At 47.7% G+C, this 48,227-nt stretch carries 57 protein-coding genes and 1 pseudogene; 17 read left to right on the forward strand and 41 right to left on the reverse strand.

Annotated features, from left to right (window positions below):
• Positions 1 to 992 precede the first annotated feature (992 nt).
• Genes BM058_RS08540 through BM058_RS08555 form a run of 4 tightly spaced genes read right to left on the reverse strand, consistent with a single transcriptional unit; the run spans position 993 to position 3,658 of the window.
• Entirely contained in the window at positions 993 to 1,676 is a 684-nt protein-coding gene (locus BM058_RS08540; RefSeq protein ID WP_090926620.1) for a hypothetical protein, read from the reverse strand.
• Positions 1,673 to 2,410: a hypothetical protein gene (locus tag BM058_RS08545; protein WP_143083000.1), complete on the reverse strand. Its 738-nt coding sequence runs from the start codon at positions 2,408 to 2,410 to the stop codon at positions 1,673 to 1,675. Before BM058_RS08545 ends, BM058_RS08540 begins: the two co-directional genes overlap by 4 nt.
• Positions 2,388 to 3,290 carry an ATP-binding cassette domain-containing protein gene (locus BM058_RS08550; RefSeq protein WP_090926622.1) on the reverse strand — a complete coding sequence of 301 codons (903 nt, stop codon included), beginning with the start codon at positions 3,288 to 3,290 and terminating at the stop codon, positions 2,388 to 2,390. The genes BM058_RS08545 and BM058_RS08550 overlap by 23 nt, the downstream gene beginning before the upstream one ends.
• Positions 3,287 to 3,658: a GntR family transcriptional regulator gene (locus BM058_RS08555; protein ID WP_090926623.1), complete on the reverse strand. Its 372-nt coding sequence runs from the start codon at positions 3,656 to 3,658 to the stop codon at positions 3,287 to 3,289. Before BM058_RS08555 ends, BM058_RS08550 begins: the two co-directional genes overlap by 4 nt.
• Positions 3,659 to 4,184: 526 nt before the next feature.
• On the opposite strand from BM058_RS08555, the gene BM058_RS08560 reads away from it, so the two are divergent.
• On the forward strand, positions 4,185 to 4,583 hold the full coding sequence (locus BM058_RS08560; RefSeq protein ID WP_177195487.1) for a DUF4181 domain-containing protein: 399 nt from the start codon (positions 4,185 to 4,187) through the stop codon (positions 4,581 to 4,583).
• Between the two features lie 66 nt (positions 4,584 to 4,649).
• Here the strand turns inward: BM058_RS08560 and BM058_RS08565 are convergent, their stop codons facing one another.
• Both BM058_RS08565 and BM058_RS08570 read right to left on the reverse strand, forming a co-directional pair.
• Entirely contained in the window at positions 4,650 to 5,018 is a 369-nt protein-coding gene (locus tag BM058_RS08565; protein WP_090926625.1) for a hypothetical protein, read from the reverse strand.
• Between the two features lie 19 nt (positions 5,019 to 5,037).
• Entirely contained in the window at positions 5,038 to 5,256 is a 219-nt protein-coding gene (locus BM058_RS08570) for a hypothetical protein (protein ID WP_090926626.1), read from the reverse strand.
• Between the two features lie 116 nt (positions 5,257 to 5,372).
• Here BM058_RS08570 and BM058_RS08575 point away from each other — a divergent pair, with 116 nt between their 5' ends.
• A complete protein-coding gene (locus tag BM058_RS08575; RefSeq protein ID WP_090926675.1) occupies positions 5,373 to 5,861 on the forward strand; it encodes a VanZ family protein in 489 nt (162 codons plus the stop codon).
• A 380-nt stretch (positions 5,862 to 6,241) separates the two neighbouring features.
• Here BM058_RS08575 and BM058_RS08580 read toward each other — a convergent pair whose 3' ends face one another.
• The 6 genes from BM058_RS08580 to BM058_RS08610 all read right to left on the reverse strand — a co-directional run bounded on the left by BM058_RS08580 (position 6,242) and on the right by BM058_RS08610 (position 10,179).
• Complete coding sequence (locus BM058_RS08580) at positions 6,242 to 7,231, reverse strand: aldo/keto reductase (RefSeq protein WP_090926627.1); 990 nt, start codon at positions 7,229 to 7,231, stop codon at positions 6,242 to 6,244.
• Between the two features lie 175 nt (positions 7,232 to 7,406).
• The gene (locus BM058_RS08585) at positions 7,407 to 7,565 is read right to left on the reverse strand and encodes a Fic family protein (protein ID WP_090926628.1); all 159 of its coding nucleotides are present in this window, start codon (positions 7,563 to 7,565) and stop codon (positions 7,407 to 7,409) included.
• A gap of 518 nt (positions 7,566 to 8,083) precedes the next feature.
• On the reverse strand, positions 8,084 to 8,944 hold the full coding sequence (locus tag BM058_RS08595; protein WP_090926630.1) for a PhzF family phenazine biosynthesis protein: 861 nt from the start codon (positions 8,942 to 8,944) through the stop codon (positions 8,084 to 8,086).
• A 120-nt stretch (positions 8,945 to 9,064) separates the two neighbouring features.
• Entirely contained in the window at positions 9,065 to 9,403 is a 339-nt protein-coding gene (locus BM058_RS08600; RefSeq protein ID WP_090926631.1) for a hypothetical protein, read from the reverse strand.
• Between the two features lie 22 nt (positions 9,404 to 9,425).
• On the reverse strand, positions 9,426 to 9,905 hold the full coding sequence (locus BM058_RS08605; RefSeq protein WP_090926632.1) for a hypothetical protein: 480 nt from the start codon (positions 9,903 to 9,905) through the stop codon (positions 9,426 to 9,428).
• A 91-nt stretch (positions 9,906 to 9,996) separates the two neighbouring features.
• Positions 9,997 to 10,179 carry a hypothetical protein gene (locus BM058_RS08610; protein ID WP_090926633.1) on the reverse strand — a complete coding sequence of 61 codons (183 nt, stop codon included), beginning with the start codon at positions 10,177 to 10,179 and terminating at the stop codon, positions 9,997 to 9,999.
• Positions 10,180 to 10,298: 119 nt separating this feature from the next.
• Between BM058_RS08610 and BM058_RS08615 the strand changes: the two genes are divergently transcribed.
• Both BM058_RS08615 and BM058_RS08620 read left to right on the forward strand, forming a co-directional pair.
• On the forward strand, positions 10,299 to 10,706 hold the full coding sequence (locus BM058_RS08615) for a DUF4181 domain-containing protein (RefSeq protein ID WP_177195488.1): 408 nt from the start codon (positions 10,299 to 10,301) through the stop codon (positions 10,704 to 10,706).
• A 141-nt stretch (positions 10,707 to 10,847) separates the two neighbouring features.
• Positions 10,848 to 11,204, forward strand: a complete 357-nt coding sequence (locus BM058_RS08620) for a hypothetical protein (protein ID WP_090926635.1) — start codon at positions 10,848 to 10,850, stop codon at positions 11,202 to 11,204.
• Positions 11,205 to 11,511: 307 nt separating this feature from the next.
• Here BM058_RS08620 and BM058_RS08625 read toward each other — a convergent pair whose 3' ends face one another.
• From BM058_RS08625 to BM058_RS08640, 4 genes are all read right to left on the reverse strand, one after another.
• On the reverse strand, positions 11,512 to 12,594 hold the full coding sequence (locus BM058_RS08625) for an S-layer homology domain-containing protein (RefSeq protein WP_090926636.1): 1,083 nt from the start codon (positions 12,592 to 12,594) through the stop codon (positions 11,512 to 11,514).
• A gap of 10 nt (positions 12,595 to 12,604) precedes the next feature.
• On the reverse strand, positions 12,605 to 13,831 hold the full coding sequence (locus BM058_RS08630; RefSeq protein ID WP_090926637.1) for a hypothetical protein: 1,227 nt from the start codon (positions 13,829 to 13,831) through the stop codon (positions 12,605 to 12,607).
• Between the two features lie 90 nt (positions 13,832 to 13,921).
• On the reverse strand, positions 13,922 to 15,298 hold the full coding sequence (locus BM058_RS08635; RefSeq protein ID WP_090926638.1) for a sensor histidine kinase: 1,377 nt from the start codon (positions 15,296 to 15,298) through the stop codon (positions 13,922 to 13,924).
• Positions 15,298 to 15,981 carry a response regulator transcription factor gene (locus BM058_RS08640; RefSeq protein ID WP_090926639.1) on the reverse strand — a complete coding sequence of 228 codons (684 nt, stop codon included), beginning with the start codon at positions 15,979 to 15,981 and terminating at the stop codon, positions 15,298 to 15,300. Before BM058_RS08640 ends, BM058_RS08635 begins: the two co-directional genes overlap by 1 nt.
• Before the next feature lie 344 nt (positions 15,982 to 16,325).
• Between BM058_RS08640 and BM058_RS08645 the strand changes: the two genes are divergently transcribed.
• Positions 16,326 to 16,646, forward strand: coding sequence for a PadR family transcriptional regulator (locus BM058_RS08645; protein ID WP_090926676.1), 321 nt, complete (start codon positions 16,326 to 16,328; stop codon positions 16,644 to 16,646).
• On the forward strand, positions 16,643 to 17,461 hold the full coding sequence (locus tag BM058_RS08650) for a permease prefix domain 1-containing protein (RefSeq protein WP_090926640.1): 819 nt from the start codon (positions 16,643 to 16,645) through the stop codon (positions 17,459 to 17,461). The genes BM058_RS08645 and BM058_RS08650 overlap by 4 nt, the downstream gene beginning before the upstream one ends.
• Positions 17,462 to 17,511: 50 nt before the next feature.
• Here BM058_RS08650 and BM058_RS18740 read toward each other — a convergent pair whose 3' ends face one another.
• From BM058_RS18740 to BM058_RS08670, 4 genes are all read right to left on the reverse strand, one after another.
• Positions 17,512 to 17,640, reverse strand: coding sequence for a hypothetical protein (locus BM058_RS18740; RefSeq protein ID WP_281244689.1), 129 nt, complete (start codon positions 17,638 to 17,640; stop codon positions 17,512 to 17,514).
• A gap of 14 nt (positions 17,641 to 17,654) precedes the next feature.
• Complete coding sequence (locus tag BM058_RS08655; protein ID WP_090926641.1) at positions 17,655 to 18,056, reverse strand: type II toxin-antitoxin system death-on-curing family toxin; 402 nt, start codon at positions 18,054 to 18,056, stop codon at positions 17,655 to 17,657.
• Positions 18,057 to 18,305 carry an AbrB/MazE/SpoVT family DNA-binding domain-containing protein gene (locus BM058_RS08660; protein ID WP_090926642.1) on the reverse strand — a complete coding sequence of 83 codons (249 nt, stop codon included), beginning with the start codon at positions 18,303 to 18,305 and terminating at the stop codon, positions 18,057 to 18,059.
• A gap of 447 nt (positions 18,306 to 18,752) precedes the next feature.
• Complete coding sequence (locus tag BM058_RS08670; protein ID WP_245736902.1) at positions 18,753 to 19,196, reverse strand: ASCH domain-containing protein; 444 nt, start codon at positions 19,194 to 19,196, stop codon at positions 18,753 to 18,755.
• A 291-nt stretch (positions 19,197 to 19,487) separates the two neighbouring features.
• Here BM058_RS08670 and BM058_RS08675 point away from each other — a divergent pair, with 291 nt between their 5' ends.
• Both BM058_RS08675 and BM058_RS08680 read left to right on the forward strand, forming a co-directional pair.
• Positions 19,488 to 20,270, forward strand: a complete 783-nt coding sequence (locus BM058_RS08675) for a hypothetical protein (protein ID WP_090926644.1) — start codon at positions 19,488 to 19,490, stop codon at positions 20,268 to 20,270.
• A gap of 38 nt (positions 20,271 to 20,308) precedes the next feature.
• A complete protein-coding gene (locus BM058_RS08680; protein WP_177195489.1) occupies positions 20,309 to 20,503 on the forward strand; it encodes a hypothetical protein in 195 nt (64 codons plus the stop codon).
• Positions 20,504 to 20,928: 425 nt separating this feature from the next.
• On the opposite strand, the gene BM058_RS08685 is transcribed toward BM058_RS08680, so the two are convergent.
• The 4 genes from BM058_RS08685 to BM058_RS08700 all read right to left on the reverse strand — a co-directional run bounded on the left by BM058_RS08685 (position 20,929) and on the right by BM058_RS08700 (position 23,908).
• Positions 20,929 to 21,441 carry a DUF5412 family protein gene (locus BM058_RS08685; RefSeq protein WP_090926646.1) on the reverse strand — a complete coding sequence of 171 codons (513 nt, stop codon included), beginning with the start codon at positions 21,439 to 21,441 and terminating at the stop codon, positions 20,929 to 20,931.
• A 291-nt stretch (positions 21,442 to 21,732) separates the two neighbouring features.
• Positions 21,733 to 22,032, reverse strand: coding sequence for a hypothetical protein (locus BM058_RS08690; protein ID WP_090926647.1), 300 nt, complete (start codon positions 22,030 to 22,032; stop codon positions 21,733 to 21,735).
• Positions 22,033 to 22,284, reverse strand: coding sequence for a hypothetical protein (locus BM058_RS08695; RefSeq protein ID WP_090926648.1), 252 nt, complete (start codon positions 22,282 to 22,284; stop codon positions 22,033 to 22,035). It lies immediately after the preceding gene.
• 121 nt (positions 22,285 to 22,405) lie between these two features.
• Positions 22,406 to 23,908 (reverse strand): FAD-dependent monooxygenase, encoded by a 1,503-nt coding sequence (locus tag BM058_RS08700; protein WP_090926649.1) that lies wholly within the window; start codon positions 23,906 to 23,908, stop codon positions 22,406 to 22,408.
• A 687-nt stretch (positions 23,909 to 24,595) separates the two neighbouring features.
• Here BM058_RS08700 and BM058_RS18210 point away from each other — a divergent pair.
• Positions 24,596 to 24,742 (forward strand): hypothetical protein, encoded by a 147-nt coding sequence (locus BM058_RS18210; RefSeq protein WP_177195490.1) that lies wholly within the window; start codon positions 24,596 to 24,598, stop codon positions 24,740 to 24,742.
• Positions 24,743 to 25,026: 284 nt separating this feature from the next.
• Here BM058_RS18210 and BM058_RS08710 read toward each other — a convergent pair whose 3' ends face one another.
• A complete protein-coding gene (locus BM058_RS08710; protein ID WP_090926651.1) occupies positions 25,027 to 25,518 on the reverse strand; it encodes a type II toxin-antitoxin system PemK/MazF family toxin in 492 nt (163 codons plus the stop codon).
• Between the two features lie 164 nt (positions 25,519 to 25,682).
• On the opposite strand from BM058_RS08710, the gene BM058_RS08715 reads away from it, so the two are divergent.
• Entirely contained in the window at positions 25,683 to 26,609 is a 927-nt protein-coding gene (locus BM058_RS08715; protein WP_245736903.1) for a prenyltransferase, read from the forward strand.
• A gap of 42 nt (positions 26,610 to 26,651) precedes the next feature.
• Here BM058_RS08715 and BM058_RS08720 read toward each other — a convergent pair whose 3' ends face one another.
• The 3 genes from BM058_RS08720 to BM058_RS08730 form a co-directional block, all read right to left on the reverse strand.
• Positions 26,652 to 28,418 (reverse strand): methyl-accepting chemotaxis protein, encoded by a 1,767-nt coding sequence (locus tag BM058_RS08720; protein ID WP_090926653.1) that lies wholly within the window; start codon positions 28,416 to 28,418, stop codon positions 26,652 to 26,654.
• A 161-nt stretch (positions 28,419 to 28,579) separates the two neighbouring features.
• A complete protein-coding gene (locus BM058_RS08725; protein ID WP_090926654.1) occupies positions 28,580 to 28,939 on the reverse strand; it encodes a DUF805 domain-containing protein in 360 nt (119 codons plus the stop codon).
• A gap of 92 nt (positions 28,940 to 29,031) precedes the next feature.
• A complete protein-coding gene (locus BM058_RS08730) occupies positions 29,032 to 29,526 on the reverse strand; it encodes a hypothetical protein (RefSeq protein WP_090926655.1) in 495 nt (164 codons plus the stop codon).
• Positions 29,527 to 29,674: 148 nt separating this feature from the next.
• Here BM058_RS08730 and BM058_RS08735 point away from each other — a divergent pair, with 148 nt between their 5' ends.
• Positions 29,675 to 30,532 carry an RDD family protein gene (locus tag BM058_RS08735; RefSeq protein WP_090926656.1) on the forward strand — a complete coding sequence of 286 codons (858 nt, stop codon included), beginning with the start codon at positions 29,675 to 29,677 and terminating at the stop codon, positions 30,530 to 30,532.
• Between the two features lie 8 nt (positions 30,533 to 30,540).
• Here the strand turns inward: BM058_RS08735 and BM058_RS08740 are convergent, their stop codons facing one another.
• Positions 30,541 to 31,068: a DUF4178 domain-containing protein gene (locus BM058_RS08740; RefSeq protein ID WP_177195491.1), complete on the reverse strand. Its 528-nt coding sequence runs from the start codon at positions 31,066 to 31,068 to the stop codon at positions 30,541 to 30,543.
• Positions 31,069 to 31,202: 134 nt separating this feature from the next.
• On the opposite strand from BM058_RS08740, the gene speD reads away from it, so the two are divergent.
• The 5 genes from speD (at position 31,203) to BM058_RS08765 (ending at position 34,152) form a co-directional block, all read left to right on the forward strand.
• Positions 31,203 to 31,583: an adenosylmethionine decarboxylase gene (gene speD / locus BM058_RS08745; RefSeq protein ID WP_090926658.1), complete on the forward strand. Its 381-nt coding sequence runs from the start codon at positions 31,203 to 31,205 to the stop codon at positions 31,581 to 31,583.
• Positions 31,583 to 32,602 (forward strand): potassium channel family protein, encoded by a 1,020-nt coding sequence (locus BM058_RS08750; RefSeq protein WP_090926659.1) that lies wholly within the window; start codon positions 31,583 to 31,585, stop codon positions 32,600 to 32,602. The genes speD and BM058_RS08750 overlap by 1 nt, the downstream gene beginning before the upstream one ends.
• A 392-nt stretch (positions 32,603 to 32,994) precedes the next feature.
• The gene (locus BM058_RS08755) at positions 32,995 to 33,471 is read left to right on the forward strand and encodes a DUF2975 domain-containing protein (protein WP_090926660.1); all 477 of its coding nucleotides are present in this window, start codon (positions 32,995 to 32,997) and stop codon (positions 33,469 to 33,471) included.
• A 9-nt stretch (positions 33,472 to 33,480) separates the two neighbouring features.
• Positions 33,481 to 33,702, forward strand: a complete 222-nt coding sequence (locus BM058_RS08760; protein WP_090926661.1) for a helix-turn-helix domain-containing protein — start codon at positions 33,481 to 33,483, stop codon at positions 33,700 to 33,702.
• A 123-nt stretch (positions 33,703 to 33,825) separates the two neighbouring features.
• Positions 33,826 to 34,152 (forward strand): hypothetical protein, encoded by a 327-nt coding sequence (locus BM058_RS08765; RefSeq protein ID WP_143083001.1) that lies wholly within the window; start codon positions 33,826 to 33,828, stop codon positions 34,150 to 34,152.
• Positions 34,153 to 34,426: 274 nt separating this feature from the next.
• Here the strand turns inward: BM058_RS08765 and BM058_RS08770 are convergent, their stop codons facing one another.
• Genes BM058_RS08770 through BM058_RS08780 form a run of 3 tightly spaced genes read right to left on the reverse strand, consistent with a single transcriptional unit; the run spans position 34,427 to position 37,009 of the window.
• Positions 34,427 to 35,986, reverse strand: a complete 1,560-nt coding sequence (locus tag BM058_RS08770) for a polyamine aminopropyltransferase (protein ID WP_090926663.1) — start codon at positions 35,984 to 35,986, stop codon at positions 34,427 to 34,429.
• 48 nt (positions 35,987 to 36,034) lie between these two features.
• The gene (locus tag BM058_RS08775; protein ID WP_090926678.1) at positions 36,035 to 36,427 is read right to left on the reverse strand and encodes a DUF350 domain-containing protein; all 393 of its coding nucleotides are present in this window, start codon (positions 36,425 to 36,427) and stop codon (positions 36,035 to 36,037) included.
• A gap of 36 nt (positions 36,428 to 36,463) precedes the next feature.
• Positions 36,464 to 37,009, reverse strand: coding sequence for a DUF4247 domain-containing protein (locus tag BM058_RS08780; protein WP_090926664.1), 546 nt, complete (start codon positions 37,007 to 37,009; stop codon positions 36,464 to 36,466).
• Between the two features lie 247 nt (positions 37,010 to 37,256).
• Between BM058_RS08780 and BM058_RS08785 the strand changes: the two genes are divergently transcribed.
• Positions 37,257 to 37,931 carry a PspA/IM30 family protein gene (locus BM058_RS08785; RefSeq protein ID WP_090926665.1) on the forward strand — a complete coding sequence of 225 codons (675 nt, stop codon included), beginning with the start codon at positions 37,257 to 37,259 and terminating at the stop codon, positions 37,929 to 37,931.
• Positions 37,932 to 38,073: 142 nt separating this feature from the next.
• Here the strand turns inward: BM058_RS08785 and BM058_RS08790 are convergent, their stop codons facing one another.
• The 9 genes and pseudogenes from BM058_RS08790 to BM058_RS08830 form a co-directional block, all read right to left on the reverse strand.
• Positions 38,074 to 38,658 (reverse strand): DUF421 domain-containing protein, encoded by a 585-nt coding sequence (locus BM058_RS08790; RefSeq protein ID WP_090926666.1) that lies wholly within the window; start codon positions 38,656 to 38,658, stop codon positions 38,074 to 38,076.
• A gap of 72 nt (positions 38,659 to 38,730) precedes the next feature.
• A complete protein-coding gene (locus tag BM058_RS08795) occupies positions 38,731 to 38,943 on the reverse strand; it encodes a DUF6366 family protein (RefSeq protein ID WP_090926667.1) in 213 nt (70 codons plus the stop codon).
• A 968-nt stretch (positions 38,944 to 39,911) separates the two neighbouring features.
• Positions 39,912 to 40,763, reverse strand: coding sequence for a carbohydrate ABC transporter permease (locus tag BM058_RS08800; RefSeq protein ID WP_090926668.1), 852 nt, complete (start codon positions 40,761 to 40,763; stop codon positions 39,912 to 39,914).
• A gap of 17 nt (positions 40,764 to 40,780) precedes the next feature.
• On the reverse strand, positions 40,781 to 41,665 hold the full coding sequence (locus BM058_RS08805) for a carbohydrate ABC transporter permease (protein ID WP_090926669.1): 885 nt from the start codon (positions 41,663 to 41,665) through the stop codon (positions 40,781 to 40,783).
• 24 nt (positions 41,666 to 41,689) lie between these two features.
• Positions 41,690 to 42,964 (reverse strand): extracellular solute-binding protein, encoded by a 1,275-nt coding sequence (locus BM058_RS08810; RefSeq protein ID WP_090926670.1) that lies wholly within the window; start codon positions 42,962 to 42,964, stop codon positions 41,690 to 41,692.
• A gap of 290 nt (positions 42,965 to 43,254) precedes the next feature.
• Positions 43,255 to 44,652, reverse strand: a pseudogene (locus BM058_RS08815) (alpha-N-arabinofuranosidase); the annotation flags it as partial.
• Between the two features lie 235 nt (positions 44,653 to 44,887).
• On the reverse strand, positions 44,888 to 46,960 hold the full coding sequence (locus tag BM058_RS08820) for a putative bifunctional diguanylate cyclase/phosphodiesterase (RefSeq protein WP_177195492.1): 2,073 nt from the start codon (positions 46,958 to 46,960) through the stop codon (positions 44,888 to 44,890).
• Between the two features lie 301 nt (positions 46,961 to 47,261).
• Positions 47,262 to 47,486 (reverse strand): hypothetical protein, encoded by a 225-nt coding sequence (locus BM058_RS08825; protein ID WP_143083003.1) that lies wholly within the window; start codon positions 47,484 to 47,486, stop codon positions 47,262 to 47,264.
• Positions 47,487 to 47,600: 114 nt separating this feature from the next.
• Positions 47,601 to 47,807 carry a hypothetical protein gene (locus tag BM058_RS08830; RefSeq protein WP_090926674.1) on the reverse strand — a complete coding sequence of 69 codons (207 nt, stop codon included), beginning with the start codon at positions 47,805 to 47,807 and terminating at the stop codon, positions 47,601 to 47,603.
• Between the last annotated feature and the right edge of the window lie 420 nt (positions 47,808 to 48,227).

Raw genomic sequence — 48,227 nt, forward strand, 5'->3', positions numbered from 1 at the left:
CCTGATTTTACGGACATTTCACCTCTTCCCGCAATGTTTCTCATTCCGACGGATTAAGAATTCTACTCGGTAAGTTCAATGGAGGAAACTACTCACGAACGCTTCCCTTTTTTGTTATTATATCAGCCGTGATTACAGCTAATGAGAAGAATACAGAGGCTATTATCCCAGCTCTGGCATAATAGAGTGAATTTGATACAAGTACCCTCCAGCTTTCGAGATCAAAAAATAAATGCGCTATTAATAAGCTGAAAATGATACATAGTACGGTATAGCAACAATACTGCCCCCACCTATTCTTCACCACTTTTTCTATGAGCACATTCACAGGCAGCCCTACAAGAATAAATATTGGTATAAAATAATACAAATTGAATAGTAAATATCCTCTTAAATACAAGCTGAATAAAAATGCCGCTATAATAAGAGTTATGATTTTGAGAAAAATGTTCACTTTATCTCACACCTTACCGATGGAAGAATACATATTTTTGCACCTCATTCATATTTCAACGCTTATTTAAGTCAGATATTATACGCAGAAATCCCCTTTTTCCGGTATTTTCTTATTCTCATTATACTCCATTTTAGAATGGACAAAAAAGCTGAACTGGATGTAAAAGCTTTTCAGTTCGTTATGAATGCAATTTGTCCTAATATAGCGAAAAGAATAAAGATACCTGCAATAATGCAAATTGCAATGAGAATTTTTCTAACCATACAATATAACCACCTTTATTTCATCTCCATTTATCTATTCCGAAACCACTTCACATACGCTTGTTCCAGCGGGGAAGGACAGGAACCACTGCTGGGACACAAGCAGTGGCTGCGGTCGAAAGGACCTTTCTATTGCCTTCTCTTTCGTACAACGTTGATCCATAACACTTCACTCATCCATGCGAATGCATTAATACTATTCTACACGCCTGTTCTTTTCTTTCCGTTCATACCTACCGTGTAAGCAGCCTGACCCCTGCCACCCATTTGTTTTATTCTTCGGTTGTAATCTTCTGCACGAATCCTTCGCCCTGCACGTCCAGTTCTTGGGGTACTTTCAGAAGCAGTACACTGTAGCCGAGGTTCATACGGTCCCCGTGTCCCAATCCATCAGACTCATCGAACGGCACCATAGGAAACGCTTTTTTAAAACCGGCGTAGGTTCGTTCATTATCTTCTCCTGAATTCGTACGGACAGATAGAATGTCTTTCTGCTGTTCGAGGACCGGCGCGTATCCGGCCTTCGCCTGCTCGCCGTTTACCGTAGACGGTGACTGGTAATAAGCGGCTGTCGGATGATCGTAGGTTCCTTTTACATAATAAATAGGCAGATCGCTTATTGCCGCATTGACAATCAGTTCCTCCTCGACCGATTCCAGCTCCCACTCTCTCTGCAGGTAATCGTCATCGATGGCGTCCAGATTGCCGGTCTTGAACTGGTTCCGCAATGTCTCTGCCTCACTCTGCACATAGGACGGGGTCAGGGTTTCTTCGGGTGACGCCGCCCCGGTTAAAAAGATACTGTAATGCGCGGTACTGATAAGGAGTACGAGTACGTAAGCGCCGAACACCCAGAACACTTTCCGCCCGGTTACCCATTCTTCCGACAGAATCCGCCTGCTCGTGAAAAAGGTCATCAGGATAAATATCAACAAAACGATGATTGCCAGTGTCATTGTCTCACCTCCAGACGTTTCGCAAACAGAAGACCGGCGCCGAAGACGAGCACCAGCATGCCAAATACTTTTACCGCAAACATCGGAAAAAATGACTCAAGGTACAAAAAGGATCTGAATTGTTCTGCAATGTCTGCTCCCCGAAGGGACATTAAGCCGATCACAACAGCTGGAATCAGGAGCTTAAACGCACGGTGCCACTGGATGATGATACCGGCCAGATATCCTGCTGCCGTGGACAAAAGAACGTAACCTGCCGCGGCAGCCGCTCCCGTAAGAAAAAGCCCCGGGCCGAACGCCGTGCTCAAAATCACGTTGTCATGAATGTAATAAGCAAGCACACGGATAAGAAATCCGGATAAAGCCGCCGTGATACCGCCTGCTGCACTGACCGCACATAAAAACAAAATGGTCGAAAGATGGCTCGTGAGCCTATTCGTCACAAACAGAAAATCGTCTTCCCGGTACGCTTTCGTTGTAATATTAAGCGAACACAAAAATCCCCACAGCATCGTAAATACAATGACAAAATCCGACGAATAGGTGTCCATCGTGACATCGAATCCCTCTTGAAACGTAGACGTCGTCACCGTACTGAAAATGGTGGACGACAGCAGCACAGCAAACAGCTGCAGCAGAAGCAGCGAACTTAGTATCTCCGTGAAAGCACGGCATTTGAACGTAAAAAGACGGCCGATCGCCGTCGTCCTGTTAACGACGTTCGAGGACATCATCAATGCTCCTTTCTTTTTTCGCTGTTAGATAAACGGCGGCCTGCACGGGAGGCACGGTGGAGAGCGTGATACCGTTTTGACTCATCTCCCGGCGTTCCGCTTCGGAAAAGTCATTCTCCACGATCACGTATTCCTCTCCGGCTGCGGCCGATGCCGAATGCAGCACCTGATGCCGCTTCGTCCACTGGGTCAGAAGCGTCTGCTCCCCTGTCAGCCCGATCAGTTTCTCCCGCATGTCATCCATGGAAACGTGCAGCTGAATGCGTCCCTCATCGATCAGGATGACATCCTCGAGCAGTTCTTCCACTTCCTCTACATGATGGCTCGAAAGAATGATCGTGCGCGGATGAGCGATATATTCTTTCAGCATCACGCGGAACATATCCGAACGTACCGCGGCGTCCATCCCTGTCATCGGTTCATCGAGCAGCGTAACCGGACAGCGCGCCGCCAGCCCGAAGATCATGTTGAACGTGCTCTTCTTTCCTTTGGATAGTTTTTTATGTATATCTTTTTTGTTCAGCCCAAAGTAATCAAACAGCGTTTCCGGCAGCGTCTCATCCCAGTTTTCATAGAACCGTTTCCCTTCCTGCAGCAGTTCGCCGAGCGACAGCGCCGCCGGCCAGTTCATCGACTCATCGATGAAAATACTATTCGCCGACACCTGCAGATTATCAAATGATGGCTCTCCATCAACGTGGAGGCTCCCTGCACTCGGTCTTATAAATCCGGCCGCCGTTTTCAGAAGCGTTGTCTTACCGGCACCGTTGCGGCCGATCAACCCGGTAATCGTGTGTTCCGGTATCGAAAACGACACGTCATCGAGCGCTGTCTTTCTGCGGTAGGTTTTGGTCAGCTGCTCTGCCTGTATGACACTCATTGTTTCTTCCTCTCCTCTCTTACCATCTGCATCATTTCCTCCTCCGGCACATCCAGCCGGTCCGCTTCCTGCACGAGGTCCGAAATCATCTTTTTCAGCGTATGCGACCGGCGCTTCTCGATGACTTTCTCGCGCGCCTCTTCGGCGACAAATTTGCCCATGCCGCGCCTGTCGTACAGTATGCCATCCTCCGCCAGCTTCGTCAGCCCCTTCGCCGCCGTCGCTGGATTGATTGTGAAGCGCTCCGCCAGTTTGTACTGCGAATACACGTGATCATGCGGCCGCAGCTGTTCTTTCAAGATCTCCGCTTCAATCCACTGGGCAATCTGTAGATAAATCGGCCTCGAATCGTCTGATGAAAAAATCACAGCCTCCCCTACTTTCTAAGTCAGTGCATTAGTCATGTAATGCAGTATATAATAAATGGAAAGAAACGTCAATACTGTGTCTCTAAAGGAAACAATGAGGAGCGTTTTTGAAAAAAGTGACGCTTAACGTCTTTCTAACCCTCACCATTCGGGGATTTGGACAAAAAAGTAACGCTTAGATGCCGTCTAAGCGTTACAATACCGAAATGTTTTTTCCAAAGTGCACTTTAGAAAAAAAAAAGAATTCTTTTATGGACACTTCCCGCAGCAAAATGTCCCCTAATTTGGTTTACCGGACAGTCTGCCAGGGAAAATGACCAGTATTTTTACGTTACAGACATTCTGCCACCTGGATCCCGTGAAAATGTCTTTAATCCACATGTACCGGACATTTTACAAACCAAAGTGTCCATTACTTCTGCCGGGCCGTCAGCTGTCCCTGATAGAAAAATATGTAATTCTGTGTTACCCTGCGGATATCGATATTGTTTGCTTTGTCAAACAAAGGAGAAGGAGTGCATGTAACATGAATTTATGGCTGGAACTTACTCTGGTGATTGGAGGATTTTTTACTCTGTTCGGTGTCCTTCCCGCTCTTGTACGCCGGTGGATGAACGCGGACAGGCAGAAGATATCTTCTGATGATCACGTGAACGAGTTTCATAAGAAGGGAAATTGGGCAATACGCATTGTGATGCTCGTTTCTATACTTGCCAACTTTACTTTTTTCCAAAATACCCCTTTCTTCCCTTTGGTCGTGTTAGCCGGTTGTATAATGCTTAGTTACGTATTTCAGGCTTACATAGAATGGAAACATACCGATAATCCTGCCAACTACAAAGCCAGTCTCATGCAGCTTACGCTTATCGGCGCCGCCTTTTTTTACGCCTTTTACTGGATTGAAATATCACCGATTATCGGTTGAACCAACTATTTCTAAATAAGAATCAAAAGTCCGGACGATGCCTGACACCAGTTGCCCGGGTGCCGGTCATTCCCTTTTTTCCAGCATGGACCGGGTGAGATACCGGAACATCAGAACCCCGCCGATAAAAATAGAAGCGGTGACCGCTACTGTGACATCACGGCCGAACGGTTTAAACCAAGAAGCGTCGTCTGCGATCAGAATGTTCCCGAGAAAAAGCGACAATCCCGCGCTCAGCACGAGAACGGGAACAATCGCGCGGATATCGGCATACGACACGGCCGCTCCGGTGAGGAGCAGATAGATAAAAACGCCCGGCATCAAAAACGAGGCCTCCTCCCCGGCGAGGTGCTGCGTGTATTCGTAAAAATGAAACAAAAACCCAGCCGGCACGCACGCCAACACGAACCCGGCGGCTGTAATAAACGTTTTCATGATGTAGAATTCTCCTCTCTTATAGCAGCAAAACCACCCACGGACTGAGAAGAAGTGCCAAACTGACAATCCCCAGTTTCCAGCTGAGCAGCAACGCGGCTGCAATCATGGAAAATACGCCGCTGATCAGCGTCAGCAGGATGGTTATGGCAAACCCGTAATCCTGCGGCCAGAACCACCATGATATCAAACCGACCGCGAAAATCAACCAGCATACAACATACGGAAGCCACCGCATCCATCTCACTCCTCTCCACTCTTGTTCATTCATTTTAACATAATGATCTTATCATTTATTTACAGCATGATGAAAGATTGGTAGGATATTGATGAAAGGTGGAAGGAAAGATCGAGATGAAAAACATGATAAGATTCGTTATTGGGCTTAGTTTTATATTTTACCTGTGTGTCATCATCCTGCTTTTGTTTATAGAAGCCAGGGGATATATGACCGCATCGGGTATGAGTGTTCTGGAGTATGCCGCAATCTCCTCCAACATTATTCCCTTTAAGACAATAGGTACATATATACAAGCTATGTTTACCGGCAGCATGAACATAGATATTCCGGTTAAAAACCTTATCGGTAACGTGTTGGTGCTGCTGCCGCTCGGCTTGTACCTGCCGTTTTTCATAAAATCATTAAGAAAAATCGGTGCGTTCACCATAACGCTGCTCGCCGTTTCTTTTTTGATTGAAATCCTGCAGCTGGTAATGAGGAGAGGAACGTTTGATATCGATGATGTGATTCTTTATATGCTTGGCGCGTGGCTGGGATTTGCACTTTGGAAAACGAAACCGGTGAAGATAATCGTCCGGTATCTCGAAAAAAATGAACGGTAGATGGCGCTAAGGGTCACAATGAGACGTGTAACGGAGAAATGTGCATCTTAGCGCGCTGCTACCCATCACAATCCGGTCAGCGCGGCAGAAAAGTGACTCTTAGAATCTGCCTAAGCGTCACAACCCCTCTTTGTTTGCTTCAAAGTGCATTTTAGAAACGACATCCGAGCTGAGACTGGACACTTTCCACTGCGAAATGTCCAGTATTTTTATGTTACAGACATTTTTTCTGCAAATCCTGTAAAAGTGTCTCTAATCCTTATTTACCGGACATGATCCGCGCCAACATGTCCACAACCTGAATGTTACGGACATTTTCCACCCCAAAGTGTCCACAAAAAAGCCCCCGGCACTGCGTGCGCCGGGAGCCTTCCTTCCGATTACATCATGTTCAACATCCACTGCGGATACGGGGTGCGTGGTTCGCTGATTTCGGTAAGACGGTCGTATTCATCCTGGGTCAGCTCGATTTCAGCTGCTTTCAGGTTGGATTTCAGCTGTTCGGTTTTTCTCGAGCCAATCAACACAGAGGACACGGCCGGGCGTTCCATGAGCCAGGCGAGCGCCACTTCCGCCGGCCCGACGCCATGGTTGCTGCCGATTTCGGTCAGGTTGTCGACAATCTCATTGGCCACTTTTTTATCCGGTACCGGCGGGAAGTCTTCCAGATCCGACGTGGCAAAACGGCTGTCGGTTTCTTTATCATTTCTATATTTGCCGGTCAGATAGCCGCCGTTTAACGGACTCCATACAAGAATACCCATGCCTTCTTCTTCGGCAAGCGGTACGACTTCATGCTCAATGTCGCGGTTGATCAGGCTGTAATGCATCTGCGCGGACGCGTAACGCGGCCAGCCGTTGCGGTCGGAGATGCCAAGCCCTTTGGCGATCTGCCAGGCGGCATGGTTGGACATACCGATGTAGCGGACTTTGCCCTGATTCACCAGATCCTCCAGCGTCCGCAGCGTTTCTTCAAGCGGCGTATTCTCGTCAAACGCGTGCAGCTGATACAAATCGATGTAGTCGGTACCAAGCCGGCGGAGGCTGTTTTCCACCGAATTCATGATGTGAAAACGACTCAGGCCGCGGTCGTTCACGTCATCACTCATTGCCCCCATCACTTTTGTGGCGATGACGAGATCCTGGCGCCGGTTTTTCACCGCTTTGCCGAGCATCTCCTCCGACACGCCGTAGCTGTACACGTCGGCAGTATCAAACAGGTTAATGCCGGCATCAATGGACATGTCGACCATCTCGTCCGCCCGCTTCTGATCTTCAAATCCTATGCTCCAATCGTCGCCGAACGTCATTGTTCCAAAGGACAGTGCACTCACTTTCAAGCCGGTATTTCCAAGTTTGTTATACTTCACAACACGACCTCCTTCTATTTTGGAAGCTGCCTGATGATTCTTCCCCAAAATTATCAGAAAAAAACACCCACCCCAAACATCCTGCTCACTATCTTGTAAAAAGGAACTCACTGACGCCATAGATAATCCAGCAGCACTGTGATACGGTGACATTGTGGAAATATTTATGTAATAATCAGATGAACAGACCAAGGAACGGATGGATGTTAACAAACCTGCTGTGAAGCCGTGAAGCGGCCTCCTCTGGATGCATCGCTCCTATTTCTTTCTCATACCAATCGACGAGTGCCTGAATGGCTTCCGGGACATGGAAAGGAGGCGTTGTCCGAATCAATTTCTCCTAAAATGATATGACAAACGTTTTGGATTACGTTTTCCGTCAAAGTGGTGTCCAAAAGCGACTTGACACAAAGAAATGACGTTTACATAAACTATACATATTCTAACTCGATGTTTTGAAATAATCTCCATACATGATACAGTTACCACATAAAAAAGGGCAGAAGCGGCTGTGAACTATCCCTGCCTATCGGACGACGCGGACGACCTTTTTTAATGAGGAGCGATATAAATGCCTTCTGCTTTCAACTATCTTTTTAAGGCCTTTTTTATTCTATCCGGTTTATCTATGTTAATCTTCATTATTATTTTAGATAAAAATCTCACTGGATACATTTTGTTTTTCATGTTTTTTATAGTGGCAATCATTTTATTTGTAATCGGATCTAAAAAATATAAAGAAGAAAAAGAGCCTCCTGAGAGCTAACATATTCAGGAGGTTCTTTTTATCATTCTTTTCTTGTTTATATCAGACTCTCTATCCAAACAATCATCCTGTCTTTTATGCCTCTGTTATATCCATGTCCCTTCCGCTGTCACAAACACATGACCACCTACTTGAATGGAAAAGGAGCTTTCTTTTTCAGCGGCGACGTGCAGCAGGGAGGGACGTCCGACAGGTAGCCCCTGCTCCACCTTATAGTGCAAATTAGTGTTTTTAAAATAACTATGTTGGAGCAGCCAGGCGGCGAGATTGCCGTTGGCGCTGCCGGTGGCGGGGTCCTCGAGATGGCCGGAAGTGAACATAAATACCCGCACGTACAGATCGTTATCCGCGTGTACCGGCTCCGGGGCGAACACGAGAAGGTTCGCGTCCCCGATCTCATCAAGAATCTCGTCATACAAACGGTGCTCCACGCGGCAGCGGTCCACAGCTTCCCGTGTGGCGAGCGGTACAATGATGCTCGGCAGTCCCGTTGATACCGACTGCACCGGATACGCTGCCTCGATATCCGCTTGACTGATCTGCAGGGTATCGGCGAGGCGGGCGGCATCCAGCACGTCATGAAACGCCGGCTCGTTCTGCGTCATCCAGCCTCGTTCCCCTTCAAAAACAACCGGCACCTGCCCGACGTTGAGATTCAGCAGCACCTGATCCGTAGAATGGTCTTCCATAAACCGGCGGATCACATATGCCGTGCCAAGCGATGGATGGCCGGCAAACGGAATTTCTGCATCCGGGGTGAAAATTTTCACATCATAGCCGCCATTCCCTCGGCGTCCCGACATGATAAAGGTCGTTTCGGAGAAGTTCATTTCTTTAGCAATCTGCTGCATCTCTTCCTGACTTATATCGGCATCCGGCTGAAACACCGCCAATTGATTGCCCTGGTACTTGTCTTCGGCAAACACATCCACGATATGAAAATGCATCAACAACTCTCCTTTCCCCGCCCCCTTTATACGGAGGCGGTACGGCATAATGATAGAGATTCCTTAACAGAAGAAAGCATGGACGAAGGTTAAGCAGTGAAAGTAGACGACCTGCAGCACCTAGCGGAAGAACAGGAAGGATGTCAGGATAAACGCTGCCGGGATAACAATCAAGCCTGCTTTGTCTGCTCTCGAATACCGCTTGGACCCTTTTCCGGTGATAAAAGGCAGAACCATCGATCCTGTGATTCCCGCGAAAAGAAAGCCGGCCGCCAGAAAGACATACCCCATGGCTTCAAATCCCCGCGCTACCAGCAAGGCATACAAAATAATGATAACAGCCGCCGCCACGGTCACAAGAGATGCGGTATAAAAACGACCGCTTTTCCTGGCGAGAATCAAGACAAAGCTGAAGAGCAGCAACCCAAGAAATAGTCCAACAGCGAAAACAGCGTACACAGCATCTTCCTCCTTCGTTTTTTTACCCGGAATAAACGATCCGGGTGTTGACTTTTTTCCATAAATACCAGACCGTATAGGCGACAAATAAAAGCCAGATGCCGTGGTGGGCGGCAAAGGTCCAGAAACTCCAGAACAGGCTTTCCACAAAGCCGGTTCCCGACATCACAGCGGTAATCAACAGAAAGAGGAAGGTGAACATGGAAAAGACGTAATGCACCACGAGCGAAGTCGAGCGGTTTAACACCGATGTTACCCAAAGCAGCGCGGCGAACACGGCCGCCGCTGCCACAAGGTTGACCGCGAGTACAAAACCGGGGGACAACCCGATCACCGCACCGGCAGCCGGATCATATCCTTCCAGTTCGGTGCCCAGGTATTCCTTGAATCGGTCATGGGCCATCCGCCGCCTCGCACCGACAAAGCCAAGCACCATCCAGACGAGAAGAAGTACCGCCGCGGTCATCCGAAAACCCGCGCTTGAAGACAGCGTATCACGCATCCTTCATTCATCCCTTCGTCGTATGTATCGGATAGATTCCGTGCTTCCAGCTATATGCGCCCGGATCCCGATAATTGACCACTCACGTCTTCTATTTTTCCACGCTTTTCACCCACCGTACCAGCCAGTACAAAACAATCCACGGCAAAACAAATTTCGTCGACCATTCCACTATAATGATCACCCACAGACGTACATCAACGCCTGCTATCTGCAAAAGGACGAAGAATGCTGCAATCAAGGCAGCATCTATGATGATCCATTTTTTCTCCATCGTTATCCCTCTCATTCCCGTTCCACTTTTTCTATGATAGGATAACCTTATCAAAATTTTACATGAAGAAAAAACCCGTATCTTTCAAAATCTACGGGCAGGAAAGAGATGGTACACCTTTGGAAGTCATCACAGGAAATGAATCGCTGCTTACCCTGCTGACAATAGGAAGTTTCCTTATTCTAAACAAACTCATTACTTCTACCATTCTAGGGAAGATGAAAGCAGACAAAACGAAATGGTTTTCCAGTACTTATTTCAATGATTTTCACCGTCAAGCCGGTATCATTCTCAACTTTTTACTGGCCTTCGCTTTTTTCTGGATTTTCGCCTTTGGTGAAGTGTATCCTGTACTGGGGTCAGCTCCGCTTGTGGTAGTTATTCTTTTGACCGTTTGTCTGACCGCTTATATGAAGTGGCGTCACGCCAAAAACCGCGCCAATTACAAAGCGTACCTCCTAAACGTTGCTTTCACCGCTGTTTTTGCGAGTGTTTTTGTGCTTTTCGTCATACAAATCATACCTTGATGCATGCTTCAAAACAACATAAAGATTTTTCAAATGGGGGTGGTGGGGCATCGCCTTCACGTTTCTCATGGCATAGCTGCAGGCATCACCAACGTTTGAATGGCAGAAACCGGAGCTTTTTTTAAAGGAGGCAGATAAGGAATGAAATTTCTGTTACCACTGCTTGCCTGCATTGTTATCATGCTGAGCAGTTGCTCCATCGAACCTGAGCGTAACGGCGAAAATGGAACAACATCCGTATCCTATCAAGCATGGGTTAGAGTGAACGGCATAGTATATCAATCCCAGGGATCCCAAAATAATGGAAAATATACACGGGATGAAAAGATAGGGGAAGTGAAGTATAACCTGCCGCCGGATAAAAGCATAAAAGAAAATTTCGCCTCCAATTACGCAGAAGAAGGCGCAGCCATTTATGCTGTCCAGGACAGGAGAAACATACTTTTGGTCGAAGGAGAGAGTGGATCATATGAGGTTTTTTCCCATAGAGAGGATTAGCTGTGATGAACATTGCTTCCTGCTTGTGTTACTGAAGAGCGCAGGATAACGGACAGCGCCGTATGTAAAGTGTCCATTATCCCAATATAGTAGACACAAAAAACTTCGTCTGCTGCTTTTCTGTCCACTATTTTTATATACGGGACACATTGCCGCTGCAAGCCTAATAAAATGTCCTTTAATTGAGTTTTATAGATGCTTTTTCAAGATAAATGATTCCAGCCGTCCATCATGTACGGCTTACTCAAATAAGGCTGCGCTCCGGGTAACACCCCCAAAACGCAGCTGTATTTCGTGTACTTCCTTTTTAGTTTCTCACCGTAGAAAATTGTTCGAATACGGAGGTTTCCTGATTCCACAACGATTCATGCGTATACGTGATACCAGGATCGTTGATCACCGCTGATATTGTAACGGTCGTTTTCCTGCTGCCGGCCGGATTCACCTGTACGCTCTTTTCATCAGCTTTCTCCGGAATCATTGGCACACTGCCCTCTTGAAACACATATACCGCTCCTTCCCGCTCATAAAACTGGTCGAAGTACGGTTGGATGACATTGTCCGAAAACCGGGAGCCAAGATGGGAGAACATCGCCTGTTTTTCTTCTTCAGAGATCGTCCAGATCTGACCTGAAACCGGAAGACTCCATACATCCATCATCCATGTTTGTGTCTCCTTCACGAAAGAAACGGTTTCCTTTTCACTGGCTTCCCCAATCTCCAGGCTTTCCGGCGCAGGCATATCACGCAGCTGGTTTTCAACAGAACCGGGCTCCTCCAACCGTTCTTCCGGCATCACAGCACGAGTGAGAAATACGGAAAATTGAGCCCTTGTGGTGGCTTCATTCGGATGAAAGCTTTTCCGGTCTTCTTTCCCACCTGCTATTCCATTACCGGTTACAGCAGAAATGTCCGCAAACGCCCAGTGGTTCGGAGCGACGTCCACAAAATACGCCTGCTCTGCTGATTCCACATCAAAAGCCCGCTTCAATACAGCGGCCATTTGGGCCCGCGTCACCTTCTCCCCCGGCCGAAACATTCCATCGCTTCCCTGGAAAATACCATCCTCTGCCACAGCTGCTATGGCCCCTGCATGAGGGGTATCTTCCTTCACATCTGAAAAACGGCCCGCCGCATTATTCTCCGTGTTCAAATCCAACACTTCCGCCAACATACCTGCAGCCTGATGCCGGGTAACTTCCCGGTTCGGAGCAAACGTTCCACCCGGATAGCCGCTGACCACTCCTTCTTCCTGTAAATACTCTATCTCTTCGGACGCCCAGAAATCAGCACCAACATCACCAAAAGAGGCTTTTGCTTCACCGGAAACCGCTCCCCACACTAGAGCAGGGACTGTAAGAAACAGCATCCATCCGATTATTTTTCTCATTGTATTCCTCCTAATCGTACACTTCTACAGACTCAGCTCCCTCCTCCAGACGATATTCATAGATACATCCGTCATTCCCTGGATAAAACAAGGAATAGCGAGCTGCCTGATGATTCTCATTCCAAAATATAAATAACTGATACTCCAGTTTTCCCTCATCGAGTGCATCCGTGCTTACGGTAGGAAGAGAAGATGCCTCCGAATGACTGTAATTGCCTGTTCCTCCCATATCAAAGCGCCATCCTTCTCTTGTTTTCCCTCCCCCCACTTCTTCCACTGCTTCATCGTGCTGTCCGAATAATTCTGTCACTTCTTCTTTGGAATAGCCGTTTACGGCATGATCCATGACATATTCCGGCATCTCCCTGATTTTCTGTTCCAACTTTTCTATATCTTTTTCTTTTACTGCCGTCTGTTGCATACTTTTTAATTCATCGATCGATTCCATAGCAGAACGGGTGTTGCCTGATTTTCTCTCGGCATTTGCCAGATAATACCTATACTTTCCATGTTCCGGTGCTCCCTGCACAAGGTCTTCGTAATAATTCACAATTCGTGGAAAGTAATTGTCATACGTTTGTTCAGCGGCCGCTAATGTAGAATTCTCCACATTATAGATTTCTACATCGTACGCTTGATCTACATCTTTTCTCCAGACGATAAGCTCCTTTTCCGGAGAATAATCCTGCTCTTCTCTAACATCTTCTATCTTTACCTTATCGTACTCGATAGTCTCCATTTGCCGAAATCCATCTTCTCGCTTTTGATACAGGTGTAATTCCTTTTTACCGGACTCTTTTTGAAGGCCCAGCATTATTTCATAGCGGCCGTTTCCGCTTATATCCGCTACATACTGGTCTTTCAACCCTGTTACATTTTCATGCTTCGTCTGCCAATGCTTTTCCCAATCCCCATTGGTTTTTCCCAGAATCCATGTGTGAAGCGTATCTTCTTCCGAAGGAGTGTTGAAACTCACCATCCCTTCCTTTCGACCTTTATTATTAAGATTATGAAACGACACAGCGCTTTTTTTATCCGTACCGGCAGGCATTACTTCTTCACCGTTCTCCGTTAAGCCCTCTAAGACGTCAGCTGTCTGTTCGTTTTTCTCTTCCTGCGTGAATTCAGAAGAAGTCGGATGCTGCAATGATTCCTCCGGCGATGCAATCGAACTGCATCCCGTTAAAAACAAGAATGCAGCGGCAAGCATGAAACCTGGAATTGTATAGCTCACCATATTCCATTCCCCTCTAACACCTGCTGTTTCATTGTACGTCACCCTTTGTCATAAATCGTTACGAAATCATTAAAAATGGTTACAAAACGGTTAAGATGGAAAGCTCAAAGTGACGGTTGTACCTATTCCCCATTCACTTGTGATATCCATCCTCCCGTGATGCCGGTTTATAATTTCTGTACTGATCGCAAGACCGAGGCCGCTTCCCGATTTATGGTTAAAACCCTGATACGCCCTTTCCTGTATGTGAGGTAAATCTTTTTCGGCAATACCTTCGCCGTCATCTGTAATAACCATGAGTACTTCTTTTTCCCTGCGTTCCGACCGAACTGTAACAGTCCCGTTCTGCGGAGAATACTTGATGGCATTGTCTACGATATTAAGAAGTACCTGTTTGACTCTATTTCGATCTGCGTGAAGGTCCATTACATCTGACTTAAACTGGATATCTATATTCATTCGATTCCCTCTTGCCATTAGTTGTCGTTCTAATTCAGCGAACAGCTCCTTCACATCAAACCATTCCTGCTGCAGGACAAGGTCTCCGGCTTCCATTTTAGAAAAATCCAGCAGCTCTTCCACCATGACGGACAGTCTTTCTGTTTCTTCGTCTATCAGTTGGAGTCCTTCCTGTACGTTTTCCTGGTCCATTTCCGATGTATTTCTCAGCAACACCGCCCATCCCTGGATAGAAGTCAGCGGGGTGCGAAGTTCATGGGAGACCGAGGAGATGAAACGGCTTTTCAGAGTTTCCTGTCTTTGTAGTTCTGATGCCATAAAGTTTAATGACCCGGCCAGCTGTCCAATTTCATCTTTATTCTTCGTGGATACCCGTTCTGATAGATACCCCTCTGCCATTTTTTCAGTGGAAGTCGTCAGTTTCCGGATCGGTTGGACGATAGAATGAGAAAGAAGAATACTGACAAGGACAGATAATCCTGTTACGGCGACCCCGGAACCCAGAAGAATCCCGGATATAATGAAAAGAGAATCGTTGGCTTTGTCCAGTGACGTCGTATAGCGAACAGCTCCGGCTGTTTCATTGCCCGCCTTCAAGGGCACAGAGGCCGCTATTATGGATTCTTCCCTTCCAGAGCGTTTTCCCATCCAGCTGGAACTTCTACCTGATAAAGCTGAATCTACGTCAGGATAGTCTGATAGATTGGCTGTTCTGTCTTTTTCAACACTATCTTTAAGGAGCACCCCGTTCTCATTGACGACCTGTAATTGAAGTGAGGAGTTATTCTGAACTCCAGAAATAAATTCATGTACTTGATTTTCTATGGCTGCTGTTGAAAACTGAGAAGAATAAATAGCTGCAGCTTCTTCAGCCTCTTCTTTTACATTCTGTTCCAAGTTATTGAAGTAATACTGTCTCGTAATAAAAAGAAGAATTAAAATAAGAGCGAACACGGATAATCCAATAACGATAAAATGGCTGATTATTAATCTATTTTTTATACTCATTATAATTTTTCATTCCATCGGTATCCCATTCCCCACACGGTTTCAATCCATTGCGGTTCGGCAGGGATTTCTTCTATTTTCTCCCGCAACCTGCGTATATGAACATCTACGGATTTAGGGACGCCATAATAATCTTCTCCCCAGATTTCATTTAAAAGCTGATCCCGGCTGAAGGTCTGCCCGGGATGATGAAGAAACCAAGACACCAGATAATACTCAGTGGGTGTGAGGTCAAGCGCTATGCCATTATAAAGCACTTGTTTCGATTGTTCGTTCAATTGGAAAGGACCCTGAGAGGTGTGGTGCGGTTCTCCTTTATGCAAGCGACGCAGAATTGCTCGAACCCGAGCGGCTAGTTCCAGCGGATTGAAGGGTTTCACCATGTAATCATCAGCCCCAAGCTCCAGCCCCGTTAATTTATCCATATCCTGGCCAAGCGCCGTTAGAATTAATATAGCCGAATCCGGATACTCCCGGTACAACAGCTCACAAACCTGAAAACCGTCCATGTCGGGCAGCCTAATATCCAGAACAACCAAATCCGGGGTCTTATCCTTCATCAGTTCCATTGCGTGAGTTCCGGTCTCCGCTTCCTTCACTTCGAAACCACTTCTTTGCAGTTGAATCGTAATCATCCGGCGTATTGGATGTTCATCTTCAATAACGAGTACATATGCCTCCATCCTGCACCTCCCTCAACGATCACACTATTTATTTACATCCTACCACTTCTATCTTCCAACTCCTATATCTACATTGTAAAAGAACCACTATTTTGAATGAATTGGAATTCAAAGAAGCGGAGCACGTAATACCTTATTTTCTAAAATACTGGTTAGTCACAATCGGCGAAGTTATCTTGCTTGACGTTTTGGGTGAATACATAGCGAGGGCTTAGTGGATATATGTAACTTCTGTTAATTATTTATAGGGTGCATTTATCAATGAATACCTTGTGTCATTAGGTATTATTTTTTACAATGCTCTTAAGGAGGAGTGCAATTTGGTTCAGATTTCAAAAGAATTAATGAAGGGGAATATTGATACGATTATTCTCGCACTGTTGAACGATCAGGATATGTACGGATACGAGCTGGCTAAGTACATTCGAATAAAGACGATGGATCAGTTTGAATTGAAAGAAGGCACGCTCTATGTCTCTCTCAAGCGTCTCGAAAATAATAAATCAGTACGTTCGTATTGGGGCGATGAGCAGGGAGCAGGCGGACGAAGGAAGTATTACACATTAACCAAAGCAGGGCAGAAAACCCTTCGTGAAAAGAAAAAAGAATGGAATTTGATGAGCGAGATTATGAATGGATGTTTGCGGGAGGTGACTGACCTGTGAGACAAGTCGATACGTATGTGGAACAAGTCTTTCAAGAACGGAACAAAGATAAGCAGGAAATTAAGGAACTGCAAAACGAAATGAAAAATCATTTATATGAATCCGCGGCTGATATCAAGCGAAAAGGCTTTTCTCAGGAAGAAGCGGAAGAAATTGCGATTCAGCGATTTGGAGGAGAAACGATTATTCCCCGCATTTTGGATCAAGTGTCAAAGCAGCAGAAATCCTTTGCGGATACATTGTTATACGCTGGCATTATACTGCTTTGTTTGTCACTCGCAGCTGGACTGGGTTTACACTATTTCAGTGTACATATGGTCACGGAACAATCGAAGATAGCAGACAGCGTGTTGGATACTTTAGGAGAACAGGAGGAAATATCCGGTAGGATGGAACAGCAAATTCAATTGGAGATAAACAATCCATATCTTGAAAAACTATCCGTGTACCGCATCAATGAAGAATCGATTGACAATGCTGTCTCTAAAAAAGTAGTAGAAACAGACCCGCGTTTCACTTTTAGTCAGAGTCCTTCAATAATAGGAAGCTTCCTTCTTAATGGATGGGGAACAGAGATCCGAACTCCTGACTGGAAAATAGAAAGTCATTTTAACAGCTTCTACACTCTTTCCACATCCATTCTTTATACGGGAATCCTGTTGTACTGGTTGTTATTCTCCATTTGGGGAACCATTCGTGCACATCATAAAAATGTGTCAGCCTGGCGGTGGGGAATTGTCTTTCTTGTCTCTAATGTTGTAGGTTTATTGATCATGCAATGGTTTCAACGAAGCGGGAGGAAGAAGAGCGGCTAGAATGAAAGACGGCAGCAAATAAAGAATATAAACATCAATCTGGAGGGAGGCTATAGTATTTGAGGTTCCGGTTCTGTCTCAAACGACAGTTTATTCTGCGCCGCCCCTCCCGTTTTTCCGCTGCCGGCCTTATTCACCTGTACGCCCGCTTCATCAGCATTCTCGGAAATAACCGGCATGCCACCCTGGAAAGTTAACGAGGATATTCTTCGGTATTATCTTTCAACCAATCGGCAATGTCCGCAAACGTGACTTCTCCTTGAGCAGCAGAAACCGTGAAATTCTCATTCTCCGTGTCATTTTTGTTGATTTTACAGCCATTTTTCTTTAAAAACACATCAACGGCTGCGAAAGCGGTTCGTTTGTTGCCGTTATGAAAGCAGTGATTCCTTGCCAGCGACTCGAATAATGCCGAAGCTTTTTCAAATAATCCGGGGTATGCGCCTTCTCCAAAATCGGATTGTTTCGGGCGGTGGACAGCTGATTCAAGGAGTCCCTGATCTTTTATTCCTGCCTGCTCTTCGTCTTTGAACTTTTTCATCATCATAAAATGTATCAATGCGACGTCTTTGGTTCTCAAATATAGAATCGCCATCTATCTATCCTTCAAGTTTTCGAAGACATCATAGTGATCTTCAAAGGTTTCAGCAAGCATATCCAACATCTCTGCATCCACTTCCTCTTCCCACTTCCGCTTTTTCGTTAATACCAGCTGGTTGTCATGAACCTCGAATTCGATTTCATCGCCGCGTTTAATGTTTAAAGAATCGGTGATGGATTTTGGCAGGCCGACACTAAGACTGTTGCCTGTCTGACTTACTTTACGACTTTCCTTTCCACTCATAGAATCACATCCGCTTCCTGTCTATTTTTACTCACTATGGGATTTCTTTCGAAAAATATATACATACCAATTTTCAATGTAATTACATCATAACTCATCATGAAGAAGAAAACAAGCAAAAGGACTATAGCAGAAATACTATAAAAGCGGGGGTTGAAAATTTTCAAGATGTTATTCAATATTGTAATTACAGTTCAAACACGGAGGCCGCTGCGATGTTAAGTTATTTTAAATTCTTCTTATTCATGATTGCTGGTCTTTCTTTATTTCAGGTGCTGTTTTCATGGTTTAACCAGACAATCATATACATCATCGGCGTCTCGTTGATTACCACGTTTTTCAAATGGTTATTCGAACGGGTAATAGAAAGAAAATCGGATGGCTCAGAATCACCTTGAAATCTTTTCTTCCTAAGACTTCGAACAAATGATAATCTTCTGGAGGGTTCTACCCGCCATACACCACATTGAATCGTTCACAAACGACGAGCATGTCTTTTCGGAAAGCGGAGCCGTAGCTTTCCAGGAGCTCCGTGAAAAAGGTTTCATGTGCGTTCCACCAGTCCTGGTAGTCTCCTTCCCCTTCTGCGAGCGCAAAGGCCTCCGGGACTTCATTCATCGGCATAATCACAACGTCCGTCACCTCGATGACAGCCGCCGGCTCGTTTGATGCATCGAGCACGATGCTGCGCTCTCCTTTTTCCGGCAGAGGTTCTTCTTCCCACTCGTATTCCACGTAAGCCGAGCATGTCGCCGTCTTCTTCCCCTCTTTCACAAGATCCGCCAGTTCATCCGCCGCCGTGCCGAACGAAAAAACGTCCACCGCCTCACTCGGGTCAACACCATGCTTTTCACAATATTCGTTCCAGAATTTCTCTGTCTGATTGTTCAAGAAGCTTCCTCTCCCATTCTTCATATTTTTTATTTTCATGCTAGCATCTCCGGTTTGGGAAAGAAATATATAGATGGATCGGGACTTTCATGATAGAATAGAAGGAAGAAAAAATTTCCAAATAACCGTAATAATCAATATGTACTCAGCAGACACCCCAAGCCCCACCTACAAAGAAGTGCACTGCCAATTTTTTGATGAAGGACGCACGATCTTAACTATTCGTCAATGTTATGGGACTCCATTTTATAGCGCAAATCAATGAACTATTTTAGATTCAGGAGAGAAAAAATGGAAAAAGAGAATTTCATTAAAAGATTATCCGATGCTGTCTATAGTAACAAAAATGAAATATATTTTGTTGGTATGATCCTAACTATTATATCCTCAGTTATTGGATTCTGGATAACTTATCATCATTTTTCAGCCAATTACGAGGGGCAGAATGAATTAGCTAATGTTCTTATGAGTCCTTTTATCATTGCGGTGGTTTATTCTTTAATTATCTTTTTCATTGGTTCTTTAGTTATTACTACTCTCACCATGACACATGCAAGACGTATGAAGGCTTTTAATGTAGAAGTAGAATTTGAGGCGTGGCAGCACAACATCATGAAAATAGGACAAGTCCACTATTTATCTGATATTTTAAGTTATCACAAACAAATTGTTGGACAATTTAATAATGTTGAATCCGTCTCATTTCGTTCGGTTTTAATTGAATTGTGTCAAAGATATCAAGAGTATTTCACCCGGGCTTTTGATATTCAATTAAGTTACAGCATAAAAACCGAAGAAGAACTTACTCATCAAGAGCGTCAATTACTAAGTTTTATGGAAAATAAAGAAACTACTGTGGGATTTCAAAACCGGATGATTGGAAACAGAACCTTATTAATTGCTGCTGCTCATTCTAGTTTTGAACAAAACCTACCAATGTATCTAAGCTTTCTCTCTGATTCAGACTATGAATTTGATGATTATGATGTCGAAGCTATTCGTGCGTTAATAGAATATGCCGATATAGTACTGGATAATGTACATCTAGTCTTAGCCTTTGAAGATACTTTTTAAAGTTATAATTTGATGGTATAATTTCTATAGGAGGCGATATGATGCCTGAACCCAAACAATCTAAACAAAATGAGACAGAAATAGAAGCTAGAAAAAAACGAATAAATTTGGCTAGAAAAGTTATTGCACAATATAAAGAGGCGGCCGATGAAGAAATCGTCATTAAACCACCAAAAATAACGAACGCCGCCAGGATTAATCGAAAACAACGTAAACGAACCATGCAAAGGTAAAACCACGGTTGGCAGCCGTGGTTTTACTTATTTATTTATGACAATATACCTTGAACCGCAGTGGTCTTTTATGAGTTTACGTTTGATGCCGGGCCGGCCTATTCGTGGAGGAGATATAGGGGGGATTGTTTTACCCCTTTGTTCTCTATAGAGTTCAATAAGACGTATTAAGTTTTCCGGGTCGTGCACAAAACCCCCCTTTTTTTATGCAAATCTATATGTGTTACTCTGACATACAGCTGATTCCATACAATGTGCTGATGCATGATTCATTGGTATGAAAGCTCCTGCTTATTATATGTTAAATTATATGAAATAATAACGGTTTCAAACATAATCACAACATTTCAAGTCGATTTTGAACGAACCGTTTATCCGGTGCTGCGGTCCCCTTTTTCCAGCAGGGGTCAACAACATGATACAGCTTACTCCCGAAGCGACAGGTGGTTTCCATTAATCGTCACATGACCGTCTTCCTGCCACTGCACTTCAGCCTGCCGGGCATCGGTTTTGGAATATACCGGCTTTGTGAACCACAGCGGCCCGTTTTGCTGCGCGCGGATGCCGGACGATCCGGCGGCTCCGGCATCCCAGCTGTAAATATCCAGCGCGTAGGTGCCGTCAGGGGACTCAACCGTCTTCATGTGCGTTTCTTCCCGTAAGGAAAACATACTGGTGAAAAGCATTTCAGCTGTAAGTGCGAAACACAGCAGCAGAGAGATGCTCAGCGTAACCAGCGCGCGTGCTTTGCTCCAGCCCCGGCCTTTTCGGATGGTATCCATCACCCCGAGCACCAGCAGACCCATGCTGACTGACAACAGGATGAAATCAGCAGGAGCCACCTGCCAGGTACGGCTGACATACGAATACCAGGAATACGACGTTAACGCCGCCCAGCACAGAGTGAAGAAAAAGGAAATGATGTAAACGTAACGCATTCTCCAGCTCCCTTGTAGTGGTCTAATCTTTTGCTATGACAATTTTACATGAAAAAGGAAACCCTGGGTAGAGATTCCTTGTTATGAAGGCGGCAGACCGGGGGCTAAGGTGCACCATTCCTATTCTACCTGCCAAAAGTGATGGTTAGACCTGATCTACTAGTTACTTTTCCACGCGCAGCACCGAATTGTGACGGGTAGACACCGGCTAACCGTCACATTTTCCCTGCGCGCGGATAAAAGTGGGCCTTTGACCGCTGATTAATTGCTTGTTTTTCCATATCTTTTCGTTTAAAAGGGTGACCTATCATCTGGTTTTGGTGACAGTGTGAAGAGAAACAAGTGTTCTGTGTAGCATGTTTTCTTATCAGCCGAAAAAGAATAATACATAACATACTTATCAACGATTACTTTGTAGCTGCCTTCCCACATCAAATGATCTGCCGGGATACTTGTGCCCAGCAGACCAATTTTTTCTTTTATCCTCTTCACTATATATTTTTTATATTCTTTCGTTTCCCCAGGGGTGAAATGACTGCTGTGAATATCATTAAATCCACGGAACGCCTGTTTTGCCCACTTAATTTCCATTTAAAGTTCCCCTTGTTCAATCATCTCCAAAACGTTTTCGGTAGTGTAGACTCTTCCTTCATTTATGTCTTTCTTTGCTTGGCTCAGATTTTCCTTTAATACCGGATCCGCTTCAACGTCTTGTTTCACTGACGTTTCTGGTTCTTCCGTGACAGTAAGGTGATATCTCTTCCCATCTATTTCGAAAACAGACTCATGATCATGAATAATATTTTTCAAGACCTTAGCAGCATGACCTTCTATTTTTTTCATTTCAATCCCTCCGTTTCGAGCCTTTCTTTTTATTATACAGTATTTACAGTACCACCTAAATGTCCCCCTTGTTTAAGATATTAAAATAACACGGGGCAGTGAGGGTTCGAGTCCCTTTCGATCACATGCCCCAGGCGCCCAGATATGCTTGTAATGCTTCGGTATTCTGCCGGGCATCGGCGAGAGCAACATACCCATCCGGCCGGATGAGAAACATAGCATGTTCGGGGATGCCGGCTTCTTTGCCGGCTGACGTCCATGCCGGTTCATGAAGCGGCAGTCCGAGGTCTTCGGCTGTGCGGCGCAGGTCGGGCGAGGCACTACCGTACACGTGCAGCTGCCAGTCCGCGCTCTGAAGCAGCCCGAAGTTGTCTCCCCACTCGCCGGGAAGCCACGGCAGACGGTCTCCGCCCTGGATACGTCCCGCTTTCCCTGAGCTGATCCGGCTGTTCCGGTAGTGAATGCGGATCTGGGAGACCGTTTTGAACAGCTGCTGTTTCACCGGCAGATTCTTCGTCATCCACGGAATAACGCGGGGAATCATGACCTTTCGGACGAAATCCGACGTCATCCCGTCCCCGGCTATCCTTTGAAAAGCCTGATCCGTCGTGGCGACCAGTCGTTTCGCAAACGCCCTGCGTTCGGTCTCATACGTATCGAGCACCGAGGCGTCCATCGTCCCCTGTATCACAGCTGCCAGCTTCCAGGCGAGATTCACAGCATCGCCGATTCCTGTATTCATGCCCTGCGCTCCTGCCGGACTGTGGATATGAGCCGCATCCCCGGCCAGGAACACGCGGTCTTTCCGGAAGTGGCTGCTGACGCGGTGATGGACCGTGTAGGTCGAAAACCAATGCAAACGCTCGATATCCACCCCGGTCTGTTTTTCCAGAAACGGAAGCAGTCTGTCCTTGTCGACGTCATTTTGTTCATCCAGAAAACGTTCCGGAATAAGGCCGATCAGGCGGGTCAATCCGGACGTGCGGATCGGAAATACAAGACCGAACGTGTCTTCAAAAAGATGCACCTGCGCGCCTTCTGCCTCCGACGAGCTTTTCACATCCATCACATAGAATACGTGGTTATCCGTTTTCCCGGCAAACGGAAGATCGAGCGCTTTCCGCACCGAACTGTGGGCGCCGTCACACCCGCACACATACGTGAACGAGGACGTCTCTCTTCCGTTCTCTTTTTCCATCACGACCTCGACGTGATCCTCGTGCTGCCAAAATGAAGAAAGCTCGGTGTTCCACTCCACTTCGATTCCTTTTTTCTTCAGTCTGTTGATCAAAAGACGTTCGTGTTCGTCCTGTGGCAGAATCAAGACATACGGATACGGACTGAATCCTCTCCCCATATCTTGAAAATCCAGGACGGAACGCCGCTTCTGGTTCCGGTAGATTTCAAGCTGCGGGAGAGGATAGCCGTGTTGAATCAACAGGCCGGCAGCACCGAGCTGATCGTACCACTCAAGTGTCCGGGCATGAACAGCCATAGCCCGGGACTCCTCCCCGGGACCGCTCTCTTGGTCCATGATGCGAAAGGAAATGCCGTGCTTTTCCAGAGCCAGCGCCAACGCAAGCCCCGTCGGCCCGGCACCGGCGATTAATACCTGTGGTGTCATAAACGTTCTCCTTTATGCATGTTTTTAACCGAATTCCCGCTCCCCGTTTTTATTAATCCTGCCGCGTGCCAGGGCTGTATCAAAAGGTACAGCTCTCTTTTTTATGAAAGAGAATGCAGCCACAGGTAAAAAAGGAAGGTGGTGGCTTTTAATGTATCCCTTATGCTCTGAGCGGGGCACTTCCCCCCCCCCCTCGTTCCTCCGGCCGTGGAAACTATTATTGAAAAATAAAGGCTTAGTGTCCAAGGATCATCATTTTGTGGACACTACGCCGCTGAAATCAGGAATTAGTGGGTGCCGGTGGAAATCGATGGACACTATTTGCAGGCAGGGAACTCCTAGTATCCCCGGACACTACCTCCGTGGATACTATGTGTGCTGCCTTGCAATTTAGTGTCCACAGATACGCCCCGGCCCGTAGTGCTGCCCAGTGACAAAGAAGACACGGTGAGCCCCAGCAAACCGATGCCGCCCTTGTACTCCGGAGTACAAGCGTCCACCTGAAGCGGATGCCTTAACCCTTAACGGCCTTTGATACAGCTCCCGGTCCGGATGGTTTGTATGTAAAAAGGGATGAGGGATACCGCATGATAAGAAAAGAAAGACAGATTCCTTTTCGTTGATTACAATCAACCGATATAAGGGTACAATACAGCATAGGCCAATAAAAGAAAGGAGAAGATGGATGTGGATCCTCTTACGCTGATTATACTTATTGTCATGATTATCTTCTTATTTCCGCTCATTATGCGCGGTGTCGGCTGCGTGCTGCGGATCATCGCAGGCGTCGTTCTCGTCATCGGTGCGATTATTTTAATCGGGGCGTTGTTATAACTGCACGCATAGATTGTCGATGCAGGGGATATCATCTTTTACGAGCGGAATGATGTCGAATACGAGCGAAGTTTTGTCGATTGCGGGCGAAACAATGTCAGATACGAGCGGAAACATCTTGATTACGGGCGAAACCAAATAGTATATAAAAAAAGCCGGAGAGCGCATCTCCGGCTTTTGTTGAACCGATTCACAACCCAGTTTCCCGGTTGTGTGAATTGGCCCGCAACGACGGCGGACAACGTGAATTGTCTTACCAGTTCCCATTGTACCACCGCGCGCGGCTACATATCAAACATCCACTTCATTCTGGATTTGATCCGCTCCAGGTCCTTTTCTCCGACTTCACCGAGGTGCCTGCCGAGCCGGTTTTTACTGACGGTGCAGATGCTTTCGGCTTTGACGGCTGAGGTTTTATCAAGAAATGGATACTCGTTTTCGTGCAGTACGTAATGGGTGCGGATTTCCGGTGTCTGGACGGTGCGCCCGCGGCGGTTTGTTTTTGTCACGGTTTTCACCTGTCCGGTGAGCGGCAGCACCTGCACCGTTCCGCTCGTTGCATTGATGCGGTTATTAGAAATAATGAGCGCCGGACGTTCCTTGTTCAATTCGTTACCTATGTTTTCACCGAGATCGCAGACGTGAACAGCCCCCTGCACGAAGCGGCGTTCCATCTGTTCGTGAAGGTTATCGATCCAGTGCAGGGCAAGCCGTTCTTTTTCCGGATGCCATTCCCGGAGCCGGCGTAGTTTTTCGTCTTTATTTTCTGAAGCCATCGTATGTCCCACCAATTTCTTTTTCTATCCTCTGCTGTATTCCCATTTTCCGGCTTGTTGACACATGTTTCTTTCCTGCAGGAGGTATGATTGCCTCCAGGAAGGCACAGACTGGTTTCCAGACCTTGAAAACCGGGAATGACGGATATTGAAATGAGGGATTCATGATGATAACAAATCAGGCAAGATCTGTGTTGAAAAACGGGATGGTGCTGATGCGCTGGATTGCTGTTGTCTCATCCAGTGTGGCAGCCATTATCTCCACGATGCTCCCATTGTACGGCGTTATAGACGGTGGACAGTGGAGCGCACTCTTTTTGCTTCTCCTTTTCAGCGCCTTTTTGATTCACGGGGTACTGACGCATCTGTTGAATGATTACACCGATCATCTGTCAGGGACGGATGCACGCAGCCCGGCCATTCTCTCCGGTGGAAGCCGTCTCATCCAGACCGGCGCGGTTCCGGCGGAAACCATCGGCCGGGTAGGAAAAGGCCTTGCCGCCGGGCTCGCTCTGCTAGCGGCGGCGCTTCTCGTCACCGGCTTTGTCCGCCTCGGCGTGCTGCTCGCTGTCGGTGTGTGGGCCGCCGTCTCTTATTCGCTGCGGCCGCTGCGCACGAGTTATTACCCGGTGGCCGGCGAATGGATCAGCACGTTTCCGTCCCTGTTTTTCCTGGGTCTGGCCGGGCCATGGCTTGCGCTCGAAACAGTGCCTGAGTGGGCGTTTCAGAATGCGCTCGTGAACGCGCTCATCTGTATCGCCTGGGTGATGGTGCACCATATCCCGGATCTTCGCGCCGATGCCCGCGCCGTTCCGAAGAAGCAGACATCTGTCGTGTGGGCCGCGGAACGGTTCGGTCTTGTTTTTTCCCGACTTCCGGCTGTCATTTACTACGTGCTCGCCGGTGCCTGTGCGTTCTGGCTCGGCTTGGAGCGCCTCCCCGCTGCGCTCGGCCTCGCCGTTTCGACCGCTGCCGCCATTTTTCTTATTATGAAAATGGACGTCGAGGACCCGGAAGAAGTATCTTCAGTGGAAAAATGGCTGCTTCTGCTTGCGATGAGCACCGCTGTCTGGCTTGGTATCTTCGTTTAGATACCGGCCGGGCGTGTTTTTCTATCGATCCTGAAAGTTTATCTATTGATTCTCCTGTTTTCCGCTTCGATTTTCTTCCTCAAAACGGAATGCGGCGATGCTTTCCTGCATCGATTCCGCGACATGGCTCAAGTTATCGGCGGAGGCGCTGATTTCTTCCATGGAGGCGTTCTGTTCTTCGATACCGCTTGCCACCTGCTCCACATTTTCCGCGTTCTGGCGGCTGATTTCCTGCATGTCCCCAATCTGGCTGCCGGAGGCTTCTGTTTTTTCTTCAATCGCGCCAAGAGCATGGTTGATCGCGTCCACATCGGAAGCAATCGAGGTGACAGCTTCTTCAATCTCATCAAAGGTAGCATCCGTCTCCTGTGCGCGTTCATTACAGTTCGCTGCTTTGTCATGGTTTTCGTTCATTGCCGCGGCGGAACGTTTCACCGTCTCCTGAATCTCTTGAATCAGCCGGTTGATATCCGACGCGGAGGCACTGGAGCGCTCTGCCAGTTTCCGGACTTCTTCGGCAACAACGGCGAAACCTTTCCCGCTTTCGCCGGCCCTGGCTGCTTCAATGGCGGCGTTCAGGGCGAGCAGGTTCGTCTGCTCCGAAATGTCTGTAATGAGCGACACGATATCGGTAATCTGCCCGGATTTTTGTTCAAGCTCCTGAATCTCACTGTTCGTGCGGGTGGTAAGCTGCTGGAGTTCTCCCACTTCTGTCGTAAGCGTAGAAATTTTCTCCTTCCCTGTTTCGGTTTTTCCCTTCGCGGTTGCGGTGGAGCGCTTCGTCTGGTCGACCCGGCCGCGCATGTCCGACACGGTCGTATTAATTTCTTCCATCGCCTGATTGGATTCCTCTGCTGCGGCTGTCTGACGGTACGACTGATCGTTCACTTCCTGTACCGACTGCGACATCATTTCCGCCGCTTTTGCGTTCTCGTCCGTGGTGGCGTTCAATTCTTCTGACATCGCCGACACCTGCTGCGCTGAATCGTTAACCGATCCAATAATCGAACGAAGCGACGTTTTCATATGGTCGACCTGGGCGGCGAGAGATCCGATTTCGTCTTTTCTGTGGATAGACAGATCCCGGTCGCTTAAATCTCCGGAAGCCACCCGCTGCACCTCCTCATTCAGCTTCTCCACCGGCCGGGATATCCGTCGTGCGAAGAAATAGACAATGACCGCTCCAATAACAAGTGCTCCGGCAAGGGTGAACAGCATGATACTGAGCACATTGGAAGCGCCCTCATTGTAATCCATCATATAGGAGCCGGCAGCAATCACCCAGTCCCATTCTTCATCATATTCGGCATAAATGATCTTAGGTTTACTGACATCTTCATTGCTTGGAAGAGGCCATTCATAGTTGACAAAACCACCGCCGTTTTGGGCTTTTTCAACTGTTTCCTGAATGAAGTATGTACCGTCATCCGACTGCGAATCCCAGATATTGTCCCCTTCCTGGTTCGGGTGCGCGAGCAGTGTCCCTTCACTGTCCATAATATAAAAATAACCATTAGGCCCCAGATCAATATCTCCGGACACTGTGCGCTCCCCGCCGCCCTGAGACGGTCCGAGCAGGCTTTCTTTCACCTGTTCACGTGCTTGTTCTTCCGACATGGATCCATCCGCTGCTGCCTGCTGCATCCGGTCCGTCATCTCCGCCGCCATACCGACGTAGTTCTCGAGACTTACTTCACTGGCCGCATTCAGCTCCGATTTCGCCGTGTCATAACTGATCCACCCCAGCACAGCTACAGGAATCACAAGCAGACTGAGACAATAGACAAGCAATTTAGCCTTAAGACTCATTATTTCCACCCCTTCAACGATAAAAAAGTATATGGTCTTAGTATAATAGATTTATAATAACGAGGAAACAATATTTTCATAAATTGCTGAATAATGCGACTTTTTTATGGATTAACATGCTGACGTTCCTCAACATGTTAAAACATAAACCAGCTGTTTCTCTACGTATGTTCCGGTTCCTCTTTCGGATTCGGACCGTATTCATTGGTGCCTTCCTGGCTGTCCAGGCACATAAATACCAACAGAACAATGGAGCCTATGAACGGAATTAATTGGATCAAAAACCACCATCCCGTGCGGCCGGTATCATGCAGACGTCGGATTAAGACTCCCAGTGAAGGCAAAAGCACAGCAAGACCATAGATGGAGGTCAACACAGCAGGAATCGCCATCATTGCTTCAATACCAGTTAGAATTAAGGCAATAAGAAAGTTAATAAGCGTAAACATCCAGTATTCCGTCCGTCTCGCTCTTCCGCGGAAGACGGCATAATTCGACAATACTTTCGCGTACCAATGCATCGTTTCTCCCCCCTTTTTCAACTTTTTCAGTGTATCATAATGTTCCCCTTCTGTACGTCACATCGTTTATTCCCGTTTCACTGCCGGTACAATCAAATCAAATAGAACAAAGCAAGAAAAGCAAGGACGACCCATACCGAATACGTGGCCGCGAGTTCCGCCGCTTTCGTGACGGTATCGTTCTGTTTCAGCCGCTTGAAAAAAAGCGAGAACACCCATAAAAACAATACGAGCAGAAAATACTGATACAACAGTATAACGATCCATGGATCAGGGAATATACTGGATACTACCCGCCACACAACGAAAGCAGCGAACGACAGTATTCCCGTCAATCCAATGAAAAAAGATCCCCGCTTCCATATATTTCGATAAAAAATATGATTTTCTTTATGCAGCTCGAATAAAGTCAAAAAGTAAAACGCAGTAAGAGGAACAGCAACCGCCAGAAGAACATCAAAGATGGAGGGGACGGGTCCGGTGCTTGCCGGGCCGAACGTCGAAGAAGTATCCATCCACCACGCTCCCAAAGAAGTGCAGACGCCGAGAATAACGAGCGTGAGCGCCTGAAATATTGTCCATATCACGTTTGATCCCTGCTTCCTTTTCCTATGAGTCTTGTAACACAAAAAAACCTTGTGCTAAAATCATATCAGAAGTGAAGAGGAAAAATCAGTATGGAAATCAATTTCATAGAAAAATTATGCATGCAGTTGAAGAGAAGGAGAGTCTGTGATGCACGTCTCAAATCCCGCTGGTATCTTCCCCCGCATCACGGCGGCCCTGATTGATACTGGTATTATCTTCGTGCTGACGAGAGTACTGGCCTACGTGTTGTACGGTGGTTTTTTTGTATCCAATTCCACGTTTCTCACCATTCTTGTTACGCTGTACTGGATCATGATTCCTTCCATCTGGCGGGGACGGACAATCGGGAAATGGATATGCGGCTTGACCATCGCGAGTGTGTACCGCGAAGGCGCAGGCTTTGGCACGATGCTGCTGCGGTATACCGGCCTCAGTGTCATCTATCTGTTGACGCTCGGTGTCGGGCTTATCGTGAGCGCGGTGATGATGATCTGGCGGGACGACCGCCGCGCCCTGCATGATTTTGCCGCCGGGACGTACGTCACCACAGACGCACCGGAACCGCTTCAGGCCCGCACGATTTTCAACAACCGCAAAGTCCTTGCCGCTGCCACTATCGCGCTGATTGCGGGCATGTTTGCTCTCGACCGCTGGGAGCATACGACATACCAGGACGCAGCGTCGGCGATGCTTGAAGATGTTGACGAACCCGTGGATTCCTTTTCCATCCAAAGCGGAAGCCACACGCCGCAGGGACACGCCGTGTATTCGCCGTCATCGACGGAAGGCGTCGTTCAAACGTTGACCAACGCGCCGGAAGAAACAATCCATCTACGCAGAACCGGTGATACGATGTACGATCAGTATTACATAGAAGTGGGCGGTCGTTCGCTTATTCTCGGGGAACGCGGAATATCCTTCAACGGGCAGGCATATGAATTCATCGGGAAAAACCCTGCCCGTGAAATCGTCAACCGTTTCAACCCGGCGTGGGAAGAGCGCTGAACCTTGAGTTATGTTCCGGCGATAATCGAGATTTCTTTTTCGCTGATCTCATGGCCGGTGCTTGCTTCCAGGCTCCCGCCCCATTTTTCCACGGACAACTGTTTTTCCTGCGTATCGTTATCGACCAGGTCCCAGTACTCCACCGTCTGCCCCGTAGAGGCCCCGACGCGCCCCTCTGCTTCCTTGATGGAGGCGGATCCGTGTTCTTTCACCTGATACGTCGTTCCTTCGTATTCAAACGTACCGCTCCCGGGCTCTTCAGGCGGTACACTCGTTTTATCATACATGCCGATCACCCATTCATCATCTTCCTCAAACGACAGCCAGCGGTTCGCCGTTTCCCCCGCCAAATGATACACGGTCCATTCAAAGCCGCCGTCTTCATATACCAGTTTTCCTTTTACTATGTAATCTTCCAGATCATACGACACAATATCCTCAAGCTGCATTGTCTGGATCGTACGGGTTACGGTTCCTTTTTCCTCGTCAACATTCCGGGCGCGGAACATTTCTTTCACTCTATTAAAAATCCCCATCAAAAGTCCTCCTTTATTTTCCATCAGTATAGCATATTCAGGGTTTTGGTTGAAATGAATAGATAAGAGATCCGTATAATGATAAAATAAAAAACAGACAGAATGGACGATTTATGGAAAGCGGAGGGAATACCATGGAGTATACAACCGAAGGAACACATGACATAGCCGATTTCTGGGGATGTTCGTTTTCCCTTCTGAATGATGAACACCAGTTAACGACTTACATAAAAGAAGCCGCGGCAAAGGCCGGGGCCGACGTTCTTTCCGTCCAGTCGCACCACTTTGATCCACAGGGTGTAACCGTGCTTGCAATGCTCTCCGAATCCCACATGAGCATTCACACGTACCCGGAAAAAGGATTCTGCGGCATCGACTGCTACACGTGCGGCGCATCGATTGACTCCGGCGCAGCGGTGGCCCACCTGAAAGCCTGCCTCGCCCCGTCCGGGATTCAGCGCCGCCTTTTGAACCGCGGAACCGGTGACATCGTCGAGTCCGAAGGGGTGTCGTAATGCACATCCTGAAACAGATATATGAAAAAGTGATCAACATCGGCAATGTGTCGCTCTTTTTATTCACCCTGCTCTTCATCGCGGTGTCGGTGCTCGGCATTCTCGCGATTGAACCGGAAACATTCACGGTTATGAGCGCGCTCTGGTGGGTGATGACGACCTCCACCACCGTCGGGTACGGTGATATTTCCCCGGTCACAGCAGGCGGCCAGTGGTTTACCATGCTGTTTGTCTTTCCGCTGGGCATCGGTGTCATCGGGGTTGTTATCTCCAAAATACTCGATTCCGCGCTGCACTATAAACAGGCAAAGGAGGAAGGTCGATTGGCTTTTAAAGATTCGAATCACGCGGTGTTCATCGGCTGGGCCGACGGCAAAACCGAAAGTGCGGTCGAAGAAATGCTCACCAATGAAAAGAAACAGGTCGTCCTCATCGACCGGAATCTCGAAAAATCTCCGTATCAGCATGAACGGTTCCACTTTATCCGAGGCAGCGCCACCGACGAAAGCACCCTCGAAAAAGCAAATATTTTGGGAGCCAGAACGGTCGGTATTTTTGCCCCGCAGGATATTAACGACCTGGACCTTGCCGACGGCAGAACGTATCTGATCGCCTCAACCATTGAGGCCTACGGCGAAAAGAACAGTACTGCCATTTACACTATCGCCGAACTGCTGTCGGACAAACACGAAGCGCTGTTCACCCGCGCCGGCGTGAATGAATGCATTCCGTCCTATCAATCCGTGTCCAACCTGATTGCCAAATCCATGGAGTACCACGGATCCAGCACGTTCTTCATGCAGCTCTTAAGCAAGCAGTACGGCGACGACCTGCATCTGATACTGCCGAAGAGCAGCTGGACCACCTACCGCGAAGCCCGTGACGCACTGGAGCAGCAAGGCGCGATTCTCATCGCAAACGATACCGCGTTTATCACAGACGGCTGGGACGATACCATCCCACCCGGCACCCAGCTCGCCGTCATCTGCAGCCGCGATACGTATCAACATATTAAATAAAGCGCACTTCCGATTATCATGTGGATAGTCGGAAGTTTTTTTGTGGAACAAGCATCCGTCGAAGCGTTCCGACAGAGTGTGGACACTACCCGATGCACTTAAGCAATTAGTGTCCCTTCCCTGCCCGTGCGTGGATACTAAGCCGCCGGATTTCACAGATAGTGTCCCCCGGCAAAAATCCGTGGACACTAACTCACCGGAATAGAATCATAGTGTCTACGGACGCAGCTTCCATGGACTCTAAAGCCACCCGCCGGCAGTTTAGTGTCCATACCTTCCGAAGCACTGCTCCATCCCCTGAATAAAATCTAATAAAAACAATAAATATTTATTGCAAAACGATAAATTATGTATTATTATACCAGTATCAAAACATAAGTGAGGTGCTTTGGATGGGTCGGGGAACGACACTCTTTTTAAGGACAGCTGTTTTTCTTCTCGGGTTGACAGTCCTTGTTTTGTGCATATTCTGGCTGCCATGGATGGCAGATACAACGGCAGAAGGGTATCCAGCGTTTGCTTATCTGAAATATCCCGTCTTAATCGGATTGTATGCTACAACAATCCCCTTTTATTTTGCTTTATATCAGGCTTTAAAACTTCTACACTACGTCGGCCGCAGCCAGGCTTTCTCGGTGTTGTCTGTAGAGTCTTTGAAATGGATAAAATATTGTGCAGTTACCATCAGTCTGCTGTACGCCGCCGGCAGCATCTACCTTTTTTCACAAAACGCTCTGCATCCGGGAATAGCACTGACCGGCTTTGCTGTTATTTTTACTTCTATTGTCATTGCGGTGTTCACGGCGGTTCTTCAAAAATTATTAAAAAGTGCGTTGGATATCAAATGGGAGAATGATTTAACAGTCTGAGGTGAGAGCATGGCGGTGATCGTCCATATTGATGTAATGCTGGCAAAACGAAAAATGAGTGTGACCGAACTATCCGAAAGCGTTGGAATCACAATGGCTAACCTCTCCATTTTGAAAAATGGAAAGGCAAAAGCGATACGACTATCCACGCTGGATGCTATTTGTAAGGCTTTGGACTGCCAGCCCGGGGATATTCTTGAATATCAGGAGGACCATGACACGGATGAATAAGCTGTATGGGAAAGGATGTGTGGGAAGCGTATGAAAAGATTGCTGATTTTATTTACTTTTACGTTGTTTGCTGTCGTTTTGACAGCCTGTCAGGATAAGCCCGCAGGACCGAAGGAAAATACGATGATGCTGAGTTTCAAAAATAATGCTGATTTTACGTTTCACTCCATAGGAATCAGTACCAGGGATATCTCAGGTGGAATACTAAACGCCGATGGTTCCCCTATCGAAAAAGGGCAAATACTGCGGAAAGAATATATAGATCAGACAGATATTGACCTGGAGGGGGAAGCAGCATTCAATATTGCATTAATAGATAAAGAAGAAAACCGTATTCCATTGAAAACCAAGATCCTGAAATTGGAGGAGAACAAAGAATACTTCTTTGAAATTACCGGGAGCTCTGAGAGCGATGCAGCTTTGAAAAGAATAGACAAGGCTGGTGGATAATAAGCATTCCACGCTTCTATCACCCGATTCAAGTATAACTCTCCATGGACACTACCCGATGCACTTAAGCAATTAGTGTCCCTTCCCTGCTTGTGCGTGGACACTACGCAGCCGGATTTCACAGATAGTGGTCCCCGGCAAAAATCCGTGGACACTAACTCACCGGAATAGAATCATAGTGTCTACGGACGCAGCTTCCATGGACACTAAAGCCGGCCGCCGGCAGTTTAGTGTCCCCCTCTTCCTCTCCAATCCCACAAAAAAAGCACGGAGATCAGTAATATCTCCATGCGTCATTGTACAGTTTCGTCAAAACAGGGTGGTTAATGGTGTTTTCCTGGTAATTGAACCCTTCAATATCGGCGTTTTCATCCTTGGCGAACTGGAACAGCCCGGTCAGCATTCCTTCCTGCAGGTACTGCGTGTGTGCGGCACCGGGAAGCGACACGTCGGCGGGATCAAACGGCTGCTTGGCGGCCATGGTGAATCCCCAGTTGCCAAATGACGGCACATTGATGTGCAGGTTGTCGACGAAGAAACCGGCGCCTTCGATTGTATCGGAAATGGTCCAGTATGCTTTTCTTGAAAAAACAGGACTCGTCGACTGCACGACCGCGACGCCGTCCTGGGCGAGCCGTTCATACATCAAGCCGTACATTTCTCTTGTGTAGAGCTTGTTCAGCTCGAGCGTATTCGGGTCCGGAAGGTCGGACAAAATATAATCATAGGTTGTGTTGTCTTCTTTTAAGTAGTTGAAAGCATCCCCGTGCTCAATCGAGACGCGTTCGTCTTCAAGCGAATGCTTATTGATATCGGTCAGGTGGGGATTGCTGCGGGCGAGCTCGGTCACTTTCGGATCGAGATCCACCAGCTTGATGGACTCCACTGTATCATAGGTCAAAAGCTCCCGCACCGCAAGCCCGTCTCCTCCTCCAAGAATAAGAACATCCAGTCCGCCGCTTTCTTCTTTTTTCTGCTGCAAAAGCCCCATTCCGGGATGGACAAGTGTTTCATGGTACCGGTATTCATCAGATTCTGCGAACTGCAGGTTGCCGTTCAGATACAGGCGGAAATCGCCGGGCGCCTGCGTACCGATGATCCGCTGGTGGCGCGTCTCTTCATTGATGACGACCGGGCTCTGGTACAAGTGCTGCTCCAGAATTTGTGCGTAACTGTTGCCGAATATAAAGCCGAACCCAAGCAGCACGAGCAGCACCGCTCCGACAATCTGGGCCCGTTTTGGCTTATGAATGTCATGCTTAAACGCAAAAGTAAGCCAGAATGCAACCGCCACGTTAATAATCCCGACGAAAAACGCCGTTTGAATAAAACCGAGCCACGGGCTTAATAGAAGCGCGAACCCAAGCGTTCCGATCAGCGAACCGGCGTAATCGCTGAACAATGTGCGGGCGGCGCTTTTTTTCAGTTCATCACCGCGTTTCTCCGCCTCCCGCATTAAAATCGGGAGTTCCATTCCTGTCAGACAGCCGAGGAAAAAGATGAACAGGCAGAAAAACACCGATGCCGTATCGCTTCCGACTGTGGAAAACATCATATAGATGAACAAGGTGGAACACGCACCGACCGGGCCGATCATGTATTCAATGCCGATGATGCGGTTCACAAGGTGACGGCGCAGGTACTCCGACAACATCGATCCGACTCCCATACCGGACAGGCTCCCCCCGACCGCTATAGCATAAGAAAGAACCGAGCTTCCCATTAAATAGGAACCGGCCGCCCCGAGCATCATCTGATAGATAATACCGCACACCGACACGATAAAAGATGAAATATACAAAAGATTGGTTGGTTTTTTCCACTGCTGCAGCAAGGTCTGATCCCTCTTTTCCCAAAGAAAAAGGACGCATCGAGCGCCCCCTTAGATAATCGCAATCGCTACGGCATGGGCAATCACAATAGAAATAGCAAGTGATATAATCCCTACCGCTTTGTTGTCTTTTGCCAGCTCATCATCCACTTTAAACGACGGTGTCAAAAATTCGAACAGGAAATATCCGACAATTAAAAGGACAAATCCGATGAGACCCCAGGCCAGCGCTTCCCCAAGGTTGTACGCATTTTCTGCGGATATTTTCATAATGTAGCCGAGGGCGTAAATTTTACCCGCCAGGGAAAGGGCCACCGACACGTTCCCCGCCTTGATTTCTTCTCTGTCTTTAAACTTTGTCACCTTTTCGAAAATAAAGGCTGCAATAAAAATGACGGCCATCACAATGACAAACCAGAGTATAGATTCCCAAAATACCGACATATCCACTTTTTTTCCTCCTTATCGTATGTAATAGTATTATTTCCCAAAGCCGAATCCGCCGCCGCGGGTTCCTGTTGAATTGACAGACCCTGAACGGTTGGACCCACGCGTGGACGGGTCGCGGTGATAGTTTCCATTTGTGCCTACATATCCCTCATACTGCTTGTCACGGGTCCGGGCTCCCATGTTATACAGATCTGACATGATCCGGAACATCGCATAGGTTTCCAGCATGGAAGGACTGTAGTTATTTTCTACAAATTCCTGTTCAGACACTTCTACCAGCGTATCACCGGGGTTCTGTGAATCCTCCATCACCTGAATGGTACGGTCGTCATAGACGAGAAACATCCGTTCTTCATCTTCTGCCGATACCTCTTCCGGGCTGCTGTCTTCCTGGATGGTTGCTGCTGCCTGAGGAACCGTTGTATCCGGCGCTGTATAGACATGGGATTCGTTTCCTGCCTCGTCTTCCATCACATTTTCCAATTCATAGTGCTGAGAGACAACACCGCCCCCGGATAAACAGCCCGTGAGCAGAAACACCAGAGCAATCATAATGATGAATACTTTCTTGTGCAACACCTTACCTCCTTTCCTCCACCGGTTGGCATCAATCCTACACCACTGTACGGCTGCGGCACAGTGTTCGTTTCATTTCCATTTTTAATCAGGTGAACATCTTTCATTGTACGAGAGTCTTTCCAAAATGAAAAGACGAACGCGTTTTTTTCACAAATAGGAATTTGTTTTAAAAAATGCCCGTCTCCAGTATAATAGAAATAGAAGTGAAAGATGTCTTGAACTTAAAGTTATCAGGAGGGTTCCTATGAGTATTTTTAAACGGTTGAAAGACGTCACCCTATCGAACATGAACGCACTGCTGGACCGGGCGGAAGATCCGGAAAAGCTTCTCGATCAATATTTACTTGACATGGAAAAAGATATGAAAGAAGCTGAAACCAACGTAGCCCAGCAGATCAGCATCGAAAAGAAATTCAAGAAACAGCTCGATGATGCGGTTGAAATGCGGGACAAACGGCAGGAACAGGCGGAAAAAGCGCTCGAAAAAGAAGATGAAGATCTGGCCCGGCGCGCGCTTGAGGACAAGAACAAGCACCAGGAGAAAGTCGATGAACTCACCCCTACCCACGAAAACGCCAAGCAATCCAGCCAGCAGCTCCGTGATCAGCTGCAGGACATGAAAGATGAATATGAAAAGATGAAAGCGAAGAAAGAAACGCTGAAAGCCCGGGCAAGCTCCGCCAAAGCGCAGCAGAAGATCAACGAATCCATGTCGAGCTTCGGTTCGGAGAATGCCTCCGCCGGCTTCGACCGGATGTCGGAAAAAGTGGATGAACTCGAAGCCCGCGCTGAAACAAGCAAAGAAATGCGCGATTCCGGCAATTCGCTCGACGATGAACTCGATGCACTCGACAAAGATGACGTTGACGACGAGCTCGCCCAGATGAAAGCGAAGATGAAAGAAAAGAATAACGGGTAAAAGAAAAGAGGCGGCCGATCCGGGCCGCCTCTTTTCTTTATGTAGAGGGGCCCGCTTGCACTGCTTAGTCAGGCACCCGTTCGATCAGGTTCAACGTCCCATTTCACCGATATATCAAAACACAGCAACCCCACTCCCACTCTCACCTCAGATTGTCCGCATTGGAGACCCGGTGGCGGTCCTTGCGTACTTCCTCAAACACATCCGGCGGCCCGCTGCTTTCGCGCGGCAGCTCAATGCGTCCTGCCATCATTTCCTTGAACTGGCCCACGGTCAGCGGCTTAGCATCTTCAATCAGTTCATATCCAAGCTGGCCGTTTGGCTCGAGTGTTGCTGTCTTGACGTCGGCGATACTCGATATTCCCTGCTGGCGAAGCCGCATCTCGAGCGTATCCACCGTGAAGCGCATCTTCCGCAGCGTCTCATACTGCGGCACTCCATTTTCGATGATCACTTTCGCTTTGCCGGTTACGAATCGTTCGACGCGGTTGAACTTCAACTGCAGGTATTCAATAAACACGAGCATCAGTACAAACACCAGTGTGGCCACGGTCGTATTCCATAAGCTGTCCTCAATGATCGGCTGGATAATGATCGACCCGATGGAAATCATCACGACCGTCTGCGCAAGCGACATCTGCGAAATCGACTTGCGCCCGGCAATCCGCAGTATAAGAATTCCGGCCGCCACAAGCAGCACTGATTCCCAGATTACATCAACATTCATAACTCCGTATCCTTTCTGAATTTTTACTTAGTATGAGAAAGAATACCCGGGGTTATGCGGCCCCTGGTTCCATCAGCGCAGGAAAAGAGCGTAAACGGCGTAAAGCACAAACAGCACGACAATCAGTACAAGGAATCCTTTCCATCCGAGCCCGCGCAGGAGATCAGACGCACCGCCGACCTGGGAACGGTGGTATCCATCTCTCGCCGTCCCACCCGGGTGATGGCGCTGTTCCTGTTCCTTCATCGTTTCCTGTTTCCTATCAGGCCGCTTGCCTTCCGACATGAACCGTCCCTCCTTCTTTATCTTCCTCCCATTCTATCGTAACTGGAAGAAATCATCCAGAACTGGCTCCGACATTATACTGTGATGTTTCCTTACAAATATGTAGATGGCGCGCATGTTTCATGCGACACTACACTTAATCACATATTAGGAGGGAACAACGTGAACAGATACAGAAATCCCGGCATGCTGGCGATGATGAAACTGACATATGTTGTACTCTTCCGGTAAACGGCGCGGCAACAAAGAAAGAACCAATGATACAATGATACCCGGACGCTTTCTTCACAGAAATCGTCCGGGCTTTTTTTGTGCCGCGGATGCCGGTGCGATAAAGTACTCTGCTGCGGCCTTTGGCATGTAAATGTGTCTGTTTGGCATGTAAATCACCAGATCCGGCATGTAACGGGCCGTATTCGGCAGGTACCATGCGGCTTGGACTGTATTTCCTGTTCGTTGGCATGTAAATCAGAAACTTCCGCATGTAAACAGACACATTCCGCTTGTAAGTCCCTGCCTTACCCTCGTTCCCGCACCGGGCAGAATGTGTACCGAAACATATAGCCAACCCCCGCAGCACACCGTTTTCCTTTTCTGTTTGGAAATGAATGATTTTTCACACATATCGGACGACCCCCAAATTCAAAGAAAAAAGGAGGAAAAAAGAGATAAAGCGCTTTTTCACGCGCTTTCATAGGAAATGTTGTCGTTTTCATGGGATTTTCACGACATTGTCTGTTTGCATGGCTGGGAGTATGATGCAGATAGAACTTAAGCGATAGGGGGAACGCAAGATGAAGCGCGTATTTAAAAGTGTCCTCAATTCCATTTATGAATCCCAGGAACGCAAAGCAAAAAAAATGCTCGAAAGCCGTATGTTCATCGACTAATACAGCGGAACCGGTGACAGGGTAAGATATAAATGCTTGTAAAAAGGTCCGGAAGCACCGCGCTTCCGGACCTTTTTTTTACCCTTTAATACCGGTGAAACTGACCCCTTTGACAATTTGTTTCTCAAAAATGAGAAACGCGATAATAACCGGGAGCGAGGCAATCGCATTGACCGTCATAGGCAGCATATAGGTCGTGGAATACGTGGAGTTAAAGGACGGAATACCGATTGGAAGCGTATACAATTCTTCGGATACAATCGCCAGAAACGGCCACAGAAAGTTGTTCCACGAACCGATAAACGTGAAGATCGCGATAGCGGCCATGGCCGGTTTGGCAAGCGGAAGTACAATATTCCAGTACAGGCGCCAGTGCGAGCAGCCATCGATTTTCGCGCTTTCCATCAGCTCATCCGGCACCCCGTCAAAGAAACTCTTAAGAATAATCACCCCGATCGGGGACGCGGTCATCGGCAGAATAAGGGCCGTATAGGAATCAAGCAGGTTCATGCTTTTTACGATTTCAAACAGTGGAATAATCGTCGCTTCCCCCGGTACCATCATCCCCGCAAGAAAAAACAGAAAAATGGCCCGCCGGTAGCGGAACTTAATTTTGGAAATCGCAAATGCCGCAAGAGACGTCACAATTAAAGTAATGACCGTCGTCGCAAAACCGACAAAGGCACTGTTGAACAACCAGAGCAGCACGTCACTTTCTCCCATCACTGAAGCGTAGTTGGATAACGTATACGGCGGCGTAAACCAGTTAAGCGGAGCGGTGATCGACATGTCCTGCGGCTTCACCGAGACAAACAGCATCCAGATAATTGGAAAAAGGAAAACGCCCGCCAGAATCACCCCGATGAGAATCTTAATGCGCAGGTAAGGATCACGATTCCGTTGCAGCAGCGTGTTTTTCGTTTGGCTCATTTTGATGTACCTCCCTTTTAGATCATACGGCCCTGTCCGCCGCTGCGGATCTGGATAACCGAAAAGATAAGCAGAATAAAGAACAGCACGTAAGACATAGCTGCCGCGTAACCAAGATCATATTGTTCAAAGCCCATCTCGTAAATATACTGGATCAGTGGACGTGTCGCGGTCCCCGGACCCCCGTCGGTGATCAGTAGAATTTGTGCGAATACCTTGAATGAAGCAAGCACCTGTAATAGAAAAATAACCCGTGAAATCGGAATGAGCTGCGGCAGGGTCACATCTTTAAACATCTGCCAGCGCGTGGCTCCATCAATTTCCGCCGCTTCATAGTACGAATCCGGAATATCCTGAAGCGAAGTCAAAAATAAAATGAAGTTGAATCCGACCGTCCACCATAAGGTAACCCCGACAATGCTTACCCAGGCGAGCACCGGGTTGGCCAGCCAGTACACCTGCCCTTCAAGTCCAAAGGAATTCAACAGATTATTCACGATACCGCTGTACGGCTGAAGCATAAATATCGCAATATAGGAAATAACCGATACCGACAGGATACTCGGAATAAAATAGGACCCTCTTAAAAACGTCCGCAGTTTCGAACCAACATTAATATTGGCAAGCAGCGCCAGTACCAGCGCAAGCAAAATCATCCCCGGCGTGGACAAAATCACAAACAGTGTCGTATTCCAAAGCGACTGCCAGAAATCCGGGTCCGTAAACAGCGCCGTGTACTGCGAAAACCCGGCAAACTCCCCCTTCTCAATCAGCGACCAGTCAAAAAAGCTCATCTGCAGCCCTTTGAATATCGGAAAAATCGTAAACACTACGTAAATCAGAAAAAAGGGAAGTAAAAACATGCCGGCCAGGATATCATTTCGCAAAGCCTGATTTTTCATTCGTCTGCCCCTCCTGTTCTCTATTTATTTGACCAGTTCGTCGAGTTCCTGCTCCAGGTTTTCAATGCCTTCCTGCGGTGTCACCCGGCCGGCCCAGATCTCATCAAGGTTTCTCATCATGACGTCGATGGACATGTTCGAGTAAATCGTACCCGATGGCTGCTCCACGTTTTCTACAACGCCGGCATAATCGGAGCGGTACGGCATCTCATTAAATTCTTCGGAATCCGTTACTTCATCGTTGGCCGGAATATGCCCTGCCTGCGCCCACTGTGCCTGATTTTCATGAAGGTAGTTCATAAATGCCGCGGCGCCGGCCGTTTTTTCATCGGTGGTGCTTTCCTGTTCCGGAATGAAAAGTGTATGGGAGTCACCGTACGTTGCCGGTTCATCAAACAAAGTTGGAATTGGCTGCGCGATAAACTCAAACGATTCATCTGTCTCCCATATTCCCGTTCCCCAGACTCCGGTCATCAAGCTCAGTGCCCGGTCGGTTTGAAACTGCTCATAAGGATCGGAAATATTCGGAGGAATGAACCCCTCTTTTCCAAACATGCTTTTCAGGTATTCTGCTGCTTCCACCGCTGTTTCGTTATCCATCGTAACTTCGGGCTCCTGCAGATCATCGGAGTACATGTCAGTTCCGCCCATCTGATGGTAGAACGCCCACCACACCGTGAAAGCATCATAACCGACCGTCGGAATCGCAAGTGGTATCGTGTCCGGAAGCGCTTCTTCTGCACGTTTGTAAAAATCGACGAATCCCTCCGGCGTCTCTTCCATATCCACTTCTCCCGACTCTGTTAACAACCCCGCTTCCTCGAGAAGGGTTTTATTGAAAAACATCACAGTCGGGTGGGTATCGATAGGATACGAATGAATCTTGTTGTCTTCCATCTTCAGCGTTTGGAGAATGTTTTCGTTCACTTCCGTCAAATCAAGACCCGCGTTTTCTGCCGGATTATCAATCGGTTTCGTCAATCCAAGGTTGTAAAATTCTGGTATAATCGATGCATGAGCCACCGCCATATCAGGACCGCGGTTAGCAGCCACACTTGTCACCACTTTGGTATAATGATCAGCCGCTTCCGATGGAGCCGGCATGACCACTTCATACTCCTCCTGACTCTCGTTAAAACCGTCTATTAAAGACTGCATATACGCTTGGTCTCCACCACTGAACAAGGACCACATTTCCACTTCCACCGGACCCGTTTCCGTACTGGTTCCCGCGTCCTGAGACTGACATCCAACAGCCGTAAGCAGCAGTATCATTCCTGCATAAGCGGTTTTTTTCATGTTTCCTCCCCTTCCCTTAATTAAAGCGCTTTCAAAACATCTTGTTCGTACATATCGATGAAAATTTGAAAAGCACTACTTACTTATACGTATAAGTTACAATTATTATAAGCATGAAGAGAAGAAAAGGCAATACAATTTTTACATTTTTGGTAATTTCAAAGAAAAAATCCCCTGCACATGCAGCAGAGGATTCCAGCAGCTTATCAAGAGACAGCAAGGACAACAACTGACATGGGAGGCAGCCGTAGTTCCGCCGCTGCACCGCCGGCCTTGAAATCCTGGAACGCTTGCGGACGGACACGTTCCGGATCTTCAAACGTATTATGGTCATGTTTATGTTCTGCGCTTAAAATGGTACCTTCCCAATTCACTTTATCCGACAACCCCCGCAGATCAAGTGTTACGTCCGCGTCTTCTTCCATATCAAGATTACAAAGACTGACATGCACCACCCCGTCAGCCTGCTTTGAAGCCGATCCATGAATCTGAGGGTATGCTCTGTTTTCCCCGCTTATGCCGGTGTCCATGTGAATCGGAAGCAGCGCCGCATCCTGATGCACCTGGTACATATGAAACACGTGATACGTCGGCGTGAGAAACATCTTTTCCTCGTCGGTGTGCACCATCGCCTGCAGGACATTCACCATCTGCGCGATGTTGGCCATATGGACCCGCCCGGCATGACGGTTAAAAATGTTCAGGGTGACGCCTGCCACCACCGCATCCCGGATTGTATTCTGCTGATAGAGAAAACCGGGGTTGGTCCCGGGTTCCACGTCAAACCACGTTCCCCATTCATCGACAATCAGTCCGACCTTTTCCTCCGGATCATAGCTGTCCATAATAGCACGGTGCCGAGAAATGAGCGTATCCATGTGAAGCGCGCGCTCCATCGTGATATCCCATTCCGCCTTGTTAAAATCAAGCGCCGATCCTTTTCCTTTAAAGAAATCACCCGGAATCGTGTAGTAATGCAGACTGAGTCCGTCCATAAACGGCGCCGCTTCGCGCATGAGCACCTCCGTCCAGCGGTAATCGTCGACGTTGGCCCCGCCTGCGATTTTATATAACTGGTTATCATTGTATTCCCTTACGTACGTCTGATACTGACGGTACAGATCGGCATAAAACTCCGGACGCATGTGGCCGCCGCAGCCCCAGCTCTCATTGCCGACACCGAAATACGTCACATTCCACGGCTCCTGCCGGCCGTTGTCACGACGCCAATCCGCCATCGGAGACTCCCCGTCAAACGTCATGTATTCCACCCACTCCGACATCTCCTGTACGGAACCGCTTCCAACATTGCCGCAGATGTACGGTTCTGTCCCCAGCATCTCACATAACATAAGAAATTCGTGGGTGCCGAAATGGTTGTTTTCCACCACGCCGCCCCAATGCGTGTTCACCATCCGCTTCCGCTCTTCCCGCGGCCCGATGCCGTCCTTCCAGTGGTATTCATCGGCAAAGCAGCCCCCCGGCCAGCGCAGTACCGGTATGTTGATGTTTTGAAGCGCTTTCAAAACATCAGTGCGAATGCCGTTGGTGTTGGGAATCGATGAATCTTCCCCTACCCACAATCCTTCATAAATGCACCGCCCGAGATGTTCCGCGAAATGCCCGTAAATATGGCGGCTGATCACCGCTTCCTGCTGATCGGTAGTTACTGTCACGTTATGTTTCATATCTCCGCCTCCCTTTTTTCAATAAACTTATACGTACAAGTAGTGTAAAGGAAGGGGAAAAATCTGTCAACTACTAAAAATGCTGGGGGTTTTGTGGACTCTTTCTATTGTATTCTGTCCGTTATCTCACTTTACCGGACACTTTTTCCCCATTTCCCTCTTATTTTGTCCCCTATCCAAAAATAATGGACACTTCCGCGCTGTTTTTGCGCAAAAGTGTCCATTATCCTCAAGTCTACGTCTGCGGCGGCGCAGTAATAACACCGGATTCGAGCAGCGGATTCACTTCTTCGGTCGAAAGCGGACGGCTGAAGTAGCAGCCCTGAATCTCATCCACTCCAAGTGACCGCAGCGCCCGGCATTCTTTTTCATATTCGACCCCCTCAGCCACCATGCTCATCCCAAGTGAGTGTCCGAGGTACACTACCGTATCTGCCATTGGTTGATACCCATCTTCTTCCGAGACACCCTGGACCAGCGAACGATCCAGCTTTATTGTATCCACCGGGAACTTTTGCAGGTACGACAGCGCCGAATACCCGGTGCCAAAATCATCCAGAGCGATGCGGACGCCGTGTTCCTGCAGGCTTTCCAGAATATCTTGGGCCGTCGATTCATTTTCAATCAGCATGCTCTCCGTGATTTCGAGTTCGAGCCATCCCGGCTCCACATTGTATTCCTGAAAAATAGACAGAAAATGGGAAGCGACGTTCGTCTGCAGCAGCTGATTCGCCGATAGATTGATCGATACGGGAACAGGCTCCAGCCCTTTCTGCTGCCACTGCCGAATCTGACAGCTTACGGCACGCATGACCCAGTCGCCGATGTCGTTGATCCATGTCGTTTTCTCGGCGAGCGGTAGAAACTCTCCAGGGGAAATGCTGCCGTGTTCCGGATGATCCCAGCGGAGCAGAGCCTCCATGCTCTGAATCGTACCGTTACCGGGATTAACTCTCGGCTGGTACACCATATGAAACTGATCTTCCTCAAGCGCCTGGTTGAGGTCATTCTGCAGGGAAAACAGATGCTCCGTCTTTTCATCGGCTTCCGCACTGTACAGACGATATTCGTTCTTTTGCTCCCCTTTCACGCGGTACATGGCAAGATCGGCGTGACGCGTCATGGTTACGGCATCCCGGCCTGATTCCGGATACACCGAAGCGCCGATACTGCCGGTCACATTCAGCTCATACTCATCCACGAGATACGCCTCCTGAAAACCGGCCAGAATAGCTTCAGCTAGTTCTTTTAGTTCATCAACGTTCTCCATCTCCTTTAGAATCACCGCAAATTCATCTCCCCCGATTCTGGCGGTGAATCCGCGGCTCCCTGCGATGCGGTCCAGCCGCCGTGCCACTTCCACAAGGAGCTTGTCTCCAACGAGGTGACCGAGAGTGTCATTGATGTATTTGAAGCCATCCAGATCAATGAGCATCATCCCGAACATCTCCTCGTCCGCTTCAGCCGTTTCCACTTTGGAGTGGAGGGTTTCATCAAACAAGCGGCGGTTGGCAAGCCCTGTTAAATGGTCATAATACGCCATATGCCGGATGGTTTCTTCATTTTTTTTATTGTCGGTAATGTCGTTACGGATGGCAAGATACTGATACGGTTTCCCGGTTTCATCCTTTACTGGAACAATCGTCGTTTCCACCCAGTAATACGACCCTTCTTTCGTCTGATTCCGAAGCTCCCCCTTCCATACGTTTCCAGAACCGATCGTGCGCCACATCTCCTTGAAAAATTCCCGGTCATGCCCTCCCGAGTTCACAACGCGGTGAGTATTTCCGATTAATTCTTCCCTTGTGTATCCCGAAATCTCACAGAACTTGTCATTCACGTACGTAATACGGCCCTTTTGATCAGTAATTGCGACAATAGAAGATTGATCCAGCGCATACTTCATATCCGCCAGATCTTTCAGAGTATCCTGGAGTTTCGACTCGATAACCTGCTTTTCCGTCACATCCACCATAAATCCCATGATCTTTCTGCTGCTTACATCTTCCACCAGCTGCGCGTACAGCTCCATATTAATCGGCACGCGGCTGCCGGTGTGGGCTTCGGTGTAGAAATGAATCCGGCGGCGCCTGCCTTCCATCAGCTTCTGAAACTCCTCTGCCTTGTCATTCTCGACACGCTGCCGGATGACTGCGAGAAACGATGCGTACTCCAGTGCTGATGGCTCCGCTCCAAGCATGGCTGCCACATCTTCGCTGCAATACGTTATGTATCCGTCTTCGACTATGTAGATACCCTGCCGCGGGGAACCGTTTCCCTCCGCTTCCTGCATGATATCCTGTATCATTCGTACCTCCTCCTTCCATAGATCCATACTGGTTACCATTGTACTATGAATGAAGGGGCAAAAGACACATGTCAACCTGTAGAGAAATAAATGGGTGAAACTACGGCTGTTGATTATCCAAATATAGGAACCGTTTCGTTGGACTCCGCCTTTCCTGCCCGCTTTCCGCGGGTGTCGGGCAGACGGCTTCGTCCAACGAAAAAGAAAGGGGAGACATGCTTTGATCACAGGTGCACCCTCCTCATAGAATCCTTTCCCATTCCTTTATATGGTAAATCAACAGGCGTGGATTATTGCAGACCTATCCGTGCTTTTGATTCTCGTTTTCCGCCCCGTTGTTTTTCTTTTTCTTATAGAGCACGTAAATCGCATTTCCAACCACGACTAATGCAACAACAGCCAAGTACCATATTACGAATGTTAAGTTCAGGTCACGTTGGACGACAAAGATTCCAATAAAAGTCCCAAGCATTGCCGTTAGAGCCAATACACTTAGTCGCCACTCGGAGTATTCGGATTTCTTCACTTCATACTCCCTCCCTTCATTCTTCAATTTTTTATTTATGCTTCGTTCCTTCAATTATTGCACCCTTTAATTTAAGTACATCAATTCACAAAGCAGGAATCATTTATTTTGGATTTATTCGTGTTTAACTTCTTCTATTTTTTCCTTAGTCCCATCTTCTCGTTTATAAAAAACTTCATTATCTTGTATTGGGCTGATGGCATACCAAAATCTTTTATCTTCTTCAACCTCCAAAATTCTTGCTTTTTCTTTGCCTACAAATACCTCTGATATGGAATTGTCACTAATTGGACCAGAGTAAATATAAGGTGATTGATTCATAGCAGACCATTTATCAGGAGAATTCCACTCGCCTCCTCTTGTATGTTTCCATTCCCATTGTTTATCTTGTTTTTTGACCTGAATCCGTGATAAAGAGGGTTATTGTTTGAGTGAGGTTCCGTTCTATATCTATAACTCGTTTCTACTTTAGGAATACGCTGGGGGCAAAGAAGCATCCGCTGCAGGCGGACGTTTTCCGCGGGCAGCGCCTCAGCTATATCAAACGGAAAAACCGCCGTTTGATAGGATCTTCGGCTGCTGCTCTTCCCGCTGGAAGCGCCGCCTTCCGCTCCTGCCTTCGTTTTCTTTTCTTTAGAAAAGGGTGCTCTTGCAGCAACACAAAGAAACCTACAGGGTTTCTATAGGTTCGCTCATCGATAGAACAGGTTGAAGCAAAAGAGGACGCGCTGTCTTTTTAGG

Origin of the sequence: Salibacterium qingdaonense (genome assembly GCF_900114715.1) — a bacterium.
Classification (GTDB): Bacteria; Bacillota; Bacilli; order Bacillales; family Marinococcaceae; genus Salibacterium; species Salibacterium qingdaonense.

Bases quoted from the DNA above. Each gene is read 5' to 3' on its own strand.
- BM058_RS08630 (WP_090926637.1), bottom strand. From the start codon at position 13,831: ATGGTGAGCTATACAATTCCAGGTTTCATGCTTGCCGCTGCATTCTTG.
- BM058_RS18740 (WP_281244689.1), bottom strand. From the start codon at position 17,640: ATGCCGGTTATTTCCGAGAATGCTGATGAAGCGGGCGTACAGGTGAAT.
- BM058_RS08795 (WP_090926667.1), bottom strand. From the start codon at position 38,943: ATGTCGGAAGGCAAGCGGCCTGATAGGAAACAGGAAACGATGAAGGAA.
- BM058_RS08695 (WP_090926648.1), bottom strand. From the start codon at position 22,284: ATGAAAAAAATAGAAGGTCATGCTGCTAAGGTCTTGAAAAATATTATT.
- BM058_RS08740 (WP_177195491.1), bottom strand. From the start codon at position 31,068: ATGGGGATTTTTAATAGAGTGAAAGAAATGTTCCGCGCCCGGAATGTT.
- BM058_RS08610 (WP_090926633.1), bottom strand. From the start codon at position 10,179: ATGGAGAAAAAATGGATCATCATAGATGCTGCCTTGATTGCAGCATTC.
- BM058_RS08620 (WP_090926635.1), top strand. From the start codon at position 10,848: ATGAAATTTCTGTTACCACTGCTTGCCTGCATTGTTATCATGCTGAGC.
- BM058_RS08750 (WP_090926659.1), top strand. From the start codon at position 31,583: ATGCACATCCTGAAACAGATATATGAAAAAGTGATCAACATCGGCAAT.
- BM058_RS08540 (WP_090926620.1), bottom strand. From the start codon at position 1,676: ATGACACTGGCAATCATCGTTTTGTTGATATTTATCCTGATGACCTTT.
- BM058_RS08790 (WP_090926666.1), bottom strand. From the start codon at position 38,658: ATGAATGTTGATGTAATCTGGGAATCAGTGCTGCTTGTGGCGGCCGGA.
- BM058_RS08575 (WP_090926675.1), top strand. From the start codon at position 5,373: ATGAAAAACATGATAAGATTCGTTATTGGGCTTAGTTTTATATTTTAC.
- BM058_RS08800 (WP_090926668.1), bottom strand. From the start codon at position 40,763: ATGAGCCAAACGAAAAACACGCTGCTGCAACGGAATCGTGATCCTTAC.
- BM058_RS08690 (WP_090926647.1), bottom strand. From the start codon at position 22,032: ATGGAAATTAAGTGGGCAAAACAGGCGTTCCGTGGATTTAATGATATT.
- BM058_RS08715 (WP_245736903.1), top strand. From the start codon at position 25,683: ATGATGATAACAAATCAGGCAAGATCTGTGTTGAAAAACGGGATGGTG.
- BM058_RS08735 (WP_090926656.1), top strand. From the start codon at position 29,675: ATGCACGTCTCAAATCCCGCTGGTATCTTCCCCCGCATCACGGCGGCC.
- BM058_RS08625 (WP_090926636.1), bottom strand. From the start codon at position 12,594: ATGAGAAAAATAATCGGATGGATGCTGTTTCTTACAGTCCCTGCTCTA.
- BM058_RS08560 (WP_177195487.1), top strand. From the start codon at position 4,185: ATGAATTTATGGCTGGAACTTACTCTGGTGATTGGAGGATTTTTTACT.
- BM058_RS08720 (WP_090926653.1), bottom strand. From the start codon at position 28,418: ATGAGTCTTAAGGCTAAATTGCTTGTCTATTGTCTCAGTCTGCTTGTG.
- BM058_RS08655 (WP_090926641.1), bottom strand. From the start codon at position 18,056: ATGGCGATTCTATATTTGAGAACCAAAGACGTCGCATTGATACATTTT.
- BM058_RS08595 (WP_090926630.1), bottom strand. From the start codon at position 8,944: ATGCATTTTCATATCGTGGATGTGTTTGCCGAAGACAAGTACCAGGGC.
- BM058_RS08820 (WP_177195492.1), bottom strand. From the start codon at position 46,960: ATGATACAGGATATCATGCAGGAAGCGGAGGGAAACGGTTCCCCGCGG.
- BM058_RS08710 (WP_090926651.1), bottom strand. From the start codon at position 25,518: ATGGCTTCAGAAAATAAAGACGAAAAACTACGCCGGCTCCGGGAATGG.
- BM058_RS08660 (WP_090926642.1), bottom strand. From the start codon at position 18,305: ATGAGTGGAAAGGAAAGTCGTAAAGTAAGTCAGACAGGCAACAGTCTT.
- BM058_RS08675 (WP_090926644.1), top strand. From the start codon at position 19,488: ATGGAAAAAGAGAATTTCATTAAAAGATTATCCGATGCTGTCTATAGT.
- BM058_RS08805 (WP_090926669.1), bottom strand. From the start codon at position 41,665: ATGAAAAATCAGGCTTTGCGAAATGATATCCTGGCCGGCATGTTTTTA.
- BM058_RS08680 (WP_177195489.1), top strand. From the start codon at position 20,309: ATGATGCCTGAACCCAAACAATCTAAACAAAATGAGACAGAAATAGAA.
- BM058_RS08760 (WP_090926661.1), top strand. From the start codon at position 33,481: ATGGCGGTGATCGTCCATATTGATGTAATGCTGGCAAAACGAAAAATG.
- BM058_RS08635 (WP_090926638.1), bottom strand. From the start codon at position 15,298: ATGAGTATAAAAAATAGATTAATAATCAGCCATTTTATCGTTATTGGA.
- BM058_RS08830 (WP_090926674.1), bottom strand. From the start codon at position 47,807: ATGAATCAATCACCTTATATTTACTCTGGTCCAATTAGTGACAATTCC.
- BM058_RS08685 (WP_090926646.1), bottom strand. From the start codon at position 21,441: ATGCGTTACGTTTACATCATTTCCTTTTTCTTCACTCTGTGCTGGGCG.
- BM058_RS08785 (WP_090926665.1), top strand. From the start codon at position 37,257: ATGAGTATTTTTAAACGGTTGAAAGACGTCACCCTATCGAACATGAAC.
- speD (WP_090926658.1), top strand. From the start codon at position 31,203: ATGGAGTATACAACCGAAGGAACACATGACATAGCCGATTTCTGGGGA.
- BM058_RS08545 (WP_143083000.1), bottom strand. From the start codon at position 2,410: ATGATGTCCTCGAACGTCGTTAACAGGACGACGGCGATCGGCCGTCTT.
- BM058_RS08550 (WP_090926622.1), bottom strand. From the start codon at position 3,290: ATGAGTGTCATACAGGCAGAGCAGCTGACCAAAACCTACCGCAGAAAG.
- BM058_RS08775 (WP_090926678.1), bottom strand. From the start codon at position 36,427: ATGTCGGTATTTTGGGAATCTATACTCTGGTTTGTCATTGTGATGGCC.
- BM058_RS08765 (WP_143083001.1), top strand. From the start codon at position 33,826: ATGATGCTGAGTTTCAAAAATAATGCTGATTTTACGTTTCACTCCATA.
- BM058_RS08755 (WP_090926660.1), top strand. From the start codon at position 32,995: ATGGGTCGGGGAACGACACTCTTTTTAAGGACAGCTGTTTTTCTTCTC.
- BM058_RS08565 (WP_090926625.1), bottom strand. From the start codon at position 5,018: ATGAAAACGTTTATTACAGCCGCCGGGTTCGTGTTGGCGTGCGTGCCG.
- BM058_RS08725 (WP_090926654.1), bottom strand. From the start codon at position 28,939: ATGCATTGGTACGCGAAAGTATTGTCGAATTATGCCGTCTTCCGCGGA.
- BM058_RS08645 (WP_090926676.1), top strand. From the start codon at position 16,326: ATGAAGGGGAATATTGATACGATTATTCTCGCACTGTTGAACGATCAG.
- BM058_RS08570 (WP_090926626.1), bottom strand. From the start codon at position 5,256: ATGCGGTGGCTTCCGTATGTTGTATGCTGGTTGATTTTCGCGGTCGGT.
- BM058_RS08810 (WP_090926670.1), bottom strand. From the start codon at position 42,964: ATGAAAAAAACCGCTTATGCAGGAATGATACTGCTGCTTACGGCTGTT.
- BM058_RS08640 (WP_090926639.1), bottom strand. From the start codon at position 15,981: ATGGAGGCATATGTACTCGTTATTGAAGATGAACATCCAATACGCCGG.
- BM058_RS08605 (WP_090926632.1), bottom strand. From the start codon at position 9,905: ATGCGTGATACGCTGTCTTCAAGCGCGGGTTTTCGGATGACCGCGGCG.
- BM058_RS08700 (WP_090926649.1), bottom strand. From the start codon at position 23,908: ATGACACCACAGGTATTAATCGCCGGTGCCGGGCCGACGGGGCTTGCG.